Source organism: Pseudomonas rustica, from assembly GCF_049959085.1.
Lineage (GTDB): Bacteria > Pseudomonadota > Gammaproteobacteria > Pseudomonadales > Pseudomonadaceae > Aquipseudomonas > Aquipseudomonas rustica.
The window spans coordinates 2,202,160-2,259,830 of record NZ_CP188200.1; the positions used below are offsets into that span (position 1 = coordinate 2,202,160).

At 57.8% G+C, this 57,671-nt stretch carries 45 protein-coding genes, 1 pseudogene and 2 riboswitches (2 of these 48 only partly in view); of the genes and pseudogenes, 22 read left to right on the forward strand and 24 right to left on the reverse strand.

Annotation, left to right across the window (positions count from 1 at the left end):
- The 6 genes in view from ACP3TY_RS10290 to ACP3TY_RS10315 are tightly spaced (at most 2 nt apart) and all read right to left on the reverse strand, a layout consistent with a single transcriptional unit that may run on beyond the window.
- Positions 1–699 carry the 5' end (the start) of a response regulator gene (locus ACP3TY_RS10290; RefSeq protein ID WP_426619891.1) on the reverse strand. The gene continues 1,245 nt to the left of window position 1, outside the view, so only the first 699 of its 1,944 coding nucleotides appear in the window; its start codon is at positions 697–699; its stop codon lies beyond the left edge, outside the window.
- The gene (locus tag ACP3TY_RS10295; protein WP_053120878.1) at positions 689–1,564 is read right to left on the reverse strand and encodes a sensor histidine kinase; all 876 of its coding nucleotides are present in this window, start codon (positions 1,562–1,564) and stop codon (positions 689–691) included. Before ACP3TY_RS10295 ends, ACP3TY_RS10290 begins: the two co-directional genes overlap by 11 nt.
- Positions 1,557–2,567, reverse strand: a complete 1,011-nt coding sequence (locus tag ACP3TY_RS10300) for an ATP-binding protein (protein WP_282357899.1) — start codon at positions 2,565–2,567, stop codon at positions 1,557–1,559. Before ACP3TY_RS10300 ends, ACP3TY_RS10295 begins: the two co-directional genes overlap by 8 nt.
- A complete protein-coding gene (locus ACP3TY_RS10305; protein WP_008084828.1) occupies positions 2,564–2,968 on the reverse strand; it encodes an anti-sigma regulatory factor in 405 nt (134 codons plus the stop codon). Before ACP3TY_RS10305 ends, ACP3TY_RS10300 begins: the two co-directional genes overlap by 4 nt.
- A complete protein-coding gene (locus ACP3TY_RS10310) occupies positions 2,965–3,327 on the reverse strand; it encodes an STAS domain-containing protein (protein ID WP_034155679.1) in 363 nt (120 codons plus the stop codon). Before ACP3TY_RS10310 ends, ACP3TY_RS10305 begins: the two co-directional genes overlap by 4 nt.
- A 2-nt stretch (positions 3,328–3,329) precedes the next feature.
- On the reverse strand, positions 3,330–4,181 hold the full coding sequence (locus ACP3TY_RS10315) for an STAS domain-containing protein (protein ID WP_053120876.1): 852 nt from the start codon (positions 4,179–4,181) through the stop codon (positions 3,330–3,332).
- A gap of 252 nt (positions 4,182–4,433) precedes the next feature.
- Between ACP3TY_RS10315 and ACP3TY_RS10320 the strand changes: the two genes are divergently transcribed.
- Positions 4,434–4,703, forward strand: coding sequence for a hypothetical protein (locus ACP3TY_RS10320; protein ID WP_053120874.1), 270 nt, complete (start codon positions 4,434–4,436; stop codon positions 4,701–4,703).
- A gap of 302 nt (positions 4,704–5,005) precedes the next feature.
- Here the strand turns inward: ACP3TY_RS10320 and ACP3TY_RS10325 are convergent, their stop codons facing one another.
- Positions 5,006–5,527, reverse strand: a complete 522-nt coding sequence (locus tag ACP3TY_RS10325; RefSeq protein WP_212544525.1) for a DUF4142 domain-containing protein — start codon at positions 5,525–5,527, stop codon at positions 5,006–5,008.
- Positions 5,528–5,733: 206 nt separating this feature from the next.
- Between ACP3TY_RS10325 and ACP3TY_RS10330 the strand changes: the two genes are divergently transcribed.
- The gene (locus ACP3TY_RS10330; protein WP_053120870.1) at positions 5,734–5,976 is read left to right on the forward strand and encodes a YdcH family protein; all 243 of its coding nucleotides are present in this window, start codon (positions 5,734–5,736) and stop codon (positions 5,974–5,976) included.
- Positions 5,977–6,085: 109 nt separating this feature from the next.
- On the forward strand, positions 6,086–6,250 hold the full coding sequence (locus ACP3TY_RS10335) for a hypothetical protein (RefSeq protein WP_223026004.1): 165 nt from the start codon (positions 6,086–6,088) through the stop codon (positions 6,248–6,250).
- Positions 6,251–6,358: 108 nt separating this feature from the next.
- Here ACP3TY_RS10335 and ACP3TY_RS10340 read toward each other — a convergent pair whose 3' ends face one another.
- The 3 genes from ACP3TY_RS10340 to ACP3TY_RS10350 form a co-directional block, all read right to left on the reverse strand.
- Positions 6,359–7,375, reverse strand: coding sequence for an SMP-30/gluconolactonase/LRE family protein (locus tag ACP3TY_RS10340; RefSeq protein WP_426620453.1), 1,017 nt, complete (start codon positions 7,373–7,375; stop codon positions 6,359–6,361).
- A 56-nt stretch (positions 7,376–7,431) separates the two neighbouring features.
- Positions 7,432–8,577 carry a sterol desaturase/SRPBCC family protein gene (locus ACP3TY_RS10345; protein WP_426619892.1) on the reverse strand — a complete coding sequence of 382 codons (1,146 nt, stop codon included), beginning with the start codon at positions 8,575–8,577 and terminating at the stop codon, positions 7,432–7,434.
- Positions 8,578–8,687: 110 nt separating this feature from the next.
- The gene (locus ACP3TY_RS10350; RefSeq protein ID WP_053120866.1) at positions 8,688–9,551 is read right to left on the reverse strand and encodes a LysR family transcriptional regulator; all 864 of its coding nucleotides are present in this window, start codon (positions 9,549–9,551) and stop codon (positions 8,688–8,690) included.
- Positions 9,552–9,943: 392 nt separating this feature from the next.
- Between ACP3TY_RS10350 and ACP3TY_RS10355 the strand changes: the two genes are divergently transcribed.
- Together ACP3TY_RS10355 and ACP3TY_RS10360 are read left to right on the forward strand one after the other, a co-directional pair.
- Positions 9,944–10,420 carry an antitoxin Xre/MbcA/ParS toxin-binding domain-containing protein gene (locus ACP3TY_RS10355; protein WP_053120865.1) on the forward strand — a complete coding sequence of 159 codons (477 nt, stop codon included), beginning with the start codon at positions 9,944–9,946 and terminating at the stop codon, positions 10,418–10,420.
- Complete coding sequence (locus tag ACP3TY_RS10360) at positions 10,417–10,920, forward strand: RES family NAD+ phosphorylase (protein ID WP_053120862.1); 504 nt, start codon at positions 10,417–10,419, stop codon at positions 10,918–10,920. Before ACP3TY_RS10355 ends, ACP3TY_RS10360 begins: the two co-directional genes overlap by 4 nt.
- A 72-nt stretch (positions 10,921–10,992) precedes the next feature.
- Here the strand turns inward: ACP3TY_RS10360 and ACP3TY_RS10365 are convergent, their stop codons facing one another.
- Positions 10,993–11,310 (reverse strand): SCP2 sterol-binding domain-containing protein, encoded by a 318-nt coding sequence (locus tag ACP3TY_RS10365; RefSeq protein ID WP_053120860.1) that lies wholly within the window; start codon positions 11,308–11,310, stop codon positions 10,993–10,995.
- 65 nt (positions 11,311–11,375) lie between these two features.
- Positions 11,376–12,086 carry a histidine phosphatase family protein gene (locus ACP3TY_RS10370; RefSeq protein WP_212551522.1) on the reverse strand — a complete coding sequence of 237 codons (711 nt, stop codon included), beginning with the start codon at positions 12,084–12,086 and terminating at the stop codon, positions 11,376–11,378.
- A gap of 204 nt (positions 12,087–12,290) precedes the next feature.
- Here ACP3TY_RS10370 and sohB point away from each other — a divergent pair, with 204 nt between their 5' ends.
- The 3 genes from sohB (at position 12,291) to ACP3TY_RS10385 (ending at position 22,227) form a co-directional block, all read left to right on the forward strand.
- Positions 12,291–13,322: a protease SohB gene (gene sohB, locus ACP3TY_RS10375; protein WP_426619893.1), complete on the forward strand. Its 1,032-nt coding sequence runs from the start codon at positions 12,291–12,293 to the stop codon at positions 13,320–13,322.
- 206 nt (positions 13,323–13,528) lie between these two features.
- Positions 13,529–17,386, forward strand: a complete 3,858-nt coding sequence (locus ACP3TY_RS10380; RefSeq protein WP_426619894.1) for a dermonecrotic toxin domain-containing protein — start codon at positions 13,529–13,531, stop codon at positions 17,384–17,386.
- Positions 17,383–22,227: an NEL-type E3 ubiquitin ligase domain-containing protein gene (locus ACP3TY_RS10385; protein WP_426619895.1), complete on the forward strand. Its 4,845-nt coding sequence runs from the start codon at positions 17,383–17,385 to the stop codon at positions 22,225–22,227. The genes ACP3TY_RS10380 and ACP3TY_RS10385 overlap by 4 nt, the downstream gene beginning before the upstream one ends.
- Before the next feature lie 81 nt (positions 22,228–22,308).
- On the opposite strand, the gene ACP3TY_RS10390 is transcribed toward ACP3TY_RS10385, so the two are convergent.
- Positions 22,309–22,803 carry a DUF934 domain-containing protein gene (locus tag ACP3TY_RS10390; RefSeq protein ID WP_008080464.1) on the reverse strand — a complete coding sequence of 165 codons (495 nt, stop codon included), beginning with the start codon at positions 22,801–22,803 and terminating at the stop codon, positions 22,309–22,311.
- Positions 22,787–24,445, reverse strand: coding sequence for a nitrite/sulfite reductase (locus ACP3TY_RS10395; protein ID WP_426619896.1), 1,659 nt, complete (start codon positions 24,443–24,445; stop codon positions 22,787–22,789). The genes ACP3TY_RS10390 and ACP3TY_RS10395 overlap by 17 nt, the downstream gene beginning before the upstream one ends.
- 524 nt (positions 24,446–24,969) lie before the next feature.
- Here ACP3TY_RS10395 and ACP3TY_RS10400 point away from each other — a divergent pair.
- A complete protein-coding gene (locus ACP3TY_RS10400; RefSeq protein ID WP_426619897.1) occupies positions 24,970–26,043 on the forward strand; it encodes an ABC transporter substrate-binding protein in 1,074 nt (357 codons plus the stop codon).
- Positions 26,044–26,050: 7 nt separating this feature from the next.
- On the opposite strand, the gene ACP3TY_RS10405 is transcribed toward ACP3TY_RS10400, so the two are convergent.
- Together ACP3TY_RS10405 and metH are read right to left on the reverse strand one after the other, a co-directional pair.
- Positions 26,051–26,269 (reverse strand): DUF2970 domain-containing protein, encoded by a 219-nt coding sequence (locus ACP3TY_RS10405; RefSeq protein WP_008080467.1) that lies wholly within the window; start codon positions 26,267–26,269, stop codon positions 26,051–26,053.
- A gap of 354 nt (positions 26,270–26,623) precedes the next feature.
- Positions 26,624–30,334 (reverse strand): methionine synthase, encoded by a 3,711-nt coding sequence (gene metH / locus ACP3TY_RS10410; protein WP_159814773.1) that lies wholly within the window; start codon positions 30,332–30,334, stop codon positions 26,624–26,626.
- Positions 30,335–30,490: 156 nt separating this feature from the next.
- Here metH and ACP3TY_RS10415 point away from each other — a divergent pair, with 156 nt between their 5' ends.
- From ACP3TY_RS10415 to nfuA, 3 genes are all read left to right on the forward strand, one after another.
- Positions 30,491–32,797, forward strand: coding sequence for a fatty acid cis/trans isomerase (locus tag ACP3TY_RS10415; RefSeq protein ID WP_426619898.1), 2,307 nt, complete (start codon positions 30,491–30,493; stop codon positions 32,795–32,797).
- A 209-nt stretch (positions 32,798–33,006) separates the two neighbouring features.
- Complete coding sequence (locus tag ACP3TY_RS10420; protein ID WP_159814775.1) at positions 33,007–34,029, forward strand: acyltransferase family protein; 1,023 nt, start codon at positions 33,007–33,009, stop codon at positions 34,027–34,029.
- 57 nt (positions 34,030–34,086) lie between these two features.
- Entirely contained in the window at positions 34,087–34,671 is a 585-nt protein-coding gene (gene nfuA / locus ACP3TY_RS10425; protein WP_007912592.1) for a Fe-S biogenesis protein NfuA, read from the forward strand.
- Positions 34,672–34,833: 162 nt separating this feature from the next.
- On the opposite strand, the gene cobM is transcribed toward nfuA, so the two are convergent.
- The 4 genes from cobM to ACP3TY_RS10445 form a co-directional block, all read right to left on the reverse strand.
- The gene (gene cobM / locus ACP3TY_RS10430) at positions 34,834–35,580 is read right to left on the reverse strand and encodes a precorrin-4 C(11)-methyltransferase (protein ID WP_212544509.1); all 747 of its coding nucleotides are present in this window, start codon (positions 35,578–35,580) and stop codon (positions 34,834–34,836) included.
- A gap of 81 nt (positions 35,581–35,661) precedes the next feature.
- On the reverse strand, positions 35,662–36,075 hold the full coding sequence (locus ACP3TY_RS10435) for a cobalamin biosynthesis protein (RefSeq protein ID WP_053120837.1): 414 nt from the start codon (positions 36,073–36,075) through the stop codon (positions 35,662–35,664).
- On the reverse strand, positions 36,072–36,773 hold the full coding sequence (locus ACP3TY_RS10440) for a CbtA family protein (protein ID WP_159814778.1): 702 nt from the start codon (positions 36,771–36,773) through the stop codon (positions 36,072–36,074). The genes ACP3TY_RS10435 and ACP3TY_RS10440 overlap by 4 nt, the downstream gene beginning before the upstream one ends.
- A gap of 11 nt (positions 36,774–36,784) precedes the next feature.
- Positions 36,785–36,982, reverse strand: coding sequence for a CbtB domain-containing protein (locus ACP3TY_RS10445; protein WP_053120833.1), 198 nt, complete (start codon positions 36,980–36,982; stop codon positions 36,785–36,787).
- A 124-nt stretch (positions 36,983–37,106) separates the two neighbouring features.
- A riboswitch (cobalamin riboswitch) is annotated at positions 37,107–37,326 on the reverse strand.
- Between the two features lie 970 nt (positions 37,327–38,296).
- A riboswitch (cobalamin riboswitch) is annotated at positions 38,297–38,508 on the forward strand.
- Between the two features lie 100 nt (positions 38,509–38,608).
- Here ACP3TY_RS10445 and cobW point away from each other — a divergent pair.
- The 4 genes from cobW (at position 38,609) to ACP3TY_RS10465 (ending at position 45,338) form a co-directional block, all read left to right on the forward strand.
- Positions 38,609–39,682 (forward strand): cobalamin biosynthesis protein CobW, encoded by a 1,074-nt coding sequence (cobW, locus tag ACP3TY_RS10450; protein WP_053120831.1) that lies wholly within the window; start codon positions 38,609–38,611, stop codon positions 39,680–39,682.
- 3 nt (positions 39,683–39,685) lie between these two features.
- A complete protein-coding gene (gene cobN, locus ACP3TY_RS10455; RefSeq protein ID WP_426619899.1) occupies positions 39,686–43,534 on the forward strand; it encodes a cobaltochelatase subunit CobN in 3,849 nt (1,282 codons plus the stop codon).
- Between the two features lie 137 nt (positions 43,535–43,671).
- Positions 43,672–44,673, forward strand: coding sequence for an ATP-binding protein (locus tag ACP3TY_RS10460; protein ID WP_426620454.1), 1,002 nt, complete (start codon positions 43,672–43,674; stop codon positions 44,671–44,673).
- Positions 44,655–45,338 (forward strand): vWA domain-containing protein, encoded by a 684-nt coding sequence (locus tag ACP3TY_RS10465; protein WP_426620455.1) that lies wholly within the window; start codon positions 44,655–44,657, stop codon positions 45,336–45,338. Before ACP3TY_RS10460 ends, ACP3TY_RS10465 begins: the two co-directional genes overlap by 19 nt.
- A gap of 183 nt (positions 45,339–45,521) precedes the next feature.
- Here ACP3TY_RS10465 and ACP3TY_RS10470 read toward each other — a convergent pair whose 3' ends face one another.
- Complete coding sequence (locus ACP3TY_RS10470) at positions 45,522–45,839, reverse strand: DUF883 family protein (protein WP_008088645.1); 318 nt, start codon at positions 45,837–45,839, stop codon at positions 45,522–45,524.
- 153 nt (positions 45,840–45,992) lie between these two features.
- Between ACP3TY_RS10470 and ACP3TY_RS10475 the strand changes: the two genes are divergently transcribed.
- Positions 45,993–46,247, forward strand: a complete 255-nt coding sequence (locus tag ACP3TY_RS10475) for a hypothetical protein (RefSeq protein ID WP_053120827.1) — start codon at positions 45,993–45,995, stop codon at positions 46,245–46,247.
- Here ACP3TY_RS10475 and ACP3TY_RS10480 read toward each other — a convergent pair.
- Positions 46,219–47,166: a LysR substrate-binding domain-containing protein gene (locus ACP3TY_RS10480; protein ID WP_426619900.1), complete on the reverse strand. Its 948-nt coding sequence runs from the start codon at positions 47,164–47,166 to the stop codon at positions 46,219–46,221. The two genes, ACP3TY_RS10475 and ACP3TY_RS10480, sit on opposite strands and share 29 nt — an antisense overlap.
- 84 nt (positions 47,167–47,250) lie before the next feature.
- On the opposite strand from ACP3TY_RS10480, the gene ACP3TY_RS10485 reads away from it, so the two are divergent.
- Positions 47,251–48,174 (forward strand): carbon-nitrogen hydrolase family protein, encoded by a 924-nt coding sequence (locus tag ACP3TY_RS10485; protein ID WP_212544502.1) that lies wholly within the window; start codon positions 47,251–47,253, stop codon positions 48,172–48,174.
- A gap of 495 nt (positions 48,175–48,669) precedes the next feature.
- A complete protein-coding gene (locus tag ACP3TY_RS10490; RefSeq protein ID WP_426619901.1) occupies positions 48,670–50,589 on the forward strand; it encodes a tyrosine-protein phosphatase in 1,920 nt (639 codons plus the stop codon).
- Positions 50,590–50,776: 187 nt separating this feature from the next.
- Here the strand turns inward: ACP3TY_RS10490 and ACP3TY_RS10495 are convergent, their stop codons facing one another.
- Positions 50,777–51,748 carry an AraC family transcriptional regulator gene (locus ACP3TY_RS10495; RefSeq protein WP_426619902.1) on the reverse strand — a complete coding sequence of 324 codons (972 nt, stop codon included), beginning with the start codon at positions 51,746–51,748 and terminating at the stop codon, positions 50,777–50,779.
- 268 nt (positions 51,749–52,016) lie between these two features.
- On the opposite strand from ACP3TY_RS10495, the gene ACP3TY_RS10500 reads away from it, so the two are divergent.
- Positions 52,017–52,820: a 2OG-Fe(II) oxygenase gene (locus tag ACP3TY_RS10500; protein WP_426619903.1), complete on the forward strand. Its 804-nt coding sequence runs from the start codon at positions 52,017–52,019 to the stop codon at positions 52,818–52,820.
- Positions 52,821–53,170: 350 nt separating this feature from the next.
- On the opposite strand, the pseudogene ACP3TY_RS10505 reads toward ACP3TY_RS10500, so the two are convergent.
- Positions 53,171–55,602 (reverse strand): annotated as a pseudogene (locus ACP3TY_RS10505) (AAA family ATPase).
- 1,262 nt (positions 55,603–56,864) lie between these two features.
- Here ACP3TY_RS10505 and ACP3TY_RS10510 point away from each other — a divergent pair.
- Both ACP3TY_RS10510 and ACP3TY_RS10515 read left to right on the forward strand, forming a co-directional pair.
- Positions 56,865–57,230, forward strand: a complete 366-nt coding sequence (locus ACP3TY_RS10510) for a DUF6124 family protein (RefSeq protein ID WP_426619904.1) — start codon at positions 56,865–56,867, stop codon at positions 57,228–57,230.
- 148 nt (positions 57,231–57,378) lie between these two features.
- Positions 57,379–57,671, forward strand: the 5' portion of a protein-coding gene (locus ACP3TY_RS10515) for a DUF6124 family protein (protein ID WP_426619905.1). Its footprint extends 73 nt past the window's final position; only the first 293 of its 366 coding nucleotides appear in the window; the start codon lies at positions 57,379–57,381; its stop codon lies beyond the right edge, outside the window.

The window sequence follows — 57,671 nt, forward strand, 5'->3', positions numbered from 1 at the left end:
CAGGCTCAGCTCCGGCGTGCGGTACGGCGAAATCTGCCATTCAGTCTCGCGAAGCTCACCTTGCACGCGCATGTTCAGCGTGCCTTTCCAGCGTTCGCCATCGACCAGTCGCAGGCGCAGTTCGTTGAGGATTGCGCTTTGATCGTCGGCGAAGCATTCGCGCAGGGTTTGCGGATCCTGATTGTCGAGAATCAGTTGGGCGAAGGCGTGATTACATTCATGCACTTTCAAATGCGCATCAAGCACGGCAATCGGCGCCGAGACGTTGGCGAAAATCTCGCGGAATCGCGCCTCGCTCTCACGCAGGGCGTTTTCGGTGTCGCGCACCCGCAGCAGCGTGCGCAGGGTCGCGAGCAACACGTCCGGGTCGACCGGGTGAATCAAGTAAGCATCGGCGCCGGCATCAAGGCCGGTGATGATGTCGCCGGTCTGGATCGAGGCGGCGGACACGTGGATCACTGGCAGCAACGCGGTGCGCGCATCGGCACGCAAGATGCGCACAATGTCGAAACCGCTCATGTCCGGCAGGTTGACGTCGAGGATCAGCGCATCCAGCGGTTCGCTCTCGATCAACGCCAGTCCGTCAGTCCCGGTGCCGGCCTCCAGCACTTGGTAGTCGTGGCGTTCCAGACGCCGGCGCAGGGCGTAGCGGGTGGCGACGTTGTCGTCGACGATCAACAGGCGGATGTCACGTTTCATCGACGTTCTCCAGAGCGATCGCCAGCGGAATGATCACGAAGAAGGTCGAACCGACCCCCGGCGTGCTTTCCAGGCCGACTTCACCGCCCAGCAGGGCCGCGAAGCGTTTACACAGCGACAGGCCCAGCCCGGTGCCGCGCAGACGTTTCTGCAACGGCGAGTCGACCTGGGAAAAGTCCTCGAACAATGCGCCATGCAGCTCGGCAGCGATACCAATACCGGTGTCGCTGACGGCAAAACGTACTTTGTCGATGCCTTCCAGCCGCGCCGACACCCGCACTTCGCCGCGTGTGGTGAACTTCAGCGAGTTGGAAATGAAGTTGCGCAGGATCTGCGCGAGTTTCTTGTCATCGGTGTACAGACGTGGCAGGCCGACCGGTTCTTCGAAAATCAGATCGACCGCCGAGGCATCGACAATCGGCCGGAACATCCCGCGCAGTGCCGAGAACAGGTCGAACATGTCGAACCACGCCGGGGAAATGGTGATGCGCCCGGCCTCGATTTTCGCCAGATCGAGCAAGTCATCGACCATGTCGCTGAGCTCGCGCGCGGCAGTGCTGACGAACGCGACCTGTTTGTGCTGCTCAGGGCTGAGCGGGCCGTCGAGTTCATCGGCGAGCAGGCTGTTGATGCTCAGGATCGAGCCCAGCGGCGTGCGGAATTCGTGGCTCATGTACGACAGAAAACGGCTCTTCAAGTCCGAGGCCTGGCGTAGCTCCTCAGCCTGAATATCGAGTTCGGCATACAGGGCCAGCACGCCTTGGTTGGTTTCATCGAGCTCTTCGCGCAGGGCCGCGGTTTCGCTCTGCAACTGCGCAATCAGCGCGGCCTGTTCGGCGCTGTTGAGAATCGGCGACTCAGCCATGGGCGGCCTCCAGGGCAACGACCAGCACCGTTACATCGTCGCGCCCGCGACAGAAGTCGCGGTGCAGGACGCTGGCTATCACGGCGGGATGGCGGTGCACCAGGCCGGGATAGTCTTGAAGGTTCCAACGGGACTGCAAGCCGTCGCTGTACATGATCAATAGATGTCCGTTCACGTGAGCATAGTCAAAGGGTCGGGCTTTCCGGTATTGCACGCCAACAATGCCTGGGTGCGAGGCCAGCCCGCGGGATTTATCGGCGGAGATCAGGCTGGCGCCAATGTTGCCGACGCCGGCAAAAGTCAGACTGTCGCGCAGCGCGTTGAACTGGGTAAACGCGACAGCGCCGCCCCGGCTGCCGATCATGTCGCGATGCATGTCCTCCATCAGCATGACCGGTTCGGCGAACGGCGTCAGGGCGAAGGTTTCGGCGCCTGCAAGGCCGGCGCGTTCGGCTTCTTCGCCATGGCCCAGACCGTCGATGATCAACGCACTGATGTTGCCGTCCTCATAGGCCAGGTGCCAGACGTCACCACACGCGGGATCGTTGTGCAGCGAATGCTGGCTGACACCGAAGCGAATGTCGGGCGCCCGGTCAGCGCGCGGATACAGTCGCGCCAACAGCACGGCGCCACGGTTATCGGCGTACACATCAAACACTTCGGCCTGGCGCGAAATCGAACCGAGCCCGATGCCTTGGGTGCCGCCGGTGGAGAAGCCGTCGGCCAGACAAGCCTCCAGATCAAAACCCTGGGCGCGATCCACGGCGAGCATTTCGATGCCAAAACCATCAGGGCGCGGCAACACCCGCAGGTGCATTTCACCGTGGCTGGCGTGCTTGAGTATGTTGCTGGCCAACTCTGTCGCCACCAGTGCAACACGCCCCGCATCGCGTTCATCGAAGCCATGCCGTTCGGCCAATTGCTGCGCGGTACGCCGTGCGTAGCCGATCTGGCTGCTGTCTTCAATTGGCAGCACCTGGGTCAGGCTGGAGCGGATATTCATGTCCATCGGGTAATCGTTATTCGAGTGCCTTTGCCGGGTTCGGTGTCGAGTTCGAACTCTTCTACCAGTCGTTTAGCGCCGGTCAGGCCCAGCCCCATGCCGCTGCCGGACGTCCAGCCATCGGTCATCGCCAGTTTCAAGTCGGGAATGCCGGGGCCTTCATCGCGAAACGTCAGGCGCAGACCGACCTTGTGATCCTCATCGAGAATCTGCCAGTCCATGTCGCCACCGCCGCCATAGACCATGGTGTTGCGCGCCAGCTCGCTGACCGCCGTGACCATTTTGGTCAGGTCGATCAGGCGCATGCCGCACTCGGTGGCGAGCTTGCGCGCGGTCTGACGCGCGAGTACCACGTCTTGCTCGATATGGATCGGTTGAGTACCGCTACTGCGCACGGTCATTGTTGCAATACTCGTTCTCGCAGCAGTTTCATCCCTCGCTCGACGTTCAGCGCGGTGCTCACGCCGGGCAAGGTCATGCCGAGTTCAACCAGGGTGATCGCGACGGCGGGCTGCATGCCAACCAACACGGTTTCGGCGTCCATGATTTTCGACAGGCCGGAAATCGTGCCGATCATCCGGCCGATGAACGAGTCGACCATGTCCAGCGCCGAGATGTCGATCAACACCCCGCGCGCCGAGGTTTTGCTGATGCGCTCGGACAAATCGTCCTGCAGGGTGAGGGCGAGTTGGTCATGCATGTCGACCTGAATGGTCACCAGCAAAAAGTCGCCCATCTGAAGAATCGGGATACGTTCCATGCTTAAGCCGTCTTGACGAGGCTGATACCCAGACGGGTCAGGGCCAGTTTCAACGCGTCTGCCAGGTTGGCTTTGGTCACCACGCCTTGCAGGTCGAGGCCAAGGTGGACGATGGTTTGCGCGATTTGCGGACGCACGCCGCTGATGATGCAGTCAGCGCCCATCAGACGAATCGCGGTGACGGTTTTCAGCAGGTGTTGCGCAACCAGAGTGTCGACGGTTGGCACGCCGGTGATGTCGATGATGGCGATTTCCGAACCGGTGTCGACGATGCGTTGCAGCAGCGATTCCATCACCACTTGCGTGCGTTGCGAATCGAGCGTGCCGATCATCGGCAGCGCCAAAACGCCGTCCCACAGCTTGACCACCGGGGTCGACAGCTCCAGCAGTTCTTCCTGCTGACGCTTGATCACCGCTTCACGGGATTTCTGGAACGTGCGGATGGTGTGCATGCCGAACGCGTCGAGCAGCTCGGAGATTTCCCAAAGTTGTTCGGCGAGCAGCGCCGGTTGTTCTTTGTAGTGAGCTTGCAGCAGGTTAAACAGCGGGCCTTTGAGGGCGAAAATGAAGCTGGCGGTTTGCTGCGAATCTTGGCCGAGCAGGGCGCGACTGTGCGACAGCTTTTCGAGGAACTGGCGGGTCGCCTCCCAACCTGGCGTGGCGATGTTGGTGCCGTTGTCGTTCTCGAGACCGCTGACCACCAATTGCAGAAATTCGGAGGTTTGTTGCTGCAGGTCGTGTTCTTTCAGATTGCGCGTGGAACCGCTGGCTTGCAGGCCGTTGATCCATTCGCTCAGCAGTTGCGTTTGCTTGTTTTTCATCGCATCGAGTGTGCTGTTCTGCAGTGCTGCCATGTGCCTGTTGCTCCGTAACGAATTTGGGGCCGATTCGATAAAAATTGATCGGCGCGAAGACATCGACATTTGCCGTTCTAAATAGTTGTTCGATCCCGCCAGGATATTTTTGATCTGGCGCAACGAACGCCCCGGTAACTCTAGTCGGCGTGACGGGGAGTGGAGATGTTTTGAACGTTGACGTGGTGCAGGCTTCGAATCTTCAAGGCCCGGCTGGTTTCAGTCGCGCTTGCTTTGACGAACGAGGTGATTATGAACGAGCAAACCAATCCGCAACAGAATCAATCCTCCGAACCGATCAACCGTAACGATCCGGCAATCGATCCGCAAGTGCCGGGGCAGCCTGCGCCGACGCAGCAGCAGGGTGAGGACGGCCAGGCGCAAAGTGCCGATCCGGCGGTGGATCAGAAGAACAAGCATACGGACAATGACAACGAGTTCAGCCCGGGGTTTGAGCCTAAGCCGGATCGTGCGGAGCCCGGGGAGGAGACGGATGCGGATATTGATACGGATGGGGGTTGAGGTTGGGCGTAAATGATGAGGCCGCATCTTTTGGATGCGGCTTTTTTATTCGCTTGGATTTGGTGGTCGGGTTTGAATCGATCCCCTCACCCCAGCCCTCTCCCCCAAGGGGGCGAGGGGGAAAGGGAGCCGATCTTTGTGTTGTTCAAAATCTAAGTTCGACTCTGGATTTCGATACTTGAACCTGAGTTAGCGTCTGGATCATGAGTTCGATACAGACCTTTCAGGTCGACGTACCTCGAACATTCAACTCGGTCGGCCCCCTCTACCTCCGGGAGAGGTCTGGGGTGAGGGTAAAGCCTTTACTTACTAGGATGCTTGGCCTGCAGCTCTTTCGCCGCCGCCAGATGTTTCTCCAGCCCCGGCAACATTTTCTGCGCAAACGCTTTCAATTCAGTCGCGCCCTTGACCTTGTCATCCGTCACGGTATTCGCCTGTTTCTTGAACAGCTCAATGGTCTCTTCGTGCGCCTTCACCTGATTGTTGGCGTAGGCCGCATCAAACGACTCATCACGCATGTCGAGGATTTTTTCCTTGGCCTGTTTGACCAGCGTCGTGGTGTCCGGCACTTCGATATCGTGGGCCTTGGCAATGCTCGCCAGCTCATCGTTAGCCTTGCCATGGTCAGTGATCATCATGTTGGCAAACGCTTTGATGTCGGCCGATGAGCTCTTTTCCAGGGCCAGGCGACTCGCTTCGATTTCAGCGATACCACCGGCGGCGGCGTTATCGACGAAGTCATTGTCGGTCGCGGCGAAAGCGCTGCCCATACCGGTGCTCAAAGCGACAGCCAAAAACAGATGACGCAAGTTGAATCCGTCCATTGGTGTATCTCCACGCAGGTTTTTGTTGGTGATACTCAATGGAGGCAGCGCGACGTTTAAAGGTTTTATCGCATTTGCGACAGGGCGACGAACGGGCACCGCTGGTCTGACAGGTGGTCGACAGAACGCCCCAACCGAGGCCATTCTGATAACTGGCCTGCGCAATCGGTCGCGCGGGCCAGCCGATCAATTGACGGAGGTGTTCCATGCCGGTGACTCATGACTTGTTACAGGATTTGAAGCTTACGAAGGAAGAGATCCAGCAAAAACGCACCGCGGATCCACATCTGGACGCACTGATCAACAAGTATTCCCAGGCAGACGCCGATGTAGTCAAGGCCGAGACGGCGACCTCGGATGCGCCCAGCGATGACACGCTGAAAAAACTCAAAGAGAAACGCTTGCAGGTCAAAGACAAGATTGTCGAGCAATTGCAGGCGCGATCCTGAAGGCGGGTTGATCCGCCGACCATCGGTTGCGGATTGACTGGAACGACAGCCCCGACCGGCACCTCGAATGTTCAGAGTCTTCAATCATCGACTCTTTGCGAGGTGCCTTATGAACGATCCCAAATTCCCCAGTGAAGAGCAGGGCGCTTTTGACCCGGTTCCGACGCATCCTGAGCCGAATAGCCCGGCGCACACGACAGCTAATCCGGAAGAGCTGGATGAGGATTTGCCGGAAGACGAAGATCCCGACAAATTCGATAAATCCAGTAACTGACTGACGCCTTCGCGGGCAAGCCTTGCTCCTACAGATGATTGCATTTCAACTGTAGGAGCAAGGCTTGCCCGCGAAGGCGTCTATCTATTCAACAAAAATCCACCAGATTCACTTCAACGCCGCATCCAACGACATCCGCGCCATATGCGTCGCCTTCAACGACCCAAAATACAACCACTGCCCATACTCCCTAACCGTGGTAATCGGCGAATAATTGCCATCGCTGGCATCCTGCAAATTGGCAATCACCTTGCCGTCCAGATCCAGCCCCAGCACAAATCCGCGCCTGTCCACCGGTGCCGGCACCAGCTTCAACGCCCGCACGATCATCTTGCGCAGAAATGGATACCCCGCCGTGGCGTCCAGCAGCGTATTGCGCGGCGCATACAGCGCTACCCAAAAGCGGTCACGGCCATTGAACGCGAGGTTGTCCGGCAGCCCCGGCAGATTGTCGATAAACAGGTCGTGAGTGCCAGCTTTCGGCCCGGTCAGCCAATAACGGCTGATGCGATAAGCCCCGGTTTCATTGACCAGCACATAGGCGTCATCCGGGCCGAGGGTCACGCCGTTGGCGAACTCCAGTTTGTCCAGCAACACGCTGGTCTTGCCGGTCTGAAAGTCATAGCGCAGCAAACGCCCATCGCCGCCGTGCTCGATGATCGCCTCGCCGTCATGGCCATAACCCCAGCGGCTGGAGGCATCGCTGAAGTAGGCGAAATGCCCGGGCGCATCAATCGCCACGTCATCGGTGAAACCGAAGGCCAGGCCATTGGCGGCGGTGGTTAGCGGGATCAATTGCCCTTGCGCATCCAGCGACAGCAAGCCTTTCACCCCGTCGGCAATGACCAGCATGCCGTTCGGATGCCGAGCCAATCCCAGCGGACGCCCGCCGGTATCGGCCAGCACTTGGCGCTGCGTGCCATCGAGGCTGGTGCGGATCAGTCGGCCGTCATGCAGGCCGGTGATCAGGAAATCCTCCTCCAGCAGCAGCGCCTCCGGGCCTTCGATATCGCTCGGCCCGACTTGCGCTGCGCCTTTGAGTTTCTGGTTCTCGGCGTAGGGGCCTTCTTTCAGCGATGGCGCGGGCTGCGGCGACCAGGCGACCGGTTCAATTTTGGTCGGCATCAGCAGTAAATATCCGATGACGATGACGAGCAGTAACAACACAATGTGCCGCACCTTCACGCGCTGGCCCTCGCCGAAGCCAAGTGCTGAGCAGCCATGTCGCGCAAGGCCAACATCGACGCCGCCGATTCGCGATCAATCCGGCGTTTGAGCAGCAGGTGATTGGCGATGCGCATGCCCAAACCTTCAAAGCGATAATCCAGCGTGCGCACAAACCGCGTGCCGTTACCTTCGGCCGCGCACTCATACGTCAGCAGCAACGACAAGCCATGATCACCTTGAGCCCGCGCGCACCAGCGGCGGCCCGGCAGGTATTCGGTGACTTCCCAGCGCAAATGCCCTGCGCGACCTCCGGCATGAATATCCTCTTCGAAACGCGAGCCGGCATGCAGCGGGCCGTGTGCACCGTCGATCTTCAGCGATGACGGATGCCACTCTGGCCAGCGGTTGACGCTGGCGGCGTAGGCGAGCACGGCAATCGGCTCACCGGCGATATCGATCTGGTGCTGCAGGCGGGTCATGGGCATTGTCGAATAGCTCAAAGGGGCGGGTTCCGACTCCCAGTAAAGGGTGCCGAAAAGGTAGTCCATCAGCGGAAAAACGATATTGAAATTACGTTCCTGCATGCGTTCTCGACGATGATGCAGTTCGTGCAAACGGCGCATCTGCCGGATCCACGGCAAGCGTGTCAGCGGGTTGTTCGGCGGCAGGTGTTCGCAGGCGTGAAACACTTCGTAAGTCAGATAACCGAGCACCATGCACCCGGCGAAGAGCCCGGCAACGTTGGCGTTCACCTGCGCGATCAGCCACCACAGCGGCAGGGTGATCACCAGCGTGTGAATGACGATCAGCCATGCCGGGAACAGAATCACCCGCCAGTCGCGTGCGCTGTCATAGGTCATGTGGCCGGGGGTGAAGAAGCTGTGATGATCACCGGCATGCCGGGCGTAGAACATCTTCGCGAAGGTTTTTTTATGGTGGCCGAGGTGGCGATGAACCATGTACACGCCGAAGTTGAACAGCAACAGGCTCAACGGCACGGTGAGCCATTCCAGCGGCCGCACTTGCTGCACGGTGCCCCAGAACCCGGCGATGGCCAGCACGCCGAACAGCAGCACGAAAACCCCATGCAGCCACGGGTTGTAGCGCGGATGAATGGCCGCACGGTAGCGGCTGCGGAATGCCTCGGTGGTCTGCCTCACTGCGTTCACCTGCGGGTATCGTTGTTATACCCGGCAGCGTAGCCGATCCGGCCATTTGTGCAGGCCGGACCTTGAGGTCACATGCGCCATGCTTCGGTGTAAAACGGCTATCAGCTCAGTGGATTCCAGCGTTGCGACCAGTCGTCATCGGTGTGGATCACCTCGCGCAGCAGATCAAAGGCCTGTTGCAGCGTTGCCGAGTCGCGATCTCGCGAATACACCAGATACGTCGGGTAGCTGAATTCCGGGGCTTTGGTCACCGCTTCCAGCGCGCCGCTTTCCAGATACGTGCGCACCACGCGGGTACGGAAATAGCCGCTGCCGCCGTGTTCGAGGATGTATTGCAGAGCCAGCGGGCCGAGGTTGAAGCTCAGCGCAGCTTTGGCTTTTTCCGGCAGGGCGGCGTCGTGCTGACGACGGAAATCCGGGCCCCAGTCGATGTAAACGTAGGGATCGGGACGCTCGGGTGCGCGTACCAGAATCAGTTTCTCTTCCAGCACTTGCTCGACCTGCAGTCCCGGCCAGTATTCCGGCTGATAGACCAGCGCGGCGTCGAGAACGCCGAGTTCAAGCTGCCGCAGCAGGTTTTCACCGTCGCGGATTTCCATGCGCAGGGCGTGCCCGGGGATTTTCTCGCGCAGTTCAGCGGCCCAACTGAGCATCAGCGGATTGCACAGGCTGACTTCGCCACCGATGTGCAACACGTTGTGCAGGCCTTCGGGGAGCGGTAGATCACGACGCGCGGCTTCCCAGGTTTGCACCAGTTGATTGGCATAGACCACGAACGCTTCGCCGTTGGGCGTCAGTTTTGCCCCGGCGCGGTTGCGCACGAACAGCGTACTGCCCAGTTGGCTTTCGAGTTTTTGCACGCGGGCGGTGATCGCTGTTTGTGTGACGAACAGCTTCTGCGCAGCGGCGGCGAGACTGCCGTGGCGGACGATTTCGAGAAAGGTGCGAGCGAGGTCGATGTCCATGGGCGGGCCGGTTTGGGAGGTCGGCGTATTGTAAGGGCAAAAGCCCCTCACCCTAACTCTCTCCCAGGGGGAGAGGGGACTGATCTGATCAGGGTCAGCGTTTCCCGATGATTACTGGCGTGCGTGCGTATTGACCGCCAGTAACGTCCTACGGATGCCGGAGTGTTTTTCGCAAATACCGGGATATTTCCGACAACTGTTTCAGGTTGGTCGTCGGACGCCTGTTCTATAACATCGAACGTGACATTGAAGTCGCTTACGGCTCGGACGTTCGGGCCCCTGACAACGGATGGATTATGCAAAACATACACGTTGAAAACGACGCAGCGCGTTATCACCCTCGCTATTTTTGGCGCGATGTTCGAGCCAGGTGCCCCTCGGAGGCCAATGCGATGTCCACTGCTAAACCGCTTCGGTTTACGGGGCTGAAGCGGGTCGAAGGCAAACCTGTCGACGTACTCTTGCGCGGCAGGGAGTGGGGTGAAGACCCTATGTTTATCATCCGGTACACGCAGCAAGGTTTCGAACTGCAGGACGTCGTCAATCTGATCGCCACCTCTGAGCTTTACCAGGAGGGTGAGCTTGTTCAGATGATCACCGGCAAATCCATCCGAACCGTGCGGCGCTTGCTCAAAGACAGCAAACCCTTCCTGCTCAGCCAGCAACAAAGCATGGTTGCCTTTCAATATGCCCATGTGCTGGAAGTTGCCACCGAGGTCTTCGACGGTCAGGCGGAGGCCGAAGAATGGTTGCGCAAGCCGACCAAATGGCTCAACGGCTACAAGCCTATTGAACTGGTCGAGAATCCTTTCGGTTATCAAGTGGTCGACGCCTACCTGCACCGGACAAAATACGGGGTTTATCAATGAACCCGCTGCCTTGGGATGATCGCTGGTTTGCCTGGCGTGTCGACCCGGAAGCCTACAAATGCACGTGGAGCAGTGGCATTGGCTCCGAGCGTAAGGGGGGACGCTGGAACCGTCCGGGACGGCGTGTTGTATACGCGTCAGTCGATCCGTCCACGGCCATTCTCGAAGTGGCGGCACACGGCAGTTTTAATCGTCTGGATACAAAACCCCATGTCCTTACGTGCTTTGAGATATCCGATCAGGCCCTGGTTCGGGTCGTCCAGCCGGAAGAATTGCCGAATCCCTACTGGATGAGTCCTGCACGGACTTCACCGAATCAGCAAGATTTTGCCGATGCGTTACTCGCCGAACACCCTTTCTTGCTGGTGCCCTCGGCGGCGACCCGGCACTCATGGAATTTGCTGGTGAGCTGCGAGTTGGCCGAAGGGCAGTTCCGCATGATCTCGCAGGAGCGTTTCGGCCTGGATACCCGATTGTTGGAAGAGTTGGCGCTGAACTGACCATTTCTCCAACTCATGAACGCAAAAATCCCGCCACAAAGGGCGGGATTTTTGTGTCGCTGAACGCTGCTATTAAGCAGGGAACAGTTCGGACAGTTTCATCGACAGCATCATGTCGCCTTCAACGCGCAGCTTGCCGCCCATGAAAGCCTGCATGCCGTCGGTTTCGCCGCTGACGATACCTTTCAGGGTTTCGCTGTCCAGCACCAGCGTGCAGTTGGCGTCCGGGTTTTCGCCTTCCTGGATGTCGCAGGTGCCGTCTTTGACGATCAGCGAGTATTGCTTGTCTTCGTCAGTGATGTTGAAACCGAAGACCAGATCCAGACCGGCAGCAGCGGCTGGGTTGAACTTGGCTTGCATTGCTTTTACGGCATCAGCTACGGAGGTCATGGTTCGATCCTTTTTTTGGGTCATAGGAGCTGGGTGGTTACAGCAAGGGTCACAGTCATCCGGACTCAGCGAAAAGTGATGAGTTCCGGGGCCTTCAACAGTTGCAGGTGTGCATGGCTGTTGAAGGAAGCCAGAGCCACCTCGCGGCCGCGGAATTTCAGCTGGCTGAGCGAGGTGTTGACGATTTGCCAATTCAGTTCGAAGGCCTGTCTGGCAGGCATTTGTGTAATGAGGTGGAGCAGGGCAGTGATGGTGCCGCCGGAAGTGAACACGGCGATTTTCTGGTTTTTGTCCGCCAGATCGAGAATGCGATGCAGCCCGCCCTGAACCCGCTCGACAAACCCCAGCCAGCTTTCCAGCCCCGGCGTGTCGTACGTGCCAGCCAGCCAGCGCTCGATGATCAGGGCAAAAATACGCTGGAACTCGCCACGGTTTTGCGCGGCATTACGCAGGATGTCGATCGCCTCCGGCTCGTCTTCCAGCATCGCCGGGAGCAGGGCGCGGATCACCGCGTCGGCATCGAACTCGTTGAACGCGGCATCGGTTTCCAGCGTTGGCACATTGAGGCCTTTAGCGCTGAACTGCTCCAGTGCGCTGGTGGCCGTGTGTTGCTGACGACGCAGGTCTCCGGCAATGCAACGATCAAAGCTGATCCCCAGTTCAGCGAGGTGCTGACCGAGGATTTCTGCCTGGCGTACACCGGTCGGCGACAGGACGTCATAGTCGTCCGCACCAAAGGAGGCCTGGCCATGTCGAATCAGATAGATGCTGCCCACGTCCGCGTCATCCCGGTACGTTGAAGGTTTGGCGAGGTTATGAGGATGATGGAGAGCTGTCAATGAAAAAACATACGCTTGTTTGAAATGCCCGTTACAGGCGTGTTGCCAGAGGTTTCACGGCTGGCCGACGGGCCGGTGCATGGGTATGCTGGCGTCATCCCGCGTGTGTTTCGCATCCGCGCATTGTTTTAAGGAGTCTCTGTGGAGTTTTTCACCGAATACGCCAGTTTCCTGGCCAAGACCGTTACTTTGGTGATCGCCATTCTGGTGGTGCTCGCCAGTTTTGCCGCGTTGCGCAGCAAGGGCCGGCGCAAATCGGCCGGTCAGTTGCAGGTCAGCAAGCTCAATGATTTCTATAAGGGCCTGCGTGAACGCCTGGAGCAGACATTGCTCGACAAGGATCAGCTCAAGGCGCTGCGCAAGGGCCAGGCCAAAGCCGAGAAAACCGAGAAGAAACAAAAGAACAAACCTGACGCCAAAGCGCGGGTGTTTGTGCTGGATTTCGACGGCGATATCAAAGCCTCGGCCACCGAAAGCCTGCGTCATGAAATCACTGCACTGTTGACTCTCGCGACACCGAAAGACGAAGTCGTCCTGCGTCTCGAAAGTGGCGGTGGCATGGTGCACAGCTATGGCCTGGCGTCCTCGCAACTGGCGCGTATCCGCGAAGCCGGCGTGCCGCTGACCGTGTGCATCGATAAGGTGGCCGCGAGTGGGGGTTACATGATGGCGTGCATTGGCGAGAAGATTATTAGCGCGCCGTTTGCGATCCTCGGCTCGATTGGTGTGGTCGCGCAGTTGCCCAACGTCAATCGCCTGCTGAAGAAGCACGACATCGATTTCGAAGTGCTGACCGCCGGCGAATACAAACGCACCCTGACCGTGTTTGGCGAAAACACCGAGAAGGGCCGCGAGAAATTCCAGGAAGACCTCGACATCACTCACCAACTGTTCAAGAACTTCGTGTCACGCTATCGCCCGCAACTGGCGATCGACGAAGTGGCTACTGGTGAAGTCTGGCTGGGTGTTGCGGCGCTGGATAAGCAACTGGTCGATGAACTCAAGACCAGCGATGAGTACTTGGCAGAACGTGCGAAGAAGTCCGAGGTTTATCACCTGCATTACGCCGAGCGTAAAAGCCTGCAAGAGCGCATCGGCATGGCGGCCAGCAGTTCGGTGGATCGCGTGTTGCTGAGCTGGTGGAGTCGTTTGACCCAACAACGCTTCTGGTAATAGCGGCACGTCCGCAAAAATCGCAGCCTGCGGCAGCGCCTACAGATATCCCCATGTAGGAGCTGCCGCAGGCTGCGATCTTTTGATCTTGAACACCCACCACCCCTAGCGAATTTTCCTCGCCCATCGCGGAAACGTCCTGCATTTTTCTCGCCGCGCACCCTATAGGCTGATAACTCCTATAGCGATGCAAAGGATTGCAGAGAATGACGGAGAACGGAGAAAACCGCCGGCTCAGACATGAGCAGTGGGCCTCGGAACTGGAAACAGCGCTGCCACGCAGTGCCACCCGCTTCACCCGTAACTTGATCGAGAATCGCTGGGGCAAGGACATTGCCCCGACGACGTCACAACTGGCGTATCTGCAATATGATTTTCGTGGTTATCCCTCGCTCAATGGCATTCATCAAGGCCGTCTGATCAGAACCGAGAGCCTGCTACAGGCGGCCATGACCAACCAGCAAACGGTCGGCGCCGGGCGCTTTGGCGAAACGGCTTTTGGTCTATACACCCCACCATCGGTAGGGCCAGAAATTGCCATTGCCGAGATCGATGAGGCGTCGTTTCCCGGCGGCGGTCATCGCGACTACGAAGGCATCTACCGCCAAACCATCCCCCAGCGCTATGCATCGGATACACAACTGGCGCTGACACCTCATGATTTCAAACGCTGGGTCTGGACGCTGGAGCTGAAGACCCGCTACGGCGACTACGTCAATCAGACCTGGCCATCCGACACAGACATCAATGCAACCGACGGGTATCCATTAAAAACAGGGGTCAAGTCAGCTTATGTCATGGCTGCGTATTTGCAGCATCAAGAACACAGCCTCTCGGACGAGGGACTAAAATTGGCATTGCGCGGTGCCGGGGCGGACGCGCAGCAAGCCTGGCAAACGCTCACGCTTGAGCAACTGCAAGGGCGATTTGTCGCTTCGAGAGAGATCGAATTCAGTCGATTGCGAATCTACCGCTACGACTCGATTGATATCTGGTGCTTCGGTCAGCCCGGTCTCGATCGCAGGTTGCTGTATATCCCCGGTAACTCATCACCTTTTCACGAATTCGTCGACCTGCAAGCATTACGACGGTGGGTGGTACAGGCCGCAGGCACCAGCGAAACAACTCAAGCTTTGGCGGCGCACTACATCGAAGATGAACGGGCCGATGGCATTCTGCACGCCGGTGTTGTCACCGCTTTGCAGGGGATGGCGATGTTCCCTCGCCAGCATCTTCTGACCACGTCTGCCGGTTTTTTCAACAACGATGGTTACTGGGATCCGGCTGAATATATAAACCTGCAGAAAGTCACGGTCGACACAGACCCTTTCGCGCAGATGGTACTCGCGATGAAACAGGCCGCGCTCGACAGCATCGCCACGATCCATGACGATGCCCAGGTCAATCGCGAGCAATTGAGCGCAGTGATCGAGCCGCTGGTGCAATGGCTCAATCGTTACGGGCCGCTGGCTTTATTGATCCCCGGTGGCGAGGGCTTGCTGGCACTGGCGGGTCTTATCGATGCCGGTTACGGGTTGGCGGAAACGGTTGATGCAACGACCTCAACCGAACGGTCGCAAGGCATCACCCGTACTGTATTCGGTTTGCTGAATGCGCTGCCGCTGTTGACTGCCGGGGCGACTGCGGCCACTGAGCAGGCAAGCATCAAAAGCGTACCGCATGAGCGGGTCATGACACCGGTAGGCTCCGAAGATACCGCCGTGGCGACTGAGTCACCGGTAACCGTGCCCGTTGCCGAGCGCATTGCCCTGATGCGCGGCATCGGGCCAAGCGTCGAGCGATTCAGCCACGACGTTTTGTTGCAGATTCGCCATGTCAGTGGCGTCAGCGACGATGCTCTACGACTGCTTCAGACAGACGGGCGAGCGCCAACACCTATTTTGCAGGACACCATCGACCGTTTTGCGATCGATCAGGATTTGCAACAAGCCGCAGATGCGCTTCCGGAGGGCTCGGTTGAAGCCGGCCAGGTGCAGCACGACAGGGCCGAACTGTTTCGCCAGCGTTATGAAGCCTTGCAGCACTCGGACAATCCGTGGATCCAGCTGTTTCGTCAGCAATACCCAACGCTTCCGAAATGCGCGGTGGAGCAGTTCCTCGACCGTTCCGGGATCGACATCGATGCGCCGCATACCTTGGAGGACATCAAGCGCGTTTTTGCCCGGTTGAGTGACAAGGCGCGCCAGTATGAGCAGCACATCCGAACCTGTCGCGCCTACGAGGGGCTTTATCTTCAGTCGACGAGCAGCGTCGACAACGATGTGCTGGTGCTACACACGCTCGAGCGCTTGTCCGGCTGGCCTTTGCACATGCGAATCGAAGTACTGGAGGGGGGCATCGGCAGCCGGATCGTCGACAGCATCGGACTGCCCTCTGCAACCTTGAAAATACAATTGATCAAGACGCCCAATGTGCCCTTCGAACAGTGCCTGCTCAATGCGTTGACGGCTGAACAGCGCGTGGCAATTGGCTTGCGTATCGAACATCAACTCGCGGATTTTCAGGCGAAGATCCGCGAAGGTGCGCTCACGCACTCCGAATTGATGATTGGACTGCACCGGATGGATTCCGGGGCGAGTTTTCACTTTTCCGGATTGCGAGGTGGTGGCTTTCCCGCAACCGCACAAAACGCCGAGTTTTCCCGTCAAGTGATGCGGCTTGAGGTCAAAGAGCTCTATCCAGCCATTTCCGATGCCCAGGCGGATGAGTTCCTGAGGATTTTTGGAGACGGTGCACAAATTGAAATCGATCGACTGAGACTGCAAATGGAGCAGTTGGGTGCTGATATCAGCGAGTGGATCGAAGACATCCATTGGGATATCCATGATATGGACGTCGAACTGCTGACCGAAGAGGAGGGGCTGTCGCGGGGCATGGGCCTTGTTGAAATTGAAGACGAAAACGACGCTCGCATCGAAAACCGAATGGATCGGGAGCGAGAGAACCGTTACGAGCTCGCTGATGAACTGATCTCCATTTGGCAAGGGCGTAGCGGCCCGGAGAGCCTGGTATTTGAGAGTGGCCAGTTTGTCGGTTTCCATCTGGACATGGCGTTTGACCCGATGTACAGCCTGCCGCAAATCAACATCAAGTTTCGTGACGTGATATCGCTGTCCATGCCTGGCTTCCATCTTGCTCAGCGGGGCAGTCTCAATGGCTTTCTTGAGTGTTTTCCCAACCTGCGCTGGTTGAACATGAAGGACGTCGATCTGCGTTTGTTCAATGCGCTTGGACAGGAAGTCGGTACATTGCCGCCAGCGATTGGCCAGATGAGTCAGCTGGAGGTGCTCAATCTGCGCTCCACCGGTCTGACATTGACGGAAGCCACGGCGGGGCAAGTTGCCGGGTTGAAGCAGCTGCGCTACATCGATATGAGCGATAACCCGCTAGGCATTCCCCCCTTGTTGGTGGACATGCCGCAATTGCGTCAGATCAATTTACGCGCATCCGGCCTCACGGTAAGTCCCATTGGCATCTTCGACATTCCCTACCTGGAACGTCTGGATTTGCGTGACAACCACTTGCTTCGCATTCCGGAAACTGTTCGAAAACAGTCTGTGGTTGAGGGCAATTTATTGCTCTCGGGTAACCCGCTAATCGACCTGGATAGTTTGCGCTGGGTGGTTGAACATCGACAGCAGACCGGTATTAACGTGTGGCTGGCTGCACCGACGCATACCTTGTATCTGCCAGATTCATGGGTCACCGGATTACGCGCCGAGCGAGCTGTCGAACTCAGCGCGAGTTGGTCGCGGATTGCCTCTCAATCTGGAAGTGAGCGCCTCTTCGGTATTTTCGGAACGATGGCGCGTACTGCAGATTACTTCGTTAACTATGCGCCGTTGCAGGGTCGTGTCTGGCACATGATTGAGGAGATGGATTCATCTAGCGAACTGTGTCGGTACCTGTTTCAGGATTTGCAGTTGTCACCGCCAGAAGGCAGTGACCCATTCACTGATTTTTTACGGATTGAAGAGCGAATCTCCGCGTTTATTCCGTCTCCAGTCAGAAGGGCGCCGATCGATGGGGGGGCACAATCATGACGATCAATACGATACCGGGTGTCGCAATGACACCTCACGAGCAAGGCGTTTTCTTCGAATTCTTCAAGAGCGCGGAGTTACCGGCGTGGTTCACGCTAAGCAGTTCTGCACAACGAAAAGCACTGTATGACACGTTGATCGCCAGTTTTGCCTCTAAAGACAAGGCGCGCAACGTATTCGAGAAACTGCAAGACCCCGATCGTTTTGTCACCGTAAAGTTAACGCGGGCATTGTCCGAAAAACTCAAGGAGTCACTGGATATCACGGGTGGCGTTTTTCAGCACGTCAGATCTACATCCAGCCTGCTGGGACTGAGGCGCAAGCTAGTTCTTCCATTAGCCAGGGATCTCGTGCGGGCAGCCTGCGAAAACTTCACATCAGGCGAAACAACCGCCGATAACTATCATGCTGACTCGCTGATTTACTTGCCAGAACACATCCCCGGGCAAGGCAACCGTGTTTTGCCAATAAAACCCCATGAGTTTGCGCTTTTATGTCGAAACCAGGATTTTGGAAAGCAATATCAGGAACATCTGACGCAGATATTTGAGAGTGATCCGCTGGCGCAAAAAGCCTGCGTGACTCATTCGCGACGCAGTCTTGAAGTCGATATGCAGCTTTCTCTGATGAAACAGTACATCTCGGCAGATACCCATCAGCGATTACGGGGCGCTTTGGCGCAAAGTGACGCTGACGGGTTCTCTCAGGAGGCATTCAGTTTTCACTCCCTCAAGTTGCTGGACTGCACGATCTACGGGGTGATGGTTCTTCAGCTGAAAACTGATGACAAACGCTGGATCCTCTACCTCCCGGGTAATCGTGAGCAACCCCTTCAGGAGTTTGCAGATTTTTTTAGGCTGGAGGTTCGACTGAGCGCTCGGTTCTGGCATCCGGAATTCCTTGAGTACTTTTTACGATTCGTTGCACTGGAGGAGCAAGTCGTTTTTCGTACCGAGATAAAAGCGCGTCTGCTTGAGCCATCCAATGCATCTCCCTTGCCCAAAAAAGCGACCGTTTTACGACTCACCACCCTGGACATGAGCGGGGACGGATTGACTGGTCTTTTTCTACACCGCCTTGCATTGGTCAAGAGCAACGCGCGCCGGTTGGTGGTGCCGACAGGCGATGAAGATGAAAAAGAGCGACTGGCTCGGCTTGAAACCTACGAAACGGTAGGCATTGATCTGGCACTGTTTGCGGCGTCATTTATTCCGGGGGTCGGTGAAGTTCTGCTGGCGGTCACCGCATTCCAGTTACTGCAAGGTGTTTACCTCGGTATCGAAAGCTGGGTGCAAGGCGACCAGGAACAGGCGACTGAGTATTTCTTCGACACAATGGAGAACCTGATCCTCGCTACGGTGCTCGCCGGGGGGCAGGCCGGTATCTCCGCCGCGTATAAAACCCTCAAGAGCGACGGGGTAATTGCGCGGCTCCGTCAAATCAAAATGTCCAGCGGAAAAATGCGATTGTGGGATCCGGACATAGCACCCTATCGTCAGACGATCGCCTTACCCTCCTGGCTGAAAACCGATGAAATGGGCCTGCGTCGGCTGGCGGGACAAGCCTATTTGAAACTGGGATCTTATCTGTATGCCGTGCGCCCGCAACTCGATACTGAAATGTGGGAACTCCAGCCTCCCTCGCGACTGCCGAACGAGTACGCACCTCTGCTTGAAACCAATGGTTCCGGCGCTTGGCGTCATGATGCCGAGCTACCGCAGGAATGGGATCGCCTGACGCTGCTGAGGCGTCTTGGTTACAGCGAGGCGCAACTGGATGATGCTTTGATAATGGAGGCAATGACCGCTAGCGGCGTGCATGAAAATGAATTGCGTCAGGCAATCCTCGAGCTCCGGAGCCCGCCCGCAGCATTGAACGATACCGTACAACGGTTCAATGCCGATCTGTATGTGAACAGCTTTATCACGCAGATGAAAACGCTGCAGACGGCTTTGCAGGCAGATCTAGAACTGCAGCTTTATCTGCTGGCATCCCTGCCACGGTGGCCCGCGCATACGGCATTGAACATGACCGATTTTACTGGGCAGACACTCAAAAGCTTTTCATCGGGAGCGGCAGTTACCCGATATATCAAAGTGAGTCGCGACGCTTTCAGTAAAGGTTATTTCTACCGCGATGTGCTGGTGGCTCTTAAAGAGTCGGAGCGCGACCATCTGCTCTCGGCTGTCAGTGCCGCTGAAGGGGGGGAAGAGGCTCTGCGTCAGATAGTGCTTGAGCACGCCATCGACAACAATTTCAATCTGATCCAAATTATTTATGAACGTAACAGGCCTACATTGAGCCAACAGTCTGCATTGCTGGTGGATCTGTTTCCTGACTTGCCTGGTGCTTTTGCCAATGAGTTGGTGTGGTATGCCGATGCTCATGAGCTACTTGAGTTGGAGGCGGGGCATGTGCCGCTTCGCCAGGCCGAGGAGGCTCGGCGCTATTTGCAGGTGGTGCGCGAAAACCGCGCTTTCGAAGGTTTTTACCTCGATGCTGCAAGTACAACAGACACTGGCCGACTGGTGTTGGATGCACTGGAAAATCTTCCCGGGTGGAGCGCTGGCATTCACGTTCAGATACTTGATGGCACGCGAACAGAGGATGTGCTGGCTGAACTCGGGAATGAATCAGCAAGAGAGCATTTTCAGATTCTCGCCCATGGGTATGCCTACGAGGTGCTGGACAAAAAGTTCGAACGCGTCACCTTGCTGCCGGGGCGGACACGTGAGCATTTCTTTCAGGCTCTCTGGCAAGGCTTGTCACCGAACCGCCGCACAGCTTTGGGCGTCGCCGGCGCCGATGGCGCCACAACGTTGCGGGAGAAAATCACCACAATGGCCCTTCAGCGGCGCGAGTTTGCTCATCTGGCGTTGAGCAATTCGCCCATCCGCCATGGTTACAAATCACCAATGCGTCTGGCCGATCGTGTTCAACAAAAACCTTTGCGCCAAGCGTCCGTTGGAAACAGGATCAGTGCCGACACTACCGTACTGCAGCAAAGAGCACAGGAGCTTTATCCGGCGTATTCCCATGAACAGATCAATCAGTTTCTCCAGCGTCTGGGTGACGACGAGCTGATGGTACTTCGACGACTCGAGCAGCTACGGGTGGAATTTTTCAATCTGCGTGAAACGCTACAGAGATGGGTGGTGCGTGATAGCTGGTATCAAGGGCCAGATGCGCCGCGAGTCAAAGTGACTAAACTGGCCAGGTTTCGCACCGCGATTCAGATCATTCGATGCTGGCGTCGAGAAACGCCTCGGATGTTAACGCTGGACGGAGGCCTCTATGAGCTGTCTTTGCCGGCGCTACTGATCGGCGATCTACCGCACCTTACGGCTGATTTCAGCCACGTTGGCGCGCTGATCATGGATCGAGTGGCCACTGGAATGGGTCTCAGCGGGTTTCTCGCAGGATTCAGCAACGTACGCGTCCTGTCCCTAATTGGCACCGAACTGACGCGTCTTCCAGCCGCCATCAGCGAGATGAAAAGCCTTGAAACACTGGATCTGAGTGAAAACCGCATTCATCTGACAGAGCTGTCGGTGGGGCAGTTGGCAGGAATGAGCTCATTAAAGCGCCTGGAACTCAGTTTCAATCCCGACCTGGGTCGTTGTCCCGATGTCTCCCGTCTGCCTTTACTCGAACACCTTGGTCTGCGTAATACGGGAATCAACGAATGGCCAAACGGCACGGCGGGACTGCCGAATTTGCGGACACTGGATCTGCGCGACAATCAGATTGAATACGTCCCGCAAAACGTACTGGTCAACGCCGACCTTCTGAATCGCGGTACTGATATACGCGGAAACCCTCTTTCCGAAGACTCTCTGAATCGTCTTTCGAAATACCAGCAACTCAACGAAATCAGTCTCGGGCTCCTCCAGGCAGGGCAATCGGATCTGGTTGCGCGGGTATTGCTCGATGTTTCCATGAGCTCGATCTGGCTGACAGGTGTAACCGAAGAGTTGCTAGTGAGCCGGCGTAGCCTGTGGCGCGCATTGTTCCTGCAACCAAATTCCAGATGTTTCTTCGCCTTGCTGATCCGCCTGCAATACACCGTTGATTATCGCGTGGCATTTAACAATCTGCGTGAGCGAGTCTGGGGCGTTATTGAATCAGCCTCCCAAGACACAGCATTGCGCAGATCGCTGTTTCGTATAGCCGAAAAGGATGCCCGCAGCATTGATGATTGCTCATTGCTGTTCAGTGACCTGGCCGTTACCGTTCTGTGTTACCGAGCCTTGGGCGCTGCACAAGTGGGTAATGTCCTGCTGGAACGTCAGTTTGTGCGCTTGTTGCGCAGCCTGTTTCGTTTGCGATTGGTCGAGAAGCTGGCCTATAAGCACGTCATTGCCCTTCAGAAAATACAATCGGTGACGAACGAAGAAGCCGGGCAAATCAGTTTTGTGCTTCGAATGAGGCTGGCTCAACGCCTTGATCTTCTTGGCCAACCCACTGCTATCAACGAGCGCCTGGACGTGGACGTTTCCACGCAAACGGCTGATGAAGTTTATCGGCAGGTCATTCAAGCGGAGCAGGGGACGGAGTTGTTGGACTCGCTCAAGACCCATCCCGTCTGGGGTGAATACCTGGAGAGGGCCTACAGCGAATTGTTCGACGAAATAGAAATAGGTTCCAGGCTCGCATTGCTAGAACTTGACCGTTTAACGCATTTGAGCCGAGAGCAGCTTTCATTTCGGATGGCCGCCATAGCCGAGAATAACGGCAATCTACGTAAGGCGCTGTTCAATCGATTGACTCAAGCTGCGCTGGATCGTTTTACAGCTCATTTGGCACCTGTTGAAGTACCAACGTTCGGGCCTGCTGATTAGCCCATATCAAACAACAGGCAATAAAAAATCTGAAACCGGATCAGCTCCGGTTTCAGATTCGGGTGTTACGGCTAACGCGGGTTAGCGGCGACGGAACAGCGGCAGCGGTTCGTCGGTGGCGGCCTGATAGGTCACCGAGAAATCCTTGAGACCTTCAAGGGCTTCGTAAGGGTCTTTGTCCGGGCGCACAGCGAAGGCGTCGAAACCGCAGCGGTGCATGTAGAACAGTTGGTCGCGCAGTACGTCGCCAATCGCGCGCAGTTCGCCTTTGAAACCGTAACGGTCACGCAGCAAACGGGCGTTGGAGTAGTTGCGGCCGTCAGTGAACGCCGGGAAGTTCAGGGCAATCACCTGAAACTCGGCAACGTCTTCACCGATTTCTTCGGCTTCTTCGTCAGCGTCCAGCCAGACACCCAGGCCGCCGTCGCGGGCCTTGAGCATGCGGCTGTGTTCACGCCACAGTTGCAACGGCACGATCAAGTCGTCGCAATTGCTGATCTCGTCGATGTTGAAATCTTTTGGCAGCAAGTGCCAAGTTTCGTCGACGACTTCGTTGTTCTTAATGATTCGCTGCATAGACGCGTTCCTTGAAGAGGTCGATGCCAATACGCTGATAAGTGTCAATGAAGCGCTCGTCTTCGGTACGTTGTTCAACGTACACGTCGATCAGCTTCGAGATCACGTCAGGCATGACTTCCTGAGCGAAGGATGGGCCGAGGATCTTGCCCAGGCTCGCATCACGGCTGGCGCTGCCGCCGAGGGAGACCTGATAGAACTCTTCGCCTTTCTTGTCCACGCCGAGGATGCCGATGTGGCCGACGTGGTGGTGACCACAGGCGTTCATGCAACCGGAGATGTTCAGATCCAGCTCACCGATGTCGAACAGATAATCCAGGTCGTCGAAACAGCGCTGGATCGATTCGGCAATCGGGATCGACTTGGCGTTGGCCAGCGAGCAGAAATCACCGCCAGGGCAGCAGATGATGTCGGTCAGCAAACCAATGTTTGGCGTGGCGAAACCGCCTTCGCGCAACTCGCCCCACAGGGTGAACAACTGGCTCTGCTCAACGTCGGCGAGAATGATGTTCTGTTCGTGCGATGTGCGCAGTTGACCGAAGCTGTAGCGGTCGGCCAGATCGGCGACGGCGTCGAGCTGCTTGTCGGTGATGTCGCCCGGGGCAACGCCGGTCGGTTTCAGCGACAGGGTCACGGCGACATAACCCGGCTTCTTGTGCGCCAAGGTGTTGCGGGTGCGCCAGCGGGCGAAACCCGGATGCTCTTTGTCGAGGTCGGCCAACTGAGCGGTCTGGTTTTCCAGGGCCTTGTAGTCCGGATCGACGAAGTGCTTGGCCACACGCTGCAGCTCGGCTTCGGTCAGCGTGGTCTGGCCACCGCGCAGGTGTTCCATTTCCGCGTCGACTTTCTGCGCGAACACTTCAGGCGTGAGCGCTTTGACGAGGATCTTGATCCGCGCCTTGTACTTGTTGTCGCGACGGCCGTAGCGGTTGTACACACGCAGAATGGCGTCGAGGTAGCTCAACAGATCCTGCCATGGCAGGAACTCGTTGATGAACGCGCCAACCACCGGCGTACGACCGAGGCCACCGCCGACCAGCACACGGAAGCCCAGTTCGCCAGCGGCGTTGTGCACCGGCTCAAGGCCGATGTCGTGGACTTCAATGGCGGCGCGGTCAGCGGTCGAACCGTTGACGGCGATTTTGAATTTGCGCGGCAGGTAGGCGAATTCCGGGTGGAACGTCGTCCACTGACGGACGATCTCGCACCATGGGCGCGGATCGATCACTTCGTCGGCGGCGACACCGGCGAACTGGTCGGTGGTGACGTTGCGCAGGCAGTTACCGCTGGTCTGGATCGCGTGCATCTGCACGGTGGCCAGTTCAGCCAGAATGTCCGGAATGTCTTCCACCGCCGGCCAGTTGAACTGCACGTTCTGCCGCGTACTGATGTGGGCGTAGCCCTTGTCGTAGTCGCGGGCAATCTTGGCCATCATGCGCATCTGACGCGAAGTCAGCTGGCCGTAAGGCACCGCCACACGCAACATCGGCGCAAAACGCTGGATGTAGAGGCCATTTTGCAGGCGCAGGGGGCGGAATTCTTCTTCGCTCAGCTCACCTGCCAGATAGCGTCGGGTCTGATCACGGAACTGCTTGACGCGGTCCTCGATGATCCGCTGATCGTACTCGTCGTATACGTACATATAAGTCCTGTTCTCAGGCTTGGGCCATTCGGAGTAGCACTGCGTTTTCGCTTGCCGGAGTCCGATTGTGCCTCTGCAATTCTGCGCGCACGGCCGCGCTCTCCCTAACGGAGCCGGGGCAATATACCTGTTTGGGGTTATGCGCAAAAGTGATGTTTGAGTATATGTAAAGAACCAAAACGCCTAACGAGAATCACTGTCAACTAATCCACATTTGTAGTGCGGACAATCATCGTCTTAACTGTGGTCGAGTCTTTCTGCAATCACCGATAAAACCGACAAGAGGCGATGCAATGAGCAATCCGACCAAGGCAAGAAAAAGCGACAGTAGCGTCGATGCGTGGGCCATTTTGTTCCTGATCATTCTCGTAGTAGGGACGGCGGTATTCTGGGTCAGCCATCAGTAAACGACTCATCCGGGCCCCGCATGCGACGATTGTCGGACAAAAACGGGATCAGGCACCAATAGCCGATGATTCGAGGGCTATAATGCGCGGCCATTTTTTCTTGGGCCCGGATGACTCATGTTGAAGTTTTTGCACCTCGGCTTGCTGCTGTTCAGCGCGCTATTGTCAACCGCTGCACGAGCGGAGTCTGTGCTGTTCCTCAATCCGGGCTCGACGCAGGAAGCCTTTTGGGTCAGCTATTCACAATTCATGCAGGCCGCCGCCCGCGACCTCGGCATTGATCTGCACATCCTCTATTCGCAACGTCAGCCAGAGCTGACCCTCGCTCAGGCGCGCATCGCGCTGCAAGGGCCGAATCGTCCCGACTACCTGATTTTCGTCAACGAACAGTACATCGCGCCGCAAATTCTGCGCCTGGCTCACAACAGTGGCGTGAAGCTGTTCATGGTCAATAACGCGTTGACGGCGGATCAACAGGCATTGGTCGGCGAGCGCGGCGATCAGATCGGCAGTCTGGTGCCGAACGACGAGGAGGGCGGCTACTTGATGATGAAGGAGCTGATCCGCGTGCATCCGCCGGTGGCAGCAGGTGAGCAGATTGAAATGCTGGCGTTCTCCGGACTGAAAATCACCCCGTCAGCACAATTGCGTGAGCACGGCATGCAGCGCGCGTTGGCCGAGCATCCGCATGTGCGTTTGCGTCAACTGGTTTACAGCGGCTGGACTCAAGAGCGCGCCTATGAACAGGCGAAACAACTGTTTGGTCGTTATCCAAAGGTTTCGCTGGTGTGGTCAGCCAACGATGAAATGGCCTTCGGGGCGATGCGTGCCTACGCCGAAACCGGCAAAGTCCCGGGCAAAGATGCGTTGTTCAGTGCGGTCAACACTTCACCGGCGGCATTGCAGGCGTTCGTCGACGGTCGATTGAGCGCGTTGGTCGGCGGCCATTTCACGCTGGGCGGCTGGGCGCTGGTCGAGTTACACGACTACGAGAAGGGCGTGGATCTGAACCGCTACGGCGGCAGCGATCGGCAAATCCCCTTGCTGCAACTGATCGACAAGCCCCAGGCTCGGCAAATGCTGGCCATGGGCGACTCTCCGGACTACGGAGTGCATTTCCGCAAGCTGTCCGCCAAGGGGCAACCGGATTCCTATCGTTACCCGTTCAACCTGCAAACCCTGATGCGCTGACCCCGCGTCAAACCCCGGCGAAATGCAGCACCAGTTTGACGATGGCAAACAACGTCAGCGCGAATACGGCCGTGAACAAAATCCCCAGCACCACGAAATGGCTGGGCTTGCCATGGGTGAAATCCCTTGCCCGATTCTTGCCGCTCTGCACCCCGAACGCGGCGGCCATGACGCTGTGCAGCATCTGCCAAAAGGTCGGCGGTTTGTTGTCGACTGGATCGTCCATAAATCCCTCGTCTGCCGTGTGTGTCAGACAAGCATAGCCAACCCTTTGGAGAACACCGCAAAACGAACTGTGGGAGCGAGCCTGCTCGCGAAGAGGCCATCGGCTTCAACATAAGTGTTGGCTGATAGACCGCATTCGCGAGCAAGCTCGCTCCCACAGGGGATGTTGCGTCCGAGCTGGATTAGTTGTCGTAACCCAGATTCGGCGCCAACCAACCCTTTGGAGAACACTGCAAAACGAACTGTGGGAGCGAGCCTGCTCGCGAAGAGGCCATCGGCTTCAACATAAGTGTTGGCTGATAGACCGCATTCGCGAGCAGGCTCGCTCCCACAGGGGATGTGCGTCAGGGCTGGATCAGTTGTCGTAGCCGAGGTTCGGCGCCAGCCAACGCTCGGTCACGCTCAGTTCCTGACCTTTGCGCGAGGTGTAGCTGGCGATCTGATCCTTGTCGACCTTGCCCACCGCGAAGTACTGCGCCTGCGGATGGGCGAAGTACCAGCCGCTGACCGCTGCCGCCGGGAACATTGCGTAGTGTTCGGTGAGGAACACACCGCTGCGGCCGGCACGCATTTCTTCGGCTTCCGGGTCGAGCAGGGCAAACAGCGCGGCTTTCTCGGTGTGATCCGGGCAGGCCGGGTAGCCCGGGGCAGGGCGGATGCCGCTGTATTGCTCCTTGATCAGCGCTTCGTTGTCGAGGGTTTCGTCCTTGGCATAACCCCAGTGCTCTTTACGCACTTGCTGGTGCAGCCATTCGGCGCAGGCTTCGGCCAAACGGTCGGCAAGGGCTTTGACCATGATCGAGTTGTAGTCGTCGCCAGCGTCCTGATAGGCCTTGGCCACTTCTTCGGCGCCGATGCCGGCGGTGGTGATGAAACCACCGACGTAGTCGGTCACTTCGCTGTCTTTCGGTGCAACGAAGTCGGCCAATGAGAAGTTTGGTTTACCGTCGGTCTTGATGATCTGCTGACGCAAGTGATGCAGCTTGGCCAATGGCTTACCGTCATCACCGTACAGTTCGATGTCGTCGTCATGCACCTGATTGGCCGGCCAGAAACCGAACACCGCACGGGCGCTGATCAACTTCTCGTCGATCAGTTTGGCGAGCATTTCCTGCGCGTCTTTGTACAGCGAAGTCGCGGCTTCACCGACCACCTCGTCTTCGAGAATGCGCGGGAATTTGCCGGCCAGATCCCAGGAGATAAAGAACGGCGTCCAGTCGATGTATTCGGCGAGGACTTTCAGATCGATGTTGTCCAGAACCTTGCTGCCGGTGAAGGTTGGTTTAACGGGCTGATAAGTCGCCCAGTCAAACTGCGGCTTCTTGGCGACGGCCGCTGCGTAGCTCAAACGCTCGGTGCGGGCGCTGCGGTTGGCGGTGCGCTCACGTACATCGACGTATTCCAGACGGGTCTTCTCGACGAAACCGGCCTTCAGTTCTTTCGACAGCAACTGCGTCGCCACGCCCACCGCGCGGGAAGCGTCGGTCACGTAAACCACGGCATCGTTGCTGTACTTCGGTTCGATCTTCACTGCGGTGTGCGCTTTGGACGTGGTCGCGCCACCGATCATCAGCGGCAGATGGAAATCCTGACGCTGCATCTCACGCGCAACGTGCACCATTTCATCCAGCGACGGCGTGATCAGACCGGAGAGGCCGATGATGTCGCACTTCTGTTCCTTGGCCACCTGCAGAATCTTCTCGGCCGGTACCATCACGCCGAGGTCGACGATGTCATAGCCGTTGCAACCGAGCACCACACCGACGATGTTCTTGCCGATGTCGTGCACGTCGCCCTTCACGGTGGCCATGAGGATCTTGCCCTTGGCTTCCGGTTTGTCGCCTTTTTCCAGTTCGATGAACGGGATCAAGTGAGCCACGGCCTGCTTCATCACGCGGGCGGATTTCACCACTTGCGGGAGGAACATTTTGCCGGCGCCGAACAGGTCGCCGACGATGTTCATGCCGGACATCAGCGGTCCTTCGATCACTTCGATCGGGCGGGCGAACGACTGGCGCGATTCTTCGGTGTCTTCAACGATGTGCGTGGTGATGCCTTTGACCAGCGCATGCTCCAGACGCTTGTTGACCTCCCAGCTACGCCACTCTTCGGTCTCGGCTTCCTTGACGCTGCCGTCGCCCTTGTACTTGTCGGCGATGGCGAGGAGGGCGTCGGTGCCGTTTGGCGTGCGGTTGAGCACCACGTCTTCAACGGCATCGCGCAGCTCTTGCGGGATCTGATCGTAGATCTCCAGTTGACCGGCGTTGACGATGCCCATGGTCAGGCCCGCGCGGATTGCGTACAGCAGGAACACCGAGTGAATCGCCTCGCGCACCGGGTTGTTGCCACGGAACGAGAACGACACGTTGGACACACCGCCCGAGGTCAGCGCGTACGGCAGCTCGTCACGGATGTAGGCACAGGCGTTGATGAAGTCGACAGCGTAGTTGTTGTGCTCTTCGATGCCGGTGGCGACGGCGAAGATGTTCGGGTCGAAGATGATGTCTTCCGGCGGGAAGCCGACTTCGTTGACCAGAATGTCGTAGGAGCGTTTGCAGATTTCTTTCTTGCGCGCTTCGGTGTCGGCCTGGCCGGCTTCGTCGAACGCCATCACCACCACGGCGGCGCCGTAGCGCTTGCACAGCTTGGCGTGGTGGATGAACTGCTCGACGCCTTCTTTCATGCTGATCGAGTTGACGATGCCCTTGCCCTGAATGCACTTGAGGCCGGCTTCGATCACTTCCCATTTTGAGGAGTCGATCATGATCGGTACGCGCGAGATGTCCGGTTCACCGGCGATCAGATTGAGGAAGGTCACCATGGCCTTCTTCGAATCGAGCATCCCTTCGTCCATGTTGATGTCGATCACCTGCGCGCCGGCCTCGACCTGCTGCAGGGCGACTTCCAGCGCTTCGGTGTAGTTGTCTTCACGGATCAGTCGGGCGAATTTCGCCGAACCGGTGATGTTGGTGCGCTCGCCGACGTTAACGAACAGCGAGCTGCGATCGATGGTGAACGGCTCCAGACCCGAGAGGCGGCATGCCTTAGGGATGTCCGGAATCTGACGCGGCGCGTAACCGGCCACAGCTTTAGCGATGGCTTCGATGTGCCCCGGCGTGGTGCCGCAGCAACCGCCGACGATGTTGAGGAAACCGCTCTGGGCGAATTCTTCGATGACCTTGGCGGTTTCCGACGGCAGTTCGTCGTACTCGCCGAATTCGTTCGGCAGGCCGGCGTTCGGGTGCGCGGAAACGTGGGTGCTGGCCTTGTTCGACAGCTCTTCCAGGTACGGACGCAATTCGCTGGCGCCGAGTGCGCAGTTGAGGCCGACGGAAATTGGCTTGGCGTGCGCCACCGAGTTCCAGAACGCTTCAGTGGTCTGGCCCGACAGGGTACGGCCGGAGGCGTCGGTGATGGTGCCGGAAATCATGATCGGCAGTTCGATGTGCAGCTCTTCGAACACGCCTTGCACAGCGAAGATCGCCGCTTTGGCGTTGAGGGTGTCGAAAATGGTTTCGATCAGGATCAGGTCGGCGCCGCCCTCGATCAGGCCTTTGGTGGCTTCGGTGTAGTTTTCCACCAGCTCATCGAAGGTGACGTTGCGATAGCCCGGGTTGTTGACGTCTGGCGACAGCGAGCAGGTGCGGCTGGTCGGGCCGAGTACGCCGGCAACAAAACGCGGCTTTTCCGGGTTTTCGGCAGTCTTGGCGTCAGCGATCTTGCGCGCCAGTCGTGCGCCTTCTACGTTTAACTCGTAGGCCAACTCTTCCATGCCGTAGTCGGCCATGGAAATGCGGGTGGCGTTGAAGGTGTTGGTTTCGAGAATGTCGGCGCCGGCATCCAGATAGGCTTTTTCGATGCCACCGATCACGTCAGGGCGGGTCAGCACCAACAGGTCGTTGTTGCCTTTGACGTCGCTCGGCCAGTCGGCGAAGCGTTTGCCGCGATAGTCCTGCTCTTCGAGCTTATAGCTCTGGATCATCGTGCCCATGCCGCCGTCGAGTATCAGGATGCGCTCTTTGAGAGCTTGCTTGAGAGCTTGAAGGCGGACGCTGCGATCGGACATTTGGACTACTCGGAAAGACCATTACGAAGGAGCGGGATCATAACAAACCTGTGCGGTTTTAGAGCATGTGGCGCTTTTGCATGAATATCGCTCATGTTGGTACGGACGTCATAATGTAGAATCGCGGCGTTTTTTTATAAAATCGGGATCAGCAGCATGTCTTACCGCGTCATGGGTTTTGTGTTGCTGTTTCTCAGCTGGGGCGCCGTGGCGCAAGAGCCAGCGGCTGCACCTGCCATTTCCCCATCTATTTCCTACACCCGCGACATCCAGCCAATCTTCACCGAGAAGTGCGTGGCCTGCCATGCGTGCTACGACTCCGCCTGCCAGCTCAATCTTGGCAGTGGCGAAGGCGCGGCCCGTGGCGCGAGCAAAATGCCGGTGTATGACGGCGAGCGCACTAAAGCGGCGCCGACCACGCGATTGTTTTACGACGCCTTCGGCAAACGTGCCTGGCAGCAGAAAGACTTCTATTCGGTACTCGATGCGCAGGGCAGCCAAGCGGCGCTGATGGCGCGTATGCTCGAGCTGGGGCACAAGACGCCGCTGACGCCTAACGCCAAGTTGCCCGAAGACATTGTTCTGGGGTTAAACCGCGCAAATCAATGCGCAATGCCTGCCGAATTTGAAGGCTACGCCGGTGCTCACCCGAAAGAGGGCATGCCGCTGGCGGTCACTGGCCTGACCGATCAGCAATACCAGACGTTGCAGCGTTGGCTCGCCTCCGGTGCGCCGATCGACGAACAAGGCCTGGCACCGAGCGCCAAGGAATCCCTGCAAATCGTTCAGTGGGAAAACCTCCTCAACGCTCCCGGCGCCCGCGAAAGCCTGGTCGGCCGTTGGCTCTACGAACATTTGTTCCTCGCGCACCTTTATTTCAAGGACGGCGAGCCGGGGCATTTCTTCCAGTGGGTGCGTTCGCGCACGCCGACCGGCCAGCCGATCGATCTGATCGCCACCCGTCGCCCGAACGACGATCCGGGCACACAGGTGTATTACCGCTTGTGGCCGGTGCAAGGGGTGATCGTGCACAAAACCCACATCACCTACCCGCTGAGCGCGGCGAAAATGGCGCGGGTGAAAAGCCTGTTTTACAGCGGCAACTGGCAGGTCAACGCCTTGCCGGGTTATGGGCCGAACAGCCGTGCCAATCCATTCGCTACGTTCGAAGCGATTCCGGCACAGGCGCGTTATCAGTTCATGCTCGATAACGCTGAGTATTTTGTCCGCACCTTTATTCGCGGCCCGGTGTGCCGTGGGCAGATCGCGACGGACGTGATCCGCGACAACTTCTGGGCGCTGTTCCAGGCCCCGGAGCACGACCTGTACATCACCGACCCGAATTATCGCGGCCAGGCCACGCCGTTGCTGGCGATGCCCGGGCAGAACGACGACGTCGGCAGCGTGCTGACCCTGTGGCACAACTACCGCGACAAACGGAATGAATACGAGGCCCTGCGCCGCGACAGCTATGCCGAAGTCCCTGCGCCGAGCTGGTCGACGCTGTGGGCCGGCAACGACAACGCGCTGCTGAGTATCTTCCGCCACTTCGACAGTGCTTCGGTGACCAAAGGCCTGATCGGCGAAGTGCCGCAAACCATGTGGTTGTTCGACTATCCGCTGCTGGAGCGCACCTATTACCAGTTGGCGGTCAACTTCGACGTGTTCGGCAACGTCTCTCATCAGGCGCAAACCCGTCTGTATTTCGACCTGATACGCAACGGCGCCGAGCAGAATTTCCTGCGTCTGATGCCTGCTGATTCGCGCGAGGACTACCTCGATGATTGGTACCAGAGCAGCGGTCAGTTCAAGATGTGGCTGGATTACGAGTCGATCGACGACGACAAACCGACCGCGCTGAAACTCAACGAAAAAGATCCGAAATACGATTTCGCCATGCAATTGCTGGCGCGGTATGGCGATCTGAATGCGCGACCTGATCCGATCAACCGTTGCGACAATGCTTACTGTTCACGGCCGAATATCGACCCGGCGCTGCAAAATGCCGAACAGGCGCTGAGTCGCCTGACCTCGCGGCCGGCCGCCGGTTTGAAGGTAATTGACCAGTTGCCGGAAGCGACCATGCTGCGCATTGAAACGGCCAGCGGCAAACGCGAGGTTTACAGCCTGCTGCGCAACCGTGCGCATAGCAATGTGGCGTTCCTCACCGGGGAATCGCTGCGTTATCAGCCGGGGCTGGACACGTTGACCATTTATCCCGGCGTACTCAGCAGCTATCCGAATTTCATCTTCAACATCCCGGCCGATCAGGTGCCGGCGTTTGTCGATGCCATGGACAGTGCCAGGGATCAGGCGCAATTTGAGAAAATCGTCGAGCGCTGGGGGATTCGTCGCAGCCATCCGCAGTTCTGGTTCTATTTCCATGATCTGAGCCGCTACATCCACGAAACCGACCCGGTGGAAGAGGGCGTGCTCGATATGAACCGGTACGAGAATTTTTGATCTTTTGAGGCCCGCCCGCTGTCCCACCCATAAGCAACACCACAAAATTCCTCTGTAGGAGCTGCGGAACGCTGCGATCTTTTGATCTTGAGAATCAAAATCAAAAGATCGCAGCGTGCCGCAGCTCCTACATGAGTTCAGCGCCATATCGAAGTGTTCGGATGACGTTGGGGTGGTGGTGGATTTGAGGGCGTGGACGGGAGCGGGTGATGTTGATTTCAGTGCAAGCCCTGCGTGCGCTGGCTGCGTGGACGGTGGTCTGCCACCATTTCATGCAGATTTTCTTCGACTTCGAAGCGCGCGGGCCGATTGGGCAATGGTTCATCGACAAAGGCGCGGTGGGCGTCGATGTGTTCTTTGTCATCAGTGGTCTGGTGATCTTCCTTTCCACCGAAAATAAGCCGCTGCCCCCCGCGCGGTTTCTGCTCTATCGCCTGTTTCGCATCGTCCCCGCGTATTGGCTGTACACGGCGCTAATGGCGCTATTGGTGGTGTTCGCCCAGCCATTGCTGCCCGATCAAACCGTGGATTGGGGGCATTTTCTGCTGTCGTTGCTGTTCATCCCGACTGAAAATCCCGGCGGCTACGGAATCTACCCGACGCTCAACGTCGGCTGGACGCTGAATTACGAAATGCTCTTCTACGTGCTGTTTGCCTGGGCGCTGCTGTTTCGCTTGCAAGTGCGTCTGCTGGTGGTCGCCGCGCTGCTGTTTGCGGTGAGTCAGGCGTGGACGGGGTTTGGCTGGATCAGCGAGTTTTACCGCTCGGACATCGTTTACGAGTTTCTGCTGGGGATTGGCATCGGCATGCTCCATCGTCGCGGCTGGATCGGCGCCGGTTTATGGCTGCCGCTGGCCGGGATTGTCGCGGCGTTGCTGGCGATTTATCACTTGGCGCCGGCGCCACGGCTGCTCAATTGGGGTGTGCCGAGTGCGGTGCTGGTGATGTCGTGCATGGCGCTGGAGCGTTATGTCGAGCGCAGCCGCTTGCTGAAATTGCTCGGTGACTGCTCGTATTCGGTGTACCTGATGCATGTGCTGGTGCTCTCGGCGGGCGGTTTCATTGCGCGTCGCTATGGGATCAACCCGTATCTGATGTTCGTCGTCTGTGCGCTGGCGATCGGCGTTGGTTCGTGGCTGAGCTACGAATGGGTGGAAAAACGCAGTTACCGTTGGCTCAAGGCGCGGGTCGATGGCGAGCCTGACGAGAATCTTTCCCGACAAAAATACTAGGACTTTGTCCGGCGCAACGATTGGCGTAAACTGCGCCCAAGCCTGCGAGGAGTTTCCATGACCGCTATTACCATTACCGACGCCGCCCACGATTACCTGGCTGATCTGCTCTCCAAGCAGAACACCCCGGGCATCGGCATCCGCGTCTTCATCACCCAGCCTGGCACCCAGTACGCCGAAACCTGCATTGCCTACTGCAAGCCGGGCGAAGAAAAACCTGAAGACACCGCGCTGGGGCTGAAAAGCTTCACCGCGTATATCGATCACTTCAGCGAAGCGTTTCTCGATGACGCCGTTGTCGACTACGCCACCGACCGTATGGGCGGCCAGCTGACCATCAAGGCGCCAAACGCCAAAGTGCCGATGGTCAACGCCGACAGCCCGGTCAACGAGCGCATCAACTACTACCTGCAAACCGAAATCAACCCGGGGCTCGCTAGCCACGGCGGCCAGGTCAGCCTGATCGATGTGGTTGAAGACGGCATCGCCGTTCTGCAATTCGGCGGCGGCTGCCAAGGCTGCGGCCAGGCGGACGTAACGTTGAAGGAAGGCATTGAGCGCACTTTGCTTGAGCGCATTCCGGAGCTGAAGGGCGTACGCGACGTGACTGACCACACGCAGAAAGAAAACGCCTACTACTGAGTAAGGTGTTCGCTGCGAAGCTGTCATAAACCAGGCAATGCATGTTCCCGTGATGAATGCATTTGTCTGGTGCCACAAGATCAAAAGATCGCAGCCTTCGGCAGCTCCTACATTGGAATGTGTTTCCCTGTAGGAGCTGCCGAAGGCTGCGATCTTTTGCTTTCAGGGCCTGTAAAGGTGTGCATGCCCCGCGCGATACAACGATGACTCGCTAAACACCTCACTCCCCAACACCCGACCCACCAGAATCAAAGCCGTACGCCGAAACCCTTTCGCTTCAACCTTCTCGGCAATGTCCGCCAGCGTCCCCACCACCCAATCCTGATCCGGCCACGTCGCCCGGTGAATCACCGCAATCGGGCAATCCGCGCCGTAATGCGGCAGCAACTCCAGCAGAATCTTCGGCAAATGATTAACGCCCAGATGAATCGCCATGGTCGCACCGTGCTGCGCCAGACTGCCCAGCTCCTCACCCACCGGCATCGCGGTTTTATCGGCATAGCGGGTCAGAATCACGCTTTGCGAGACATCCGGCAGGGTCAGTTCCGCCCCCAGCAACGCCGCACACGCCGCCGTCGCCGTCACGCCGGGAACGATCTCAAACGGAATATTCAGCTCGCGCAGATAACGAATCTGCTCACCAATCGCGCCATACAGACTGGGATCGCCGGAATGCACCCGCGCCACATCCTGACCGTTCGCGTGCGCGGTTTTGATCAGTTCGATGATCTGTTCCAGATGCAATTCGGCGCTGTTGACCACTGTTTCAGCCTGATGACCGTCCAGCACTGCCGCCGGTACCAGCGAGCCTGCATAAATGATCACCGGACAGCTGCGAATCAGCCGCTGGCCTTTGACTGTGATCAGTTCCGGGTCGCCGGGGCCGGCGCCGATGAAGTAGACGGTCATGGTTAAATCCTGTGAAAAAGGGGCACGGCCAACACTTCAGATGAAGATTGCTCATGATCGATGGCGGGGATTATCGGGAATTTACGCAGCGCCGGCCAATGCGAAGGTGGCCTGAGCGTATTTTTGTCGGGAAATCAGCAGCTTTGCCGGTGCCTGAATCAGCTGTTCGGCGAGGGCCAGCGCGGCACTTTCGGCGACGCCGTAGCAACCGGTGCGCTCGTAAGCAATCTCGGAACGGTGGCTGAGGCGTTCCTGATAACTGGCCAGTTCTTCGCTGCTGAAGTACAGCAGCGGCAGCGCCAGTTGCGCGGCGAGCTCTTGCAAACCGGGCTCGTCGCGCTTCAGGTCGATACTGGCCAAGGCCTTGATCGCCTGCAACTCAATGCGATGCGCCTGTAACGCCTGATCAAGTAACGCGCGCAGCGTGCTGACGGGGCAGCCGCGCTGGCAACCCAGGCCGACCACGAAGGTCGGCGCTGCGCTGTCATTCGTCATGCGTGGTATTGGCCATCGCTTTTGCGGCGGAACAACCAGGCGCTGATCAGGCCAAGGGCCAGCCAGAACGCGACGTTGGTCAGCTGCGAAGCGATTTTGAACTGCGCTTCCAATGCTTCAGGAGCGAGCATCGAATGCACTTCCGGCTGCGGCGCGCCGATCACGTGCGGCACGGCGAGGATCGCCACACCGAGAACTTTCATCAGCCAGTGACGGCTGAACGCGATCAACGACAGGCCGACAGCGGTCGACGCGGCCGTGCCAATCCACCACATCTGTCGCGAAGCCAGATCAGCTGCGGCGGTGCCCGGCAGTTCTGGTGGCAGACCCAAAGTCGGCGCGAGGACGAACGTGGCGTAACCGGCCAGACCCCAGAGCAGGCCTTGCGAAGTTTTGGTGGGCGCACGGAGGGTGTAGAGACCGGCGAGCATCAGGGCGAAACCGACGGCGACCACCAGATTGCCGCCAGTGGTCGAAACCACGCGCTGCCAGCCGGGCTCCGGCTCCCAGGCTTCGGCGTCGTGGGTGTGGCCGGCCATGGCGCCTTCGGCGTGTTCATGCACGGCGACGGGTTCGGATTTTTCGAAAGTTTCCGCTTGAAGAATCAGCGGCGAGACCCAGAAGCTTTGCAGCAGGGTGAGGAGCAGGGCGGCCAAAAGCCCGGTAAAACCTGCAGTTTGCGCAATACGCTTGATCATGTCGGCAGGTCTCAGTGGCACGGGAACGCGGCGCTGTGGCGGGTATCGTGAGCGGCGTTGTGTACCGCTTCGATGTGCGAGAAACCGGCGAAGTAGACCAGGCCGGCGCCAAGGATCGACGCGAAGATCGCGGCGGTCAGGCGTTGGCTCAGTGTGGCGGTGCTGGCGATTTTGTCCGTGTTGCTGCCGGTGCTGCTGATGATCGACATGGCGCTTCCCTCTGGAGTGTCAGTGGGTGATTTGAGCGCATGAAAACCCCTGCGGGTCGGGCTCGCAGAGGTTCGAACAGCGCCCGCCCACCGCGGGTTTGTTATGTTCAGCTGCGCACGAGGTGCGCGCTGTGTGTTAAGGGCCGGTCTCCGGGCTCACGAGGGGTTGGCGTCAGGCCGACCTGCAAGCGTCTCCTTCCCATGCTTTTGGGCACAGTGGTTTTGACGCTTCGCTCGCTTACCGTTGCGGGGGCAGCACCGGACTGACATGGCTTGAGTAAAGCACATGATTCACCGGTTTCCCGTTTCACCCTGTGAAGGGCACCCGTAACAAGTTGTGTAGGAGAGCATGGGGTTGGGTTTTTAGTCAATTTTTTGGGGTGGATCCGTTGCTGCGGGTGTGGCTGGTTAGGGTTCCGCCCTTACGGCGGGTCACTTTTGCAGACGCCCAAAAGTAACCAAAACGCTTTGCCCTGACGTTCGGCCCACGCTAAGGCTCGGGTTCCTTCGCTGCGGGATTGATCCGGGGGGCAGCGCCTACGGTTTGCTTCGCTGCACCTCCTCTCGCTGTGTTTGGCTGCGCCAAACGGTCGCTGCGCTCCCACCCCCGGATCAATCCCTCCGCTCAGCCTGCCGACGGGCTCCGAGATCAAGATCAAAAGCAGGCGAGCTGACACTCGGCCTATTGAGTGGTGAGGAGCGTGGGTTTTCCGCTTTTGATTTTCGTAGGAGCAAAGCTTGCTCGCGATGACAACATACTTTCCGATGCGACCACCTGTAGGAGCTGCCGAAGGCTGCGATCTTTTGACTTTGTCTTTTAAGAGCAAGATCAAATGATCGCAGCCTGCGGCAGCTCCTACATGAGTTATCGGCTGTGCTTTTGTTCGCTGGCGAAAGCAGGCTGGCAGCCAACCCATCTTTCGAAGCAAACCCCTGTAGGAGCTGCCGAAGGCTGCGATCTTTTGATCTGCTTTGGCTTTTGATCCGGCTTTTGATTTTCAGCCCCTTCGGCAGGCCGAGTGTAGGTGTCCATCCGGGGATCAGGCGCGCAGCGCCGTGCGGCGTAGCCGCACACATCGAGAGGAGGTGCAGCGAAGCAAACCGTAGGCGATGTCCCCGGATGGACACCGTAGCGAGGGAACACTGAGCCTCAGCGAAGTGCCGTACGCCGGGGCCAAGCCTTTTCGGTTACCTTTTCGGCGTTTGGAAAAGGTGACTCGCTGTAAGAGCGAAACCGCCAGTAGCAGCAACCGCAGCAACGGATATGCTCACATAACCAAAACCCAACCCCATTGACCGGTCACCACCCGATGCGTAGCCTTGCGCATTCGAGGTTCTTCGGCCCACGCCGAAGCTAAGAAGGGAACGCGGTCAATGCCGCGGCTGCCCCCGCAACTGTGAACGGCGCTGTTCGCTGCCACGCCACTGCCAGCTCAACCCATGAGCCAGCGGGAAGGCGCAGCCAACGCCAGGCCCCGCGCCTGAACGCCGTCAGCCAGGAGACCTGCCTCGTCACAGATTCTCAATTTCAACCGGGCGGGGTGATCCGGTGGCGAACTCTCCGGGCACGCACACGCGTTGCCGGTTCTCGTCCCGTATGCCCGCCGCTTGCCAAAGGGCATACCGATGAAAACACTGGCCAAACTCCCCGTCACCATCGTCACCGGCTTCCTCGGCTCGGGCAAAACCACGCTGCTGCGGCACATGCTCGACAACGCTCAGGGCCGTCGCATCGCGGTGATCGTCAACGAGTTTGGCGAGTTGGGCATCGACGGTGAAATCCTCAAGCAATGCACCATTGGCTGCAGCGAAGAAGAAGCGGTTGGCCGCGTTTACGAACTGGCCAACGGCTGCCTGTGCTGCACCGTTCAGGAAGAATTCTTCCCGGTGATGCGCGAACTGGTCGCGCGTCGCGGCGATCTCGACCACATCCTCATCGAAACCTCGGGCCTGGCCCTGCCGAAACCATTGGTGCAAGCCTTCCAGTGGCCGGAAATCCGCAGCGCCTGCACCGTTGATGCGGTGATCACCGTGGTCGACAGCCCGGCCGTAGCCGCCGGCACCTTCGCCGCGTTTCCGGATCAGGTCGATGCGCAGCGTAAACTCGACCCGAACCTCGATCACGAATCGCCACTGCACGAGCTGTTCGCCGACCAACTGGCCAGCGCCGACCTGGTGATCCTCAACAAGGCCGACCAGACCAGCCCGGAAGACCTCGCTCGCGTTCGCGCTGAAGTCGCCGAAGAATTGCCGCCCGCCGTCAAAATCATCGAAGCCAGCAACGGTCGTGTGCCGCTCGACGTGTTGATCGGTCTCGGCGCCAGTTCCGAAGAGCACATCGACAGCCGCCACAGCCATCACGATCACCACCACGGTGAAGGCGATGACGACCACGATGACCACGATCACGACGCTTTCGATTCGATCTCCATCGAACTGCCGCAAGCCGACGAAAGTCTGCTGCTCGACGCCCTGACGCAACTGGTGGTCAAGCACGGCATCCTCCGTGTCAAAGGTTTCGCCGCCATCCCGAACAAGCCAATGCGTTTGCTGATCCAAGGCGTGGGCACGCGTTTCGACAAGCATTTCGACCGTCAGTGGGGCGCCGATGAAGCGCGCGTCACGCGTCTGGTGTTGATCGGTCAGGAACTCGACGCGGCGCAACTCGAAGCGCAACTGCGCGCCGCGCTCAGCGTTTAAACCATGCACCTGCTCAGGACTCAGCCCGGCGGTTTCGTCTCGGATGACAACATTGCCGACCTTGGCCAAACCCCCGCCGAGCTGGTGATCCTGTGCAGCGGCGACTCCAGTCTGGCGCTGCTCGCCGAAGCGGCGCAGCAGTTGCCCGAGGATTATCCGAGCCTGCGGCTGGCCAATCCGATGCAGGTACAGAATCACGCTTCGGTCGATTTGTACGTCGATGAAGTGCTGCGCCACGCCAAGGTGATTTTGATTTCGCTGCACGGCGGCATCGCCTATTGGCGGTATGGCGTCGAGCGTCTGGTCGAGTTGGCCGAACGCGGCGTGCAGGTGATTCTGGTGCCGGGCGATGACCGGCCTGATCCGGAGCTCAGCGACTTGAGCACCGTCAACGCCGAGGATCGCGACCGCCTCTGGCAGTTCTTGCGTCAGGGCGGTCTGAGCAATGCACTGGATTTCTTTCGTTGCATGGCCAACCGTTGGCTGGCCCGCGATTACGCATGGGATGAGCCGCAAACCCTGCCACGCACGGCGATTTACCACCCGACTAAAAACACCGCTGCACTGAGTGACTGGCAAGCCGAATGGCTGGCTGAGCAACCGGTCGCGGCAGTGCTGTTTTACCGCTCGCATTTGCAAGCGGCGAACACCGCGTTCATCGATGTTTTTTGCCAGCGCTTGCAGGCGGCGGGGCTTAATCCGCTGCCGATTGCGGTGGCCAGTTTGAAAGAGCCCGGCTGCCTGGCAGTGGTCGAGGATTGGCTGGACGAGGTCGAGGCGGGGGTGATTTTGAACACCACCGGTTTCGCCCAGTCCAGCCCCGAAGCGCCGCACCTGCGGCCGTTTCGCCGCAACATTCCGGTGATTCAGGCGATCTGCGCGCAGGACAACGAGCCCGGCTGGCGCGACAGCGAGCAGGGCCTCGGCCCGCGTGATCTGGCGATGCACATTGCCTTGCCGGAACTCGACGGGCGCATCATCAGCCGGCCGATCAGCTTCAAGGATCTGGCGTGGCGCAGCGAGCGCAGTCAGTCCGATGTGGTCTGCTATCGCGCGCAGCCTGAGCGCATGGATTTTGTCGCCGAACTGGCGCGGCGCTGGATCGATCTGGCGCGGGTGCCGAACGCTGAAAAACGCATCGCGTTGATTCTCGCCAACTACCCGACCCGCGATGGGCGCATCGGCAATGGCGTCGGCCTCGACACCCCTGCAGCGGCGCTGAATATTCTTCGCGCGTTGCAAGCCGAGGGCTATCCGATCACGGCAGAGTTGCCGGGCAGCGGCACCGAGTTGATCCAGCAATTGCTCGGTGGCGTCAGCAACGATCTCGACACCATTGACCTGCGTCCGTGCCAGCAAAGCCTGGCGATGGACGCTTATTTAGCGATGTTCAATGCGCTGCCGGAGGCCAATCGCGCTGCGGTGGCCGAGCGCTGGGGATCGCCGCAAAACGATCCGATGTGCCGTGACGGCCGCATGATGATCGCCGGTCTGCGCTTCGGCCTCACCTTCGTCGGCATTCAGCCGGCGCGCGGTTATCAGGTTGATCCGAGCGCGGTTTATCACGACCCGGATCTGGTGCCGCCGCACGGTTATCTGGCGTTCTATTTCTGGCTGCGCAACACCTACGGCGCCCACGGCGTGATTCACGTCGGCAAGCACGGCAACCTCGAATGGCTGCCGGGCAAAGGCGTCGGCCTCTCGGAGAATTGCTGGCCGGACGCGCTGCTCGGGCCGCTGCCGAATATCTATCCGTTTATCGTCAACGATCCGGGCGAGGGCGCCCAGGCCAAACGGCGCACGCAAGCGGTGATCATCGACCACTTGATGCCGCCGCTGACCCGCGCCGAAACCTACGGGCCGCTGCGCAACCTGGAACTGTTGGCCGACGAGTATTACGAGGCGCAACTGCTCGATCCGCGCCGCGCCCGAGAGTTGCAGCGCGACATTCTGCAACTGGTGCGCGACACGCAGATTGATCGTGAATTGCAGCTGGATGCCGGGCTGGACAGCGACGCCGATGCGGCGATCTGGCTGCCGCGTCTGGACACGTATTTGTGTGATCTGAAGGAATCGCAGATTCGCGATGGCTTGCATATTTTCGGCGAGTCGCCGACGGGGCGCTTGCGCATTGATACATTGTTAGCGCTTCTGCGTATTCCACGAGGCGATGGCAAAGGCGCGCAATCGAGTCTATTGCGAGCACTCGCCAAGGCATTCGAACTGGGTTTCGATCCACTCGATTGTGCGTTGGCCGAGCCATGGACAGGCCCACGTCCTGATGCGCTGCAATCACAAAGCGACGAATCCTGGCGCACCGCCGGCGACACCCGCGAACGCCTGGAAATCTTCGCCACAACCCTAATCTCCGAAACACTACAAACCCCCTGTAGGAGTGAGCCTGCTCGCGATAGCGGAGTGTCAGCCAACATTGATTTTACTGACACACCGCTATCGCGAGCAGGCTCACTCCTACAGGAACCGCGTTGGGCGGAGGTCTGCGCAATCATTGAGAATCTGCGCGAAGTCGTCGCCCCACGCCTCGACGCCTGCGGCCCCGCCGAAATGCGTGGCCTGCTCGACGCCCTCAGCGGCCGCTTCGTGCCCGCCGGCCCCAGCGGCGCACCCAGCCGTGGCCGCCTCGACGTCCTGCCCACCGGGCGCAATTTCTACTCGGTCGACGTACGCAACCTGCCGACCACCACCGCGTGGCGCATCGGGTTTCAGTCGGCCACGTTGATCCTCGAACGCCACCTGCAAGACCACGGCGATCACTTGCGCCAGCTCGGCCTCTCCGTGTGGGGCACCGCGACCATGCGCACCGGCGGTGACGACATCGCTCAGGCCATGGCGCTGATGGGCGTGCGTCCGGTGTGGGCGACGGGCAGTCAGCGTGTCGACGATTTCGAAATTCTGCCGCTGAGCCTGCTCGACCGCCCGCGTGTCGACGTCACGCTGCGCGTCTCCGGATTCTTCCGCGATGCCTTCGCCAACCTGATTCGCCTGTTCGACGCCGCCGTGCAAGCCGTTGCCGCGCTGGATGAGCCGGACGACCTCAACCCATTGGCCGCGAAAGTCCGCGCCGAACGCGAGGCGCTGCTGCAATCGGGCGTCGACGAAGACACCGCAAGACGTCAGGCCGGTTGGCGGATTTTCGGCGCCAAACCCGGTGCCTACGGTGCGGGCGTGCAGGGCGCCATCGACGGTCGTTTGTGGCAGAGCCGCGACGATCTCGCCGAGGTTTATCTGAACTGGGGCGCCTACGCTTACGGCGGTTCTGACGAAGGCACTGCCGCCCGCGAACAATTCGTCCAGCGCCTGAGCCAGGTGCAAGCAGTGCTGCAGAATCAGGACAATCGCGAGCACGACTTGCTCGATTCCAACGACTATTACCAATTCCAGGGCGGCATGCTCGCCGCCGTTGAAACGTTGCGCGGCGAAGCGGCGGCCAGTTATCACGGCGATCACAGCCAGCCGGATCTGCCGAAGATCCGTACGTTGAAGGAAGAGCTGAACCGGGTGATTCGCTCGCGGGCGGCCAATCCGAAATGGATCGACGGGGTCAAGCGTCACGGCTACAAAGGCGCGTTTGAAATGGCGGCGACGGTCGACAATCTGTTCGCGTTTGATGCGACGACGCAGTTGATCGATGATCACCAGTACGCCTTGCTGGCGGATGCGTATTTGCTCGATCCAGCGACGCGGGATTTTGTCCGCGAGCATAATCCGCATGCGCTGCGTGATATGACTGAACGGATGCTAGAGGCGCAGCAGCGCGGGATGTGGCAGGAGCCGGGGGCTTATAAAGAAGCGCTGGAGAATCTTCTGTTGGACATAGAAGAAAATATCTAGTGCGATTCCTTGTAGGAGTGAGCCTGCTCGCGATAGCAGTGTGTCAGTTAACTCGTTGTAGGCTGACACACCGCCATCGCGAGCAGGCTCACTCCCACAATTAAAAGCATTTCACCGACCATGACCGAGTAATGATGATGACCGACACCCCGCATTTCCCCCTCTCCGCCGTGGTCGGCGCCGATGACTTGAAACTCGCCCTGTGCCTCACCGCCATTGACCCGAAAATCGGCGGCGTGCTCATCGAAGGCCCGCGCGGCATGGCCAAATCGACCCTGGCCCGTGGCCTCGCCGATCTGCTCGCGAGCGGTCAGTTTGTCACCTTGCCGCTGGGCGCCACCGAGGAACGCCTGGTCGGCACCCTCGACCTCGACGCGGCCCTCAGCGATGGCCGCGCGCAATTTTCTCCCGGCGTTTTGGCCAAGGCCGACGGCGGTGTGCTTTACGTCGATGAGGTCAATCTGCTGCCCGATCACCTCGTCGATCTGCTCCTCGACGTCGCCGCCAGCGGCACCAACCTGATCGAGCGCGACGGCATTTCCCATCGCCACTCGGCGCGGTTTGTGCTGATTGGCACGATGAACCCGGAAGAGGGTGAGTTGCGTCCACAATTGCTCGACCGTTTCGGTTTGAACGTCGCCCTCAGCGGCCACACCGCGCCGACCGAGCGCGGGCAAATCATTCGACGTCGGCTGGATTTCGACAGCGATCCGCAAGGGTTTTGCGCGCAGTGGGAAACCCAGCAACAAGCCCTGCGCGAGCGTTGCGAGCATGCGCGAAGTGCATTGGCCAACATCCCGCTGGACGACGCCGCACTGGCGCAGATCACTGAGCGTTGCTTCGCTGCCGGCGTAGATGGATTGCGCGCGGATCTGGTGTGGCTGCGCGCCGCTCGGGCGCACGCGGCATGGCGCGGTGCAGAGGCAATCAGCGAAGCGGATATCGACGCCGTTGCTGAATTCGCACTGCGCCATCGCCGTCGTGAGCAGTCCGTGTCGAGTCCGCAACAACCACCGCAATCGCCGAGCAACGCTCAATCCGAACCAAGCGAAGGGCAGGGGCAGTGGGGCGACATGCCGGCGCCGGCCCTCGCCACCGGTGCTCGCCGCGAAGTGCCGAGCTGGCCAAAAAAGCCCTAGGCATTCGCCCCCGATCCGACGCGGGGGCGAATGCCAGACCACGCGCTGGTCGGCTGGACAACGGACGCCAAGGCAAACGCCACGCCGCTCGCAGCGGTTCGGTGAACTGGCCGGCGACGCTGCTCAACGGCCGCCCGCAAACCCGTGCCGATTTGCTCTTTCAACTGCGCACCCGCACGGCGCATGAGCTGTGGCTGGTGATCGTCGATGCCTCGGCGTCTACCCGCCGACATCAGGCCTTGAGCGATGCCAAAGGTCTGCTCGCGCAACTGTTCGATGACGCTTACCGCCAACGCGCGCGGTTGGCGTTGCTGACGGCCAGTGGCTCGGCGCCGAAGTGGCAGGTGCAGGGGTTGAAAGCGTCCAGTGGCTTGCGCGTTTGGCTTGATGCTTTGGGCGCCGGCGGTGGCACGCCGTTGGTGGCAGCGTTGGCACAGGCGCAGCAATGGCTGGTGGTGCGGCGCAAGCGTTTTCCGGCCGAGCAGCAGCGCTTGCTGGTGGTGACGGATGGGCGGTTGAAGGCGTGGACGGGATTACCGGCGCTGGCGTGTCCGGGGCTGTTGATCGATATCGAGCGTGGGCCGATTCGATTGGGGCGGGCGCGGGAATTGGCGGCGGGGCTGGCGGCTGAGTATCGGCATATTGATGAGCTGCTGTCGGTCTGACATTTGCGTTGTCTGATCGGGCCTCTTCGCGAGCAAGCTCGGCTCCTACAGGTTTTGCGGCGGCCTGGCTTTTTGTAGGAGCAAGGCTTGCCCGCGATTGCAGCACCTCAATCTCCAGCATCCACAAATAAAAATGCCAGTCAGCAAAAACTGACTGGCATTCGCTTCAATCGCGCAGAAAAATCAACGACGACCGAGCAGCAACCCCACCACCAGACCAAAACCGGCCGAGATGGCCACGGTCTGCCATGGATGGCCGCCGATGTAGCTTTCGGTGGCGTCTACCGCTGGCTTGGTGCGGTCGCGCACGCTCGACACCGATTCCAGTGCCTGCTGCAATTTCTGGGCGATTTGCCCGCGCAGGGTTTCCGCTTCCTCGCCAACCAGTGAAGCGCTGTTCTTCAGCAGTTTGTCGGATTCTTCGATCAACGCCTGAAGCTCACTGAAGGCTTGATCCTTGATTTGATCCTGGGCGGCTTGCACGGCGGATTTCCGGGCCATTGGGTGACTCCTTGCAGTTGAATGGACGTGATCAATGGAGTGCGACGGTGCGCGAAAAGTTGCACTGAATGTAGATCAACAGGCAAAACCTGCGCAGGAGATTTCCGCCGAGCGTGTAAGATGTCGCCATTTTACGCAGCAGGATAAATCCCCATGAGTTTCAATCTGGCCGACAAATCCCTCGCTGAGCGCGCGGCGCTCGAGGACGAGAAATCCCGTCTGTTCGAACTCTGGCAGAACAATCTGGGCAAAGCCAAAGGCGAAGCCGCGCGTTTGTTCGGCGAGCGCGGCAAGCGCAAAGGCAAATGGGCGGAATGGGTACGCTCGGAACTGGACACGATGTCGCCGCCGGAATTCGCCAACATGGTGCGCAGTGAAGTCAATCGCCTGATGGCGGCGAACAAGTAACGCCTTTGCCCGGTGTGAACGTGGCGGCAATCGCCTCGCGAACCTTCACCACCACTGGATCGATCTGTGTGCTGGTGCGCCAGCCGAGTTCGATCGGATAGCGCGGCAACGGCAGCGGGCAGGGCAGCAACGTCAGCCCGCTGATCGCCGCGATACTCTCGGCAGCGTGCGTCGGGATGGTCGCCACTGCCTGGCTGCCCTTGAGCAGATAAGGCAGCGCGGCAAAATGCGTGGTCGAGGCGCAGACCCGACGACTCAAACCCAGCGCCGCCAACCCCTCATCGGTAATCCCGATAAATCCCCCGGACGACACCAGCAAGTGCTCGCGCGCTACAAATTCTTGTAGGTCGATCTGCTGCTGACCGGGCGCCAGGCTCGCGGGATCGACCAGGCACGCGTAACCGCCTTCGCCCAGCACCTGACGACTGAGCAGTCGCTCGGCAAAACCGCCGGCGGTGATCGCCAGATCGATGCTGCGCTCCATCAGATCGCGGGCGACGATCTGGCTGTGGGTCTGGCGGAAGATCAGGCGCAACTTCGGCGCGCTGCGGGCAATTTCCTCGATCAGGCGCCGGCCGTAAGCGATCTCGAAATCATCCGACAGACCCACCGTCACCGAGCGCCCCTCGTACTCCTGCGTGGTCGGGTCGACCATCGCCAGACTCTGCCGACATTTGTTCAGCGCCTCGCTGACCACCGGTTTCAACTGATTGGCCTTAAGCGTTGGCGCCAGACCGCGCCCGGTACGCACGAACAATTGATCGCCATACACATCGCGCAAACGCCGTAACGCTGCACTGACCGCCGATTGCGTCACGCCCAGACGCAGCGCGGCGCGGCTGGCGCTGGACTCTTCATGCAGGGCTTCGAAGACTTTCAGCAGATTGAGGTCGACGGTGGCGATATTCATAGGGCTCATATCATTCAGCAGTGAATCGGGCTTTATTCATGATCCCGTGCGGCCGGAGAATCAGCAACACCTGATCTTATGGAGTGAAGCGAGATGGCCAAATCAATTGTTGCTGCGCTGCAAATCGGCTCCTTGCCGGGTGGCAAAGGCGAAACCCTCGAACAGATTCTTAGTTATGAAGCGGCCATCGTTGAGTCCGGCGCGGCATTGGTGGTGATGCCGGAAGCGCTGCTCGGTGGTTATCCGAAAGGCGAGGGTTTTGGTACGCAATTGGGCTATCGCTTGCCGGAAGGGCGCGAAGCGTATGCGCGGTATTTTGCCAACGCCATCGATGTGCCGGGTGTCGAGACTGAAGCGCTGGCCGGTTTGTCGGCGCGCACCGGCGCCAATCTGGTGATCGGCGTGATTGAGCGCGCGGGTAGCACGTTGTATTGCACGGTGCTGTATATCGATCCGCACGAGGGTTTGGTCGGCAAGCACCGCAAACTGATGCCGACCGGTACTGAACGGCTGATCTGGGGCAAGGGCGATGGCTCGACGCTGCCGGTGCTCGACACGCAGGTGGGCAAGCTCGGCGCGGTGGTCTGCTGGGAAAACATGATGCCGCTGCTGCGCACCGCGATGTACGCCAAGGGCGTAGAAGTGTGGTGCGCGCCGACGGTGGATGAGCGTGAAATGTGGCAGGTCAGCATGCGCCACATTGCTCATGAAGGGCGCTGTTTTGTGGTCAGTGCGTGCCAGGTGCAGGCGTCGCCGCGCGAGTTGGGTGTGGACGTTGCCAACTGGCCCGCCGAGCGCCCATTGATTGCCGGCGGCAGCGTGATCATCGGGCCGATGGGCGACGTTCTGGCCGGGCCGTTGCGCAATGAAGCCGGGCTGATCAGCGCAGAAATCGACACGGATGATTTGATCCGCGCGCGTTACGACTACGATGTCGTCGGCCACTACGCCCGCCCGGACATCTTCGAACTCAGCGTCGACGAACGCGCCAAACCAGGCGTGCGGTTCACCCAATAACCCCAAACCACCGCGGACTTTGTAGGAGCCGAGCTTGCCCGCGAAAGCGGTGTGTCAGCCAGCATCACCGTCACTGACCCACCGCCTTCGCGAGCAAGCTCAGCTCCTACAATATTCAACGGTGCTCATACATCCAACAGACACACACACAATCCCTGTAGGAGCCGAGCTTGCTCGCGAAAGTGGTATGCCAGTCGACATCACCGTCGCTGACCCACCGCTTTCGCGAGCAAGCTCAGCTCCTACAATGTTCAGCGGTGCTCATACATCCAACAGACACACACAATCCCTGTAGGAGCCAAGCTTGCTCGCGAAAGCGGTATCCCAGCCAACAACCAACCCAACTGACACCCCAAAACTTATACCCCCACAGCCCAATCACGCACCGGATGGCCCAATCGCGCAGCCATTTCGCGACAAACTGAAACTGTCATATCCAGTATCACTTCGCTCCGCATAGTCAGCAGCCCAACGCTTAAACAATGAGGCTGCACCGTGTTTCAACGTCTTGTGTGTTCGCTGTCCGTACTGAGCCTGTCCATCGCCGCTGCTCACGCTGCCGAGTCTGTGCCCCTCGACACGCCGCGCTTGAAAAGCATCGACAACTTCCGCGATGTCGCCGGCATCACCACTGCCTATTCCACCGCCCACGACGGCACCATGCGCGCGGGCGTGTTCTACCGCTCCAACGCGATCACGCCGTCGGCGGCAGACTTGGCGACGCTCAACAGCCTCGGCATCAAAGCCGTCTACGACCTGCGCACCCCGAGCGAAATCGCCGGCACGCCGGACACCATGCTCAACGGCGCGAATTACCAAAACATCGACATCATCGGCGCCACCACCTCCGGCTCCAACATCACCAACATCAGTTTCAACAGCGCCGCCGACGCCGTGGCCATGATGGAACAGACCAACCGTGCCTTCGTCAACGATGCCGGCATGCGCAGCCAGTTCGGCACGCTATTCAACGCGCTGGCCAGCGTCGACGCCGCGCAACTGTTCCACTGCACCGCCGGTAAAGACCGCACCGGCTGGACCGCCGCCGTGTTGCAAAGCATCGCCGGTGTCGACAACGCAACAATCATGGCCAACTACCTGGCGACCAACGACTACACCGCCGCCCGCGTCGCCGCCACATTGAAAGCGATGCCGCCAAGCATGGCCGCTGTCTACGGGCCGCTGCTCGGCGTGCAGGCCAGCTACTTGCAGGCCGGTCTCGACGAAGTCACCGCGCAATACGGCACGATGGACAACTACCTCAAACAAGGCCTCGGCCTCTCGCAGGAAACCATCTACGTCCTGCGCGGCAAACTCGTCGAATACAACAGCCTGCCGGGTCAGGCCGGACTGATCGGCAACGCCGCTGCCGGCGCCGAGTTGCTCCGCGAATTGCAGAACACCAATCTGTCCGGCACCTACAGCGCCTACAACTATTACCTGCAATCGGCCATCGACGCCGGCACCCTCGGCGGTGTCGAATCCCAGGTCGGCGGCCAGGTGTACGCCGACGCCGCGAGCTACCTGCTGCGCCAAAACGCGATGATCGAACAAGCCGCCGCACCGTTCGCCAGCGGCACCGACCTCAAGGTCGGCCAATACCGCTTGTGGACGACCGCGCTGGCCGGTTACCTCGGCACCGACGGCTCGTCCCACGCCGAAAGCAGCAACGAACACAGCCAAGGCCTGATGGTCGGGGGCACGCAACGCTTCAGCGAACAACTCAGCGCACGCGGCGGCTTCGGCTACAGCAAAGGCACCGTCGGCGGTGCGGGTGGCGAAGCTGACACCGACTTCACTTTCCTCAACGTCGGCGCCCGCTACGGCTTCACCAGCCTCGAACAAGGCCTGTTCCTCGACGCCAACGCCAGCGCCGGCTACATCGACTACGACAGCAAACGCGACCTCGGCGGCGGCCTCGGCTCAGCGAAGGGCGACACCCACGGCAACCTCACCGGTGCTACGCTGGCCCTCGGCTACCGCGCCCCGGTCAACGGCATGGTTTTCGAGCCAAGCCTCGGTTTCCGAGTCAGCCACCTCGACCTCAACGGCTTCAAAGAGAAGGGCAGCGAACTGGCCCTCGACGTCGACGACAACACCGCCACCCGCCGCAGCGCCGTCGCCAACCTCAACGTCGGTTTCGCCCCGGTGGCGATGGGCGCATGGCAACTGGTGCCGGGCGTACAAGTGGGCTACGAACGCACACTGGGGGATAACGAAGTCGACAGCCAAAGCCACCTGCTAGGGCTGGATATCGAACAACGCGCCGCCTTCGACAACCGCGACCAGTTCACTGGCGGGGTAAACGTCATGGCCAACCTCGGCGCCCTGAGCCTGGGCGCAGAAGTGGGTGCCAATGGCGGCGGCGACAGCCACGGCTTCAACGGCGGCCTAAAAGCCAGCTACGCCTTCTAAAAACCCAAGGTCAAGGACGACCCCAAAATCTGAGAGACAGACTCAAATCCATAAGCCTGATACAAAACCTGTGGCGAGGGGATTTATCCCCGCTGGGCCGCGCAGCGGCCCCAAAGAATCAGGCCTGCTCCGCAGTCCATCGGGGATAAATCCCCTCGCCACAATGGTGTCCCAGGCAAATAAAGGATCACCCCCGAGCCCGAAACTCCGCCGGACTCACCCCATAAGCCCCCTGAAAATACTGACAAAACCGCCCCACATTACTAAACCCAAACCGCAACGCCACCTCCGTCACCGACCCCGAATCCCGCCGCGCCAACACCTCATAAGCCCGCTCCAGCCGCACCTGCCGCTGATACGCCACAATCGACGTCCCGACAAACCGCCGAAACCCCTCCTGCAACGCCCGCTGACTCACATTACTCAACCGCGCCAGATCCACACCACTCACCAACTGCTCCGGATGCGCCTGAATAAACTCCACCGCCAACTTCACATGCCGTGGCGCGACCATCGGCGCCGGCCGCCGCAGCGCCTCGGTGAAATTGTGCGGCCACGCCTCCAGCACCGCATCAATCAACATCTCGCGCAACCGCGACGGCATCAACGTCCCGCTGTTGATCAGCGCATCAAACTCCGCGCCCGTCGCCAGATCAATCAGCGCTTTGATCCCCTGAAACGCCGCCGACTCCAGATTCACACTCGGCTCAAACACAATCCTTTCCAAAATCGGTTTACCCAACAGCGCCGACAACCGCTCCGTCAACTGATGCCGACTCACCGACATCCCATGATGCGCATGATCATCAAAAAACCGCATCGAGCGAATCTCAGCCTTATCAATCGCCAGCCCCACCTGCGTGACGCCAACAGACTCCGTCGCATGGTTAAAAACAATCTTGCCCGCCGTAGGAATGACAAACGTAATCTCATCCTGCTGATCCGGAAAAGACACCGTGAAGTCGCCGTGATAATGCATCCGCCGAAAACTCACACCATCGTGCCGCCCGTAAACCCCACCAATAATGATGTTCGACGGTAGCGGCGGATTATCGGCATAGCGATTACCAAACAACTTCGAAAAAAGAGCACCGAAATCGTCCGAACGGAGGTTGTCGGAGCGCAGGATAATTTGCTGGCGAACGGGAGTCGGAAACACCGTGGCGGCACCTTCGTTTGGGGGCTCTAGGACAGGGGTGTAGGGGTAGGGCGCCGAGGAGATTAGCAGAGGAAATATGACCAGTTTGTGACAGCCGGAAACATGTCGTTACAGCGCCACAGCACGTTTCGGAAAAGTACACTCGGCAGGCCATTGCCGACATGGCAACCTGCTCGCCACTGTACCCAGCGAACAAACAGCGGCTCCGCGCCGAGCGCCTGGCCCTGTTTAACGTGACCTGAAAGACTTGAAGAACATTGGAGCGGCAATGCAAGCCAACACGCAAACACTCCCCATCACCCTGACCCCGGAACTCGACTTCGACCAAAACGCCGCCAGCGCCTTCGGCGAATCGCTGACCAGCGAATACACCCAAGCCACACCATTCCCGCACATCGTCATCGACAACTTCCTGCAAGCCGACGTCATCGCCAGCATCCGCCAACACTTCCCGGTCGAACCGACCAACAACGAACAAATCTACGAGCGCGGCTACAAAGGCCAACTCAAACGCCAGATCAGCCCCAACGCCTGCAGCCCCTACCTGAAGAACGTCTTCAACACCTTCAACTCCGCACCGATGCTGGAATTCCTCGAAAAACTCACCGGCATCCAAGGCCTGATTCCAGATCCTTACTTCGCGGGCGGCGGCCTACACGAAACCAAAACCGGCGGCTTCCTGGGCGTGCACTCGGACTTTCGGCTGAATAAAAAGCTCAACGTTGAGCGACGGTTGAACGTGATTATTTACCTGACTGAGGACTGGCAGGAGGAGTACGGGGGCAACCTGGAGCTTTGGGATGTGGGGATGAAGAAATGCCTGAAGAAGGTGCTGCCGGTTTATAACCGGTGTGTGATTTTTAATACGGATAAGGATAGTAACCATGGGCATCCGGAGCCGTTGACTACGCCGGAGCACATTACTCGACGGTCGATTGCGCTGTATTACTACACGGCGAGTGGGGTGGGTGGGGAGCCGGGGCAGAGGAATAAAACGCACTATAAGCCGCGGCCGAAGGATCGGTGGAGTTTGGGGTATTACTTGAGTAAGCTTTTTAAAAAGAAAGTGTGAGGGGCGAGCGTTTATAGTTGTGTGCTGCTTTTTTACTGTTTTTGATTGGAGTTCAGAGACTCTTTAAGATGCTTTTTTTCTGCTTTAGAAATGTTCCGTCGCATAGGTTTAAAGCTGAAGTTTATAGTAGCGGGCTTACTGGCGGATAACAGATTGGATGGGCAAGCTTTATCGATTTTTGCAAGAATAGGGTGATTATTTCGGATGCGATTGTCAGAGGCGAATTTCTGTTGAGTACCTGCATGTCAGAAAGGTCATATACGGAAAAGCTATGTTTGCTGAGGCGATAGGCCTATGCCTGAGCCTGATAAGACAGGATGTTTGATCCTGTCTCATCAGGGCAAAAGAGCCTAGAGGTTGGTGCTCTCAATAAGAGCTTGGTATTGTTCTGGGTCTTTATGTTTTATTGTTTCTAGCACAAAGTTAGCGAGTCTAGTTATTTCTGGGATATCTAGCGGTCTCATGCTTCGATCAAATATTTCTTCCAGATGTGAAAGTTCATTGTTGACTCTGTTTGCTAGGTTCGTTGCTATCGTATCGCCGCCGAAAAATAGTGTTAGTTTCTCATCGTTTGTTTTGTTGTTTGGGAATTTATAAAACAGGTATGCCTCTAAGAATTTCCTTAGATTGTTGCCAAAATTGTAAAACGTTTCGTGTCCAATTTCGGTTGCTGTTGAATTTGCGCATGCATGTACTTTGCTGAATAAATAATTGAATTCGGTGACATAATTTTTTAGGTATTTTGGCATGAGTTTTAGATGACTCTCCTCATGTACTCGCTCCAACAGAAAGTATTCATAGTCGTCTTTCGGTTTGGAGAGTTTTTTAGGTATTTGAGGAAGTCAAGATTGTGAGTGGAAATGAAAAGTTGGCTGTACTTGTATGTATTTTTTTGATTGGGGATTTTTACTGGGCTTGCTAGTACGTGTTCAATCAAACTATATACGAAAAAAATATGGTTGCTGTCTAAGCTTGAAATAGGGTCATCTATCCATATAATTAGTTCTTTACCCTGTGTTTCAACTTCTTCAAGTTTTGCGATGAAATAGCAGAACGCTACGAGGCTACATTCGCCCTCGCTGAGATTCTCTGCGGGAGAATCCCCTCTGAATATTCTGAAATTTATCTCTGTAACAGCTTCATTGTCTTGTGCTAAAAGTTTTAATCCTGTGTGGCCAAAGTGATTCTCGAGGAAGTGATTTACTCGTTCTGCTCCTCTTCGTTCATCTTTTAGTTTGTTTTTTAAGGTTTGTATTTCTCTGGTTAAAATATTTATATTCTTAATTGTTTCGTTCGTCGTTTCATTTTTGCTGGCGATTTCATTGGTAAGGTCGGCTATGCTATTTAGTTCGGCGTAGTAAGAAATGTCATTAACGAATTTTGCTATTTCGTCTAGTCGGAGTCCAATTCTAGCGGCTTCTTGGTCGTTGTCCAGAGTGGTGGTTTTTTGATTATGCTCTTTAACTATCGCTGAGATTGAGTTGTATATTGCGCCTATTTCGGTTTTTTCATTACTCAGGGTCGGTGTGGGGAATGTACGGAAAATATCGTTTTTGCGTAAAGCTAAAGTTGTCGATATAAGGTCTAGATCGTTTTCGTATGTTTCAGATGCCTTAATGAAGTCTTCACTTAGTTGTGAATATCTTTCTTGGAATGCTTTGTATAAATCTGACTGTTTTATTGGAAGGGATTTAGGTGTTCCTTTTCGGGCTAAATCTATCTTTATTATAAGTGAGTCAATGGCAGTTCTGAGTTCGTCGGACTCTTTGCTAAAGTGAGCTTCTAATTTTTCCCACAGTACCGGTGATATAGGGTTGCCACAAAAGGCGCATGATGAACGGATGTTCTTATGGGTTTCAATACCATCGCGAACCCACTTTTGCAATAGGGCGTCATTTATGAGTTCTTGTATGGTTTGAGTCGGCTTGATTTCCTTGTTGAGAAGAGTTCGCGCTTCGCCAAAAAATGTATTTATTTTGCTAGTGAAGGTTTCGTCAAATTTCAATTCTGGCTTTGCCTGTTCACTCAGAAGTGTAATTAGCTCGGCTTGTTTCTCTGGGGTTAGATTTTCTTGAGGTTTTTTTTCTAGTTTTGCTATGTCTGACTTTATGTTGGTTATTGTGTAGGTGAATTGCCTGTAAATAGGGTTTGTTTTAATTGAGCCGTTAGCTTTGTCGCGAAGTTTTCCATCTAGTGATGATTGGGCATCACGTTCTCGCTTTCGGATCTTGTCGATATCGTCTGCTTCTAATTTGGCCTGATGCCGAAGGCTGCCTGCAATATCTACAGAGCCTATTGCACTTTCTTTTTCTTCAATTTCTTTCTCGAGTGCAATGTTTTCGTCTCCGAGCACAGCGAACGGTTTAATACTTCCGTCGGGGTTAGAAAGCCATCGAAGATTATCGTCAACAAAGTCTTTGTTGTACACTCGAACGTTGTGTTGGCAGGAGTCTAAGTTATTATGGTTGAGCGCTAAAGCTCCTTCGCTTGAAAAGCTATACTCCGAACTGAGGTATTTTTCGTGCTTCTTTTTAAGCTCAAGGGTTCGAAATATTCTTGAGAGGCTGGTTTTTCCCGAGTAATTCTGACCATAAATTATATTAAGTTTTTTAAATTTTCCTACGGTTCGGCCTTCATCCCTAACAGTAGCGTCCCAGTCAAAATTCTTAAAAACTGCCCAATTTTTTATCTTGGTTATTTTTGTGAACATCACTTGCTCCCTGTGCTCGCCCAATGATGGCAGATTGGCCATGTGACCAATTTGGCACATGTATGCGCGCATGAGAAGCAAGGAGCAGAAAAATCTGATGTTACGGAATATTACTTGACGTCAAAATTCAAACACTGCTCACATTTGGTATTACCCCTCCTCCTAAGACGTTTTTTGCGCAATTAATGATCTGTACTCCAACGCAGAAATCGATAAAAGGTGGAGTGGGCACAAATTTGCTTAAGAAGGGGGAGCTTTGTAGCAGTCGCTCACGTCTACTACTGATGGTAGTCAGCTATTCAGAAGGCATTGGTTGAATTCAACTGATCCTCCGTTTGGTAGAAAGCCCTCGGTAGGTTGTGTGCCAGAGTGCTCTCCGGTGCTTGGCTCCCTGAACCTTAAAGACTGGTGACGATCACAGCTGGCTAGCTACACTATAGGGCAACTGCTATCCAGAAATCGGGAGATTGCAAGATGCTGCGCGGGGCTGAAAGCAGTGATGTCTACCGGGAATACTACGAGATCTTGAGTACTCCCGAGGTAAAACACGCGTTTTTTTATATGGTTGGATGGGCATCAACGCTGAAAGGCTATGACTGCTACCCAGGCTCGCACGGGCACATCCAAGATTTTCGTTTCTTCCGTGACGACGACTGCTATTTCGCATTCATCCCGAACCAAAAGTGGATGCTGTTCTATTTCAGGAAACCATGCCTCCGGTTGCCAAAATTCTCGCGTAAGGAAGTTTTTGGAAGATTCCCCAGCGGAAAAGAGAATGGATCCGGAGAGATTACTGTTCGGCTTAGAAATATAAGTGAAGTTATGTGCTTAGTTAGTTACATCGAAAGCTAGGTCTGATCTCTGCGGTGATATTTTTTGCTGGCATCAGTCCCCCCAAGCGGCCGCATTGGGTCAGGACGGTTCGTTTGAACTTAAGGACGAAGCTCATGCAGGCACGGACATTTCCCACGGGTAAACGTAACTCCTCAAGCAGGTTTAATTTACACAACCCGTTACGCCATAAAGGCTACAGCGCCTTGCGCCGTTGCCTACGCGTACTCCAGAATCCCCCGGCATACGCGCTATGGGGGCGGGCTATATCGTTTCCCGGTCACTGCAAAACAGTGATCGGGTTTGGTAGCCCGCTTTGATACGTCCGTATTGCACCACCATATGCAGTCATTTTCGGCTGCGCTTCTATGGTGGACATGCGTGGGGCTCATTCGTGAGCGCCGGGTTCCGTATCGACCGGTCTACCAACCCGCGCATGGCCGCCACCCATCGTTTGGTAGCGAGGGTGATGGCTCCTATTTTATTGATACGGAGCTTCATCTATGTTCAAAGTCACGCCAAACCCACCGGACGCCGATCCGATCCCGTACGACCCAACGCTCGAACCTCAAAAGATAAAAGAGGCGACCGAACGCGCCATCAATTTCTACCTCAACCCCGACGCACTGAAACTCTCAATCCCTTCCCGCAAAACCAGCCAGATCTTCCTGGTCGACCCCGCCGTGGACGAAGAAACCCTGCTCGTCGAAGCTTGTGAATCGTTAGCCGCCGCCAGCGACATGGCGCGTGATATCGGCAATGACGTCGATAACTCACAACGCCGGGCGCTGTTGATGCTGCATCAGGTGATCATGCTGAGTGAGCTTATGGTCAATCGAGTGCTGGATGGCCGTCGCTTGCCGCACTAGTGATTCCGCCGCGATCGCCGTGTAGGAGCTGCCGCAGGCTGCGATCCTTTGATTTTGCGTTTGGTTGTAAGAAGAAGATCAAAAGATCGCAGCCTTTGGCAGCTCCTACAGGGGTTTATTTGCTGTTTGCTGATTGGAGTTTTGTTTGATGAGCACTACACCATCGAAGGCGCCGGTGACGGATCCGGCGTCGCCATATGAATCGTTCGATTCTAGGAAGCTTCACGATGCGGCGGAGCGGGCGCTCGATCATTATCTGGCGCCTGAGAAGATCATGGCCACGCCGTATAGCCCCAGCACTTTGTTCATGGTTAATCCGCAATCCGATACTGAGACTTTGCTGGTCAATGCGTGTGAGTCTTTGGCCTCGGCGACGGTGATGCTTGGGGATTTTGCCGGGATGTTGGAGGGGCCGAATCGCAATACGTTGTTGGGGATTGC

Coding starts and splice junctions, on each gene's coding strand:
- metH (WP_159814773.1), bottom strand. CDS start 30,334: ATGTCCGATCGCAGCGTCCGCCTTCAAGCTCTCAAGCAAGCTCTCAAA.
- nfuA (WP_007912592.1), top strand. CDS start 34,087: ATGACCGCTATTACCATTACCGACGCCGCCCACGATTACCTGGCTGAT.
- ACP3TY_RS10365 (WP_053120860.1), bottom strand. CDS start 11,310: ATGACCTCCGTAGCTGATGCCGTAAAAGCAATGCAAGCCAAGTTCAAC.
- ACP3TY_RS10470 (WP_008088645.1), bottom strand. CDS start 45,839: ATGGCCCGGAAATCCGCCGTGCAAGCCGCCCAGGATCAAATCAAGGAT.
- ACP3TY_RS10405 (WP_008080467.1), bottom strand. CDS start 26,269: ATGGACGATCCAGTCGACAACAAACCGCCGACCTTTTGGCAGATGCTG.
- ACP3TY_RS10395 (WP_426619896.1), bottom strand. CDS start 24,445: ATGTACGTATACGACGAGTACGATCAGCGGATCATCGAGGACCGCGTC.
- ACP3TY_RS10390 (WP_008080464.1), bottom strand. CDS start 22,803: ATGCAGCGAATCATTAAGAACAACGAAGTCGTCGACGAAACTTGGCAC.
- ACP3TY_RS10360 (WP_053120862.1), top strand. CDS start 10,417: ATGAACCCGCTGCCTTGGGATGATCGCTGGTTTGCCTGGCGTGTCGAC.
- ACP3TY_RS10510 (WP_426619904.1), top strand. CDS start 56,865: ATGTTCAAAGTCACGCCAAACCCACCGGACGCCGATCCGATCCCGTAC.
- ACP3TY_RS10440 (WP_159814778.1), bottom strand. CDS start 36,773: ATGATCAAGCGTATTGCGCAAACTGCAGGTTTTACCGGGCTTTTGGCC.
- ACP3TY_RS10335 (WP_223026004.1), top strand. CDS start 6,086: ATGAACGATCCCAAATTCCCCAGTGAAGAGCAGGGCGCTTTTGACCCG.
- cobM (WP_212544509.1), bottom strand. CDS start 35,580: ATGACCGTCTACTTCATCGGCGCCGGCCCCGGCGACCCGGAACTGATC.
- ACP3TY_RS10315 (WP_053120876.1), bottom strand. CDS start 4,181: ATGGCAGCACTGCAGAACAGCACACTCGATGCGATGAAAAACAAGCAA.
- cobW (WP_053120831.1), top strand. CDS start 38,609: ATGAAAACACTGGCCAAACTCCCCGTCACCATCGTCACCGGCTTCCTC.
- ACP3TY_RS10380 (WP_426619894.1), top strand. CDS start 13,529: ATGACGGAGAACGGAGAAAACCGCCGGCTCAGACATGAGCAGTGGGCC.
- ACP3TY_RS10500 (WP_426619903.1), top strand. CDS start 52,017: ATGCAAGCCAACACGCAAACACTCCCCATCACCCTGACCCCGGAACTC.
- ACP3TY_RS10415 (WP_426619898.1), top strand. CDS start 30,491: ATGTCTTACCGCGTCATGGGTTTTGTGTTGCTGTTTCTCAGCTGGGGC.
- ACP3TY_RS10400 (WP_426619897.1), top strand. CDS start 24,970: ATGTTGAAGTTTTTGCACCTCGGCTTGCTGCTGTTCAGCGCGCTATTG.
- ACP3TY_RS10460 (WP_426620454.1), top strand. CDS start 43,672: ATGACCGACACCCCGCATTTCCCCCTCTCCGCCGTGGTCGGCGCCGAT.
- ACP3TY_RS10420 (WP_159814775.1), top strand. CDS start 33,007: ATGTTGATTTCAGTGCAAGCCCTGCGTGCGCTGGCTGCGTGGACGGTG.
- ACP3TY_RS10385 (WP_426619895.1), top strand. CDS start 17,383: ATGACGATCAATACGATACCGGGTGTCGCAATGACACCTCACGAGCAA.
- ACP3TY_RS10480 (WP_426619900.1), bottom strand. CDS start 47,166: ATGAGCCCTATGAATATCGCCACCGTCGACCTCAATCTGCTGAAAGTC.
- ACP3TY_RS10445 (WP_053120833.1), bottom strand. CDS start 36,982: ATGTCGATCATCAGCAGCACCGGCAGCAACACGGACAAAATCGCCAGC.
- ACP3TY_RS10475 (WP_053120827.1), top strand. CDS start 45,993: ATGAGTTTCAATCTGGCCGACAAATCCCTCGCTGAGCGCGCGGCGCTC.
- ACP3TY_RS10305 (WP_008084828.1), bottom strand. CDS start 2,968: ATGACCGTGCGCAGTAGCGGTACTCAACCGATCCATATCGAGCAAGAC.
- cobN (WP_426619899.1), top strand. CDS start 39,686: ATGCACCTGCTCAGGACTCAGCCCGGCGGTTTCGTCTCGGATGACAAC.
- ACP3TY_RS10355 (WP_053120865.1), top strand. CDS start 9,944: ATGTCCACTGCTAAACCGCTTCGGTTTACGGGGCTGAAGCGGGTCGAA.
- ACP3TY_RS10350 (WP_053120866.1), bottom strand. CDS start 9,551: ATGGACATCGACCTCGCTCGCACCTTTCTCGAAATCGTCCGCCACGGC.
- ACP3TY_RS10340 (WP_426620453.1), bottom strand. CDS start 7,375: ATGCCGACCAAAATTGAACCGGTCGCCTGGTCGCCGCAGCCCGCGCCA.
- ACP3TY_RS10320 (WP_053120874.1), top strand. CDS start 4,434: ATGAACGAGCAAACCAATCCGCAACAGAATCAATCCTCCGAACCGATC.
- ACP3TY_RS10300 (WP_282357899.1), bottom strand. CDS start 2,567: ATGAATATCCGCTCCAGCCTGACCCAGGTGCTGCCAATTGAAGACAGC.
- ACP3TY_RS10295 (WP_053120878.1), bottom strand. CDS start 1,564: ATGGCTGAGTCGCCGATTCTCAACAGCGCCGAACAGGCCGCGCTGATT.
- ACP3TY_RS10435 (WP_053120837.1), bottom strand. CDS start 36,075: ATGACGAATGACAGCGCAGCGCCGACCTTCGTGGTCGGCCTGGGTTGC.
- ACP3TY_RS10310 (WP_034155679.1), bottom strand. CDS start 3,327: ATGGAACGTATCCCGATTCTTCAGATGGGCGACTTTTTGCTGGTGACC.
- ACP3TY_RS10325 (WP_212544525.1), bottom strand. CDS start 5,527: ATGGACGGATTCAACTTGCGTCATCTGTTTTTGGCTGTCGCTTTGAGC.
- ACP3TY_RS10485 (WP_212544502.1), top strand. CDS start 47,251: ATGGCCAAATCAATTGTTGCTGCGCTGCAAATCGGCTCCTTGCCGGGT.
- ACP3TY_RS10330 (WP_053120870.1), top strand. CDS start 5,734: ATGCCGGTGACTCATGACTTGTTACAGGATTTGAAGCTTACGAAGGAA.